Source organism: Providencia sp. PROV150 (assembly GCF_028481025.1).
Classification (GTDB): Bacteria; Pseudomonadota; Gammaproteobacteria; order Enterobacterales; family Enterobacteriaceae; genus Providencia; species Providencia hangzhouensis.
Genome location: NZ_JAMPPJ010000026.1, coordinates 1 through 57,671 on the forward strand (window position 1 = coordinate 1; position 57,671 = coordinate 57,671).

Here is a 57,671-nt window from a genome sequence, read left to right on the forward strand (position 1 = left end):
CGGGAAAAACCACGCTTTTATCCCGCTTTGTCAACAACCTTAAGCAGGCATTTAGCCTGCTTTATTGAAGGATAACAAAGCTAGCTTAGCGCCACTCGAATACCAAAGGCGATTAATACAACGCCGAGAACCTTATCAACGTATTTTTGCACTTTTGCCAGGCCTTTTCTTACAGGGGCACTTTGGATTAAAAATACTAAAATAGGCCAGTAGATGACGGCTAAACCCCAAATAATAAAGGCAAACCACAGCTTTTCACCAACAGTAGAATTAATATCTAGCACTTGGGTAAAAACCGCTAAAAAGAACAGCGTGGCTTTTGGGTTTAATACATTACAGAGAAAACCTTGCATAAAGGCTTTTTTGAATGAAACAATTTCGTGTTTACTGGTTGTTAGATCAACGCTATGGCCGGATTGCGGAAGTAAGCTTTTGACACCGATCCAAATTAAATAGGCTGCACCCGCGTATTTTAAGATATTAAACAGCCAAGGCGTAGTTGTAATCAAGACAGCGAGGCCTGCAACACAGTAAGACATATGCAAAGCGATAGCGACTATCACACCACATGCGGACATTAATGCGGCAGAGCGTTGATAGCGTGCTGAATTTTTAACAATCAAAAAGAAATCTGGCCCTGGAGAAAGCATACCGAGTGCAGCGATGGTCGCAACCATAATACTCGTTTCGTACATGTTATAATCTCTTTTCCCGTTCAATGTTGGTAAATAAAAATGACCTGCTAATGACACTCACATTTAGACTGGTCTTAGAGGGTTCATTTTGTTTTTAAATGTTATTTTTAGTCATAAGTTTATCAATTCGAGTATAAGTGATTCAAACCTGTTTAAGGAAGTTTAAATTTAGTCGACGAAGCAATTCTCTTTCCGTATAGTGTGCTCAATTTTTATATCTTGTTTCTAAGGTGAGTAGATGAATATTAGCTTAATCGCAGCAATGGCGATCGATCAGGTTATCGGCATGGAAAAAGCGATGCCTTGGAATTTGCCGGGGGATCTAGCGTGGTTCAAACGAAATACGTTAAACAAACCGGTTATCATGGGCCGTGTTACCTATGAATCAATTGGGCGCCCATTGCCACAACGTGTGAATATTGTATTAAGTAGTGCTCCTGGTACTGATTCTAATGTTATTTGGGTAACGTCAATTGAAGAAGCATTGGCTGCAGCGCAAGCAATTGAAAATGTTGAAGAGGTGATGGTAATTGGCGGTGGTAAAGTTTATCAACAATTTTTACCGCTAGCGAATAAATTATATTTGACTCACGTTGATGCTGAAGTTATCGGAGATACTCATTTTCCGGCTTATGAGCCTGATGAATGGGATTCTATTTTTACCGAATACCATGAAGCTGACGAAAACAATACCCATGGTTATTGTTTTGAGATCCTAACTAAAAGAGACTAATTTTTAGTTAGAATGCAAAAATGGCGCTTAATTGCGCCATTTTGCTATAACTTGCAATTAACTAGGCAAAAAATTACTCTTTACGGCTTTTTTGATATGACTTTTGCCGGTGGTACTGCTTAGTTTCCCAATGGAATAGCGTTAATTCCCCTCCCCAGCAGCAACCCGTATCTAAAGCATAAACGTTATCAGGAGTGCATTTCCCTTCAAGGGATGCCCAGTGACCAAAAAACACTGAGTAATCCTCAGGAATTTTACTGGGTAGATCGAACCAGGGTTTTAGCGGAGCGGGCGCTTTTTTAGGGTTTTCCTTGCAAATCATATCTAGCTGTCCGTTTGGAAAACAGTAGCGCAGGCGTGTTAAGGCATTGGTACTAAAACGCAAACGAGCTAGCCCCATTAAGCTTTCAGACCAGTTATTTGGCATGTCACCATACATGGAGTCGATGAATAATGGATATGCATCACTAGACAGCACGGCTTCAACTTCCCTTGCACACATTCGTGCTGTTTCGATATCCCATTGTGGTGTTATACCTGCATGAGTCATCAAGATCTTTTTTTCTTCATCAATTTGTAATAAAGGTTGGCGACGTAACCAATTGATCAGTTCGTCAAGATCAGGTGCATGTAATAACTCATCGAGGTGATCTTTCGGCTTGTTACGACTAATTTTACAGTAAATTCCTAACAGATGGAGATCGTGGTTGCCAAGCACTAAACGTGCGGCAGAACCAAGGCTTTTTACATAGCGTAAAACTTGCAGTGATTCAGTTCCGCGGGCAATGAGATCGCCTGTTAACCACAGTGTGTCTTTGGTTGGATCAAAATGGACGCTTTCCATCAAGTCACGGAGCTCACGATAACAACCGTGAATATCACCTACTAAATATGTCGACATAATTAATTAATCAGTGTTGGGATAGCAAGACGAAAAGCAGGGATATCAACGTGGAAACTGTCCCCTTGTGTGCTTATCATCACATAATAACCTTCCATCGTACCCATTGGAGTTTCAAGGATTGCGCCACTGGTATAACGGTATTCTTTTCCTGGTGGGATAAGCGGTTGTTCACCAACCACGCCTTCACCTTGAACTTCGGTCTTATGGCCATCACTGTTAGTAATGAGCCAATAACGGCTCATTAATTGAATAGGCTCTCGTCCTAAATTACGAATGCAGATAGTGTAAGCAAACACATATCTCGCAATATCGGGTTGAGATTGGCTTTCTATATAGACACTCTGAACTTGGATGCTTACATTCGGCTCATTAAGCATAGTGCCTCCTTCAACAGACTATTCTGAACGGTTAGAGAGATAGTTTGCCATTTTACAATATTGTTCAACAGAAATATTTTCTGCTCGGGTACTTAAATCAATACCCAGTTCTGTTAACTCTTCAACGCTGAATAAATCCCCTAAACTATTACGAATCGTTTTACGGCGTTGGTTGAAAGCTTGTGTGGTAATACGGCTTAAAAATTTAATATCTTTTACCGGATACGGGTTTTCACGATGAGGAATCAACCTAACAATGGCTGAATCTACTTTTGGCGCTGGTGTAAATGCGGTTGGTGGTACTTCCAACACAGGCACCACGTTGCAATAATATTGCGCCATAACACTCAAGCGCCCAAAGGCTTTGCTACCTGGTCCTGCAACCAGACGATTCACCACTTCTTTTTGTAACATGAAATTCATGTCAGAAATAGAATTGGTGAATGTGAATAAGTGAAACATTAACGGTGTGGAGATGTTGTAAGGCAAGTTACCAAAAACGCGCAGGGGCTGGCCCGCTTGTTTGGCTAATTCACCAAAATCTACTGTCATTGCATCTTGCTGAATGATAGTCAATTTATCTTTTAGTTGAGGGTGAATGTGTAAACGTGCGGCAAGGTCACGGTCAAGTTCAACTACGGTCATTTTATCGATTCGGCTACCGACAGGTTCGGTTAAGGCACCTAAGCCGGGACCAATTTCTACAATGGACTGACCTGGCAGCGGGTTCATGGCATCCACGATGCTGTCGATAATAAATTGGTCAGTTAAAAAGTTCTGCCCGAAACGTTTGCGGGCAAAGTGCCCCTGATGGACTCGATTATTCATGTATTCTTAGATGTCATTTGGATAGCTAACTTTAATGCGGTGATAAAACTTCCCGCATCAGCATGACCCGTCCCCGCGAGCTCAAGGGCTGTCCCATGGTCGACAGAGGTACGGATAAAAGGCAGGCCGAGAGTGATATTTACTGCTCTGCCAAAACCTTGGTATTTTAACACAGGAAGGCCCTGATCGTGATACATTGCTAACACTGCGTCTGCATGGTTTAAATACTTAGCTTGAAATAGGGTATCTGCAGGCAATGGCCCAATCAAATTAATTCCTTTTGTACGTAGGCTTTCAAGTGCAGGCTCTATAGTATCAATTTCTTCGGTACCCATATGGCCGCCTTCTCCTGCATGTGGATTTAAACCACAAACATAGATGGCCGGTTTTTCAATACCAAATTTTGTTTGTAAATCATGGTGTAAAATGGTGATGACTTCATGCAGGCTTTGTTGGGTAATAGCGGCCGACACGTCCTTGAGTGGTAGATGCGTTGTGGCTAATGCAACACGCAGTTCTTCGGTAGCTAGCATCATAACAACGCGTTCACAGCCACTTCGTTGTGCAAAAAATTCAGTGTGACCACTAAATGACATGCCTGCATCATTAATAATCCCTTTATGTACGGGACCTGTTACAAGCGCTGAAAATTCGCCATTTAAACAGCCGTCACATGCTTTTGCTAAGCTCTCCACAACATATTGGCCATTATCAACATTGAGTACACCTGCCTTTGCAGGCGTTGCTAAATGAACAGGTAGAACGGATAACTGACCTGCAGGCTGTACTTCATTAATTGAATTGGGGGAATATTCAGTTAATGTCAGAGGCAAATTTAGCGCTTTGGCACGCTGGAGTAATAAATCAGGATCGGCACAAGCAACCAACTCAACAGGCCATTGCTGTTGAGCTAGCTGAATAAGTAGGTCTGGACCAACCCCGGCTGGCTCGCCGGGGGTGATAACAATAGGATTAATTTGTTTTTTCATCTGTAGATTGGCTGTCACGACCATCAACCATTTTCACGTAAGCAGAAGCACGTTGTTCTTGCATCCAGCTTTGTGCTTCTTCGTTAAATTTACGATTAAACAGTAAACGGTAAGCTTGATCTTTTTGCGCCGCGTCTGTTTTATCAACGTTGCGTGTGTCTTCTAATTGAATTAGGTGCCATCCAAAGTTTGATTGAACAGGTTGGCTTAATTCACCTTTATTCAGTCTCATTAGCGCATCGCGGAAAGCTGGGTCATAGATATCAGGCATATTCCAACCTAATTCACCGCCTTTTAACGCACTACCTGGGTCTTCAGAATTTTCTTTTGCTGCATCTTCAAATGAGATTTTGCCTGAACGAATTTCCTGAGCAATTTTGGTTAATTTTTGTCTTGCCTGTGCATCATCCATAATTGGTGATGACTTAATCAAGATGTGGCGTGCTTTCACTTCTGTGACAGAAATAGGTTGGCTGCCACCACTGACATCGTTAACACGTAAAATATGGTAGCCGACACCAGAGCGAATAGGGCCGACAACATCACCTTTTTTCGCATTTTTCAGTTGTTCAGCAAACACAACGGGTAATTCTTGCAGGCGTGACCAACCCATATTACCGCCTTTCAGTGCTTGAGGATCTGCTGAATAAGCGATAGCTAACTTACCGAAATCTCCGCCTTTTTTCAGTTCATCTAAAATTTTATTTACTAACGCTTCAGCGGTTTTTAGCTGTTCTTGTGTTGGATTTTCGGCTAATGGGATCAAGATATGACTTAGGTTAACGCCCATTTCGTAATTTGCTTGTGAGCTCATTTGTTCAGCAAGCGAATCAACTTCTTGAGGTAAAATGGTAACACGGCGGCGAACTTCATTGTTACGCACTTCAGCAATCAGCATCTCTTTACGAATTTCGCTACGATATTGATTCATATTGATGCCATCTGCGGTTAAACGCTGTTGCATTTGCTGCAATGTTAAACCGTTTTGACGAGCGATATCAGTAATAGTTGCATCTACGGCTTCATCTGGAATATTGATTTGCATTTGGCTAGCCATTTGCAAAATGATGTTATCCATAACGAGACGCTCAAGGATCTGATGACGCAGAGTTTGATCATCAGGCACCTGTTGACGTGCGTTCTGAGCATTCAGTTTTACCGTGTTGATCATATTCTGGACGTCACTTTCCAGCACAACACCGTTATTGACGACCGCAGCGACTTTATCCATTTGCTGAGGCGCAGCCAAAGCAGTGGAGCTTGCGAACATCAGTCCCAGAATAAGCGTTCTCCAATTCTTCATAATGGTCCTATAAATATTGACTTTGATTCCGCAAAAGCGGGCTAATCTCTTTTTACTCGTCATACTTCAAGTTGCAGTGTTGTTGACTGCGCTCACTCGCACTAGTCACATACTTGTGTATGCTCCTAGCGACTCAGTCACTTGTCGCCTAACTGCACCTCGAATTATTTAGAGTAAATGCTCGTCATACTTCAAGTTGCAGTGTTGTTGACTGCGCTCATTCGCACTAGTCACATACTTGTGTATGCTCCTAGCGACTCAGTCACTTGTCGCCTAACTGCCCCTGAGTTATTGACAGTAACTCTATGTTATTTTTATCAGAAAGCACGTTGATAAGGCATAATGCCACTTTCTAACATCTTCTGACTACCTAAACTATGATTGTTATTTAGGCCTCTAAGTTCCACATTGATTGACCATTTATTGTCATATTCACTGCTGAACTTCTCTTTTTGCCAACCAACTATCTTACGTTCATAGCCAAGGTTGACCGCCCAGCAGCAAGTATTGTATTGCAAACCAACAAGTTGGCTCGCAGGTTGCTGTTGTTTGGTATCATAATAATATGAGCCCACAAAACCCCAGCGCTCGCTTAATGGCCAACTAACTACAGTACCCACTTGTGAAATACCACGTTGGTATTCAGGCAGCGTATAGGTATAGCCGCCATTCGCAGTATCTTCACGACGGAAGGTTGCTTGAATATAATCGCGGTCAACGAAACGGTAGTTCAACTGAACTAAACGATCGGCATCTAAACGGTATTCTGCAACCGCATTCCCCATGGTGACATTACCGAGGCGGCGGTCATATTGTAAACCACCACGCAAGCCCCAATTATCATCAATTCGCCACATAGAGTCAGTGGCCCACAATAATGAGCCAGTGTTACTTTTATCATCAATTGGGCGATTTGAATCACCCGCACGTGGGCGTTCGAAATAATAAATTTGACCCACTGAGAAATTAAACCGCTCAGCTAAAGCATCATCATACACGCGGGTTGTAACACCTGTGGTGAACTGGTTTGCAGAGGCGATACGGTCAAGGCCACTGTAAATTCGGTCACGGAATAAACCGCTATAGTCTGACTGCAATAATGAAGAGTCAAAGTTATTGATATTGTCTTGATCTTTATACGGAATATACAAATATTGGACACGTGGTTCTAATGTTTGAACGAAATCGCTGCCTTGGAAAAGGTCTCGTTCGAAGACAACTTTTGCATCGCTTTTAAACATAGGCAGAACGCGCGTCACATTTTTTTCTAAGCTTTTATCCGTATTTGAGCGAGGGATATCTTGGTCGTAATGCGTCGCATACAGTTTGATACTGTTATTCATATTTGCCCAGCCATTAGATAATGGCAGGTTCACTTCAGGCTCAATGTGTAAGCGAGTTGCATCTGGGTTATTTTTCCCCACACTCGTAAAACGGGCAGCTTGTGCGTATGTATGCACATCAAAGGCACCTAAATTATTTTTATAATAATTGAAGTCCACCTGTGGCTCTGCTTTATAAGCACGCTTGTTGGGGTTATCCGCAAAAATTTGGAATTGTTTGTGAGTGACTTTCGCATTCCAGTTTGTATCTGAATAACCTGCACTGAATTTTTGCGTGGCGTAGCCATCAGTGGTGTTACCGTACTGGGAACTAAAGTCAGTAAAATAGCTAGGGTCGCTCACTTTGGTATAGTCAGAGCTAAAATTCCAGTGCCCTGCATAAGTCCCAGAATGGCGCCAGTAGAATAACCAGCGGTCATCGCTATCACGATCTTCACGCTTACCACGTTCTTTGTCTTTGATATAAGCTCGGTCATGATTTAGAAAATCAAAGGCCACGGTTCCTGTACCAGGAGCAATGAGGTAACGGAATTCATTATTTAATTTTACACCACGGTGGGTCATAAATTGAGGTGTAATCGTGGCATCGTAGTTTGGCGCAATATTCCAATAATAGGGTAATGAAAACTCTAGCCCATCGTTACTTGAATAACTCCCAGTCGGAATTAAGAAACCGGAACGACGTTTATTACCAATTGGTAATTGCATATATGGGCTATAGAAAATAGGCACGTCACCGACTTTAAAACGTGCATGCCAAATTTCAGCGACTTCTTCTTCGCGGTCGATTATCACTTCAGAGCCTGCAACGCTCCAGCTATTATTGCCGGGTAAACAGGTCGTGAACGTGCCGTTTTCCATAATTGAATAACGGTTTTCACCACGCATTTTCATTTTTTTCGCGTCACCACGCCCCTGACGGCCTACCATCATGTAGTTACCATCATTCACATCCGTGTTTTTATTATCTAAGTTAGACCACGCAGAAGGGCCTTTTAAGATAATTTGTGGGTCATCGTAGTGAACATTTCCGGTTGCCGTGACTTCGCGCACAGGGAGTTCACCCGCTGTTTCTGTTTGGGTGAGCTTCACATTATCAGCGGTTAATGTTTGGTTCCCTTGTTGAATATCGACATTACCTTCATATTCAACAAAATTAGGGTATTCACCACGGACATCCTCAGCGGTAATGTGAATCGGCAGGTCGTTAGGGTCACCTTTTACAATCGGTTTTGTGTAAACAGGGACACCCAGCATACACTGCTGTGCAAGGTCAGCATGCGCTTGCTGACTATAAATTGCCGCCCATACCATGGTGGCGAGTAGTGTTGGATAGCTTTTTTTCATCATTAAATATGGGGTTCCGTCATCATTGGCATCGCCAGCAAACGCTCAAAGACTAACTTAGCCAACCACTTTGCGCCAGTATAATGTAAGAAACTTTACGCGCGGGTAGTTATGCATAGAGCTGAATGAATAGTATGATAATGCAAAATTGCATTTTGAGCATTGAAGAATTGAGGGATATATGCACTATTGGGGCAAAATTATTGGCGTTATACTCGCAATCGTCTCTGGATTGGGTTTTTGGGGGGCGCTAATTGGGTTAATTATTGGGCATGGTTTTGATAAAGCATCGATTCAACGTAAATTTGCAGGGAGAATGAATAAGCGTGATCGCCAAATTATTTTCTTTGCTAGCACTTTCCAAATTTTGGGGCATTTAACGAAGTCCAAAGGCCGTGTAACCGAGACAGATATTCAGCTTGCAACCAATTTAATGGACAGAATGCAATTACACGGAGAAACACGAAAAGCGGCTCAACAAGCATTTAGAGAAGGCAAATCCCCTAACTTTCCATTACGTGATGTATTAAAACAATTACGTATGGCCTGTTATGGCCGTTTTGACTTGATTCAGATGTTTCTGGAAATTCAATTACAGGCAGCTTTTGCAGATGGGCAGCTACACCCAAACGAAAGAAAAGTGCTGTTTATCATTGCTGAAGAGTTAGGTATTTCTAAGGTTCAGTTTGAACAGTTCTTGGATATGATCCAAAGTGGTCGCCAATTTGGCCAAGGGTACTCTCAGCAGCAATCAGGAGGGTATTATCAGCAATCGAATGGCCCAACCCTTGAAGATGCTTGTAAAGTCCTTGGTGTGTCCCCGAGTGATGACCCAACAAAAATTAAGCGTGCCTATCGTAAATTAATGAGCGAACATCACCCAGATAAATTGGTTGCGAAAGGTTTGCCGCCAGAAATGATGGAGATTGCTAAGCAAAAGGCGCAGTCTATCCAAGCAGCTTATGACTTAGTCAAGAAGGAGCTCGGCTTTAAATAAATTTCCCTGTCATATTTCGCGCCGCAGCGTTGTTGGCTGCGCTCGCGCACCCTAGTCACATACTTGTTGTATGCTCCTAGGGATTTGCTCTCTTGCCGCCTAGCTGCAACACGAACTATTTAAGGGAAATCAGGTTAACGAAGAAAAACCAAAAAATCTCGCTTTGTTGGCTGCGCTCGCGCACCCTAGTCACATACTTGTGTATGCTCCTAGGGATTTGCTCTCTTGCCGCCTAGCTGCATCACGAACTATTTAGGGGAAATCAGGGGAATAATTAAAATGGATTATTTCGCTCCCGTTTTTTGTTGGCTGCGCTCGCGCACCCTAGTTACATAGTTATGTATGTTCTTAGGGTAAAAACAAACGGGAAAATAATCAGCGCAAAAACAGAGTGAGTTAATTTCTGCACTGGTAATATTGAAATCTAATCAATCGATTAGAGACCGTTAAAAATCCGGTGGGCAGGTAAAATGCATTGACGTGCCGTATTCAGGGTGGGTGATGTATAATTCCTGAGCATGTAATTGTAAGCGAGTAGCTAGCGCTTTGGCCTCATCTTGTGCATAGAAGCGATCACCAAGGATAGGGTGACCTAACGCTAACATATGGACTCTAAGTTGGTGCGAACGACCCGTAATAGGGGAAAGCTTTACACGAGTGGCTTGTTCTTCATATTGTAAAACTTGGTACTCGGTTTGTGCTGATTTCCCTGTTTCGAAACACACTTTTTGCTTAGGGCGGTTTGGCCAATCACAAATTAGCGGCAAATCAACCAAGCCTTCTTCTTTTTCTAAATGACCCCAAACACGAGCAATATAGAATTTTTTCGGCTCACGCTCTCTAAATTGGCGTTTAAGTTCGCGTTCAGCTTTTTTGTGCAGTGCCACAACCATGACGCCACTTGTCGCCATATCTAACCGATGTACGGATTCAGCGGCGGGAAAATCACGCTGAACACGGCTCATAATGCTGTCATGGTGCTCCGGCGCTTTTCCGGGAACAGAGAGTAACCCGCTAGGTTTATTCACCACAATGATGTGATCATCTTGGTAAAGTATATGCAACCAAGGTTCAATAGCAGGTTGGTAGGGTTCCATCATAACGTGTGTAACTCCGAAGCTTTTAAATAATTTCTCCCTCAGATGAGGGAGAAATAAGTGACTATTTTAGTTTACGCTTACTATAATTCAAATTACTAATAATAAGCTATTTGAATGAGCGACAGCGTACTCACAGCAAGTCGGCTACTGATGAGTTACCACAACTAAACGAATCGCATCTAGTCGCCATGTAGCTTGGTCGATATTAGTCATCAGTTGTTGGCGTTCTTCCTCAATAATATCAAGTTCTTCATCACGGATATTTGGGTTGACCGCTTTTAGTGCTTCTAAACGAGAAAGCTCCAACGTTAGCGCCTTATCAGCCGCTTCTTTTGCATTCTCTATCAATGCTTTGGCTTCTTTTTCGATCATTGGCTCAGATAAGCGTAATACCGAATGAACCTCATTTTGTACTGCATTGACCAGTTTGCTTGCCATATGGCGGTTAATGGCATTTAATTGGCGGTTAAAACTTTCAAACTCAACTTGAGATGATAAGTTATTACCTTTTAAATCAATTAATAAGCGTACCGGAGTTGCGGGTAAGAAACGGCTAATTTGCAGGTTCTTAGGTGCTTGAGCTTCCACAACGTAAATCAGTTCAGTCAATAAGGTGCCAACAGGCAGCGCTTTGTTTTTCAATAAAGAAACCGCACAGCTGCCGGTATCGCCAGATAGCACTAAATCTAAACCATTACGAATAATAGGGTGCTCCCAGCTGATAAATTGCGTATCTTCACGAGAAAGTGCTTGCTCTCTATCAAACGTGATGGTGCAACCATCTTGAGGAAGTCCTGGGAAATCAGGTACTAACATATGGTCTGAAGGTGTGAGGATAATCAGGTTATCACTTTTATCTTCTTGATTAATACCGACAATATCAAAAAGATTGAGTGCAAAGTTAACCAATTCGGTATCGTTATCACCTTCACCAATTTCTTCAGCCAACAGATTGCCAGACTCGCCACCGTTTGAATGCATTTCAAGCAAACGGTCACGGCCTTGTTCCAATTGTAATTTCAAGCTGTCATGCTCTGCACGGCAGGTTTTAATAAAATCATCAAAACCTTCTGTGACTGTCGGTTCAGCCATAAATTGCAGTAATGGTTGGTAGTATTTATCGTAGATAGCTCGGCCTGTTGGGCAGGTATGTTCAAAGGCATCTAAGCCTTCGTGATACCAGCGGATCAACACAGATTGTGCGGTATTTTCTAAATAAGGCACATGAATGCTGATATCACGGCTTTGTCCAATACGGTCTAAACGGCCGATACGTTGCTCAAGTAAGTCTGGATTAAACGGCAGGTCGAACATCACCAACTGGTTAGCAAATTGGAAGTTACGCCCTTCAGAACCGATTTCAGAACATAATAGAACCTGCGCGCCTTCTTCTTGAGATGCAAAATAGGCAGCCGCTCGGTCTCGTTCTAATAACGATAACCCTTCGTGGAAAACGGCAGCACGAATCGCTTCGCGTTCACGTAACACTTGCTCCAATTGTAGTGCGGTTGCGGCTTTCGCGCAGATCACTAACACTTTTTCATGGCGGTTTGCGGTCAAAAAGCCCATTAACCACTCAACCCGCGGGTCAAAGTTCCACCACGTGGCGTTTTCACCTTCGAACTCTTGGTAAATTTGCTCAGGGTAGAGCATTTCTTTTGCACGTGTTTCAACGTCTTTTTTACTGCCCATAATACCAGCCACTTTAATTGCGGTTTGGTATTGGGTGGGCAATGGCATTTTTAACGAATGCAATTCACGACGAGGGAAGCCTTTGACACCATTTCGGGTATTTCTGAACAACAGGCGGCTAGTACCATGGCGGTCCATTAACATGTTGATCAGCTCTTGGCGCGCAGCATTGCCATCTTCACCTTCAAGATTTGCAGCCTTTAGCAGTGGTTCGATATCTTGTTCTTTGATTAATTCGTTAAGTAAATTTTGCTGGTCATTAGTCAGTTTGTCACCCGACAGCAACAGTGAAACCGCATCAGCAACAGGACGGTAGTTTTCTTGCTCAGCAATAAAGTCTTGGTAATCATGAAAACGGCTAGGGTCAAGTAAACGCAAGCGAGCGAAGTGGCTTTCTTGGCCAAGTTGCTCTGGTGTTGCCGTTAATAGCAAAATAGAAGGAATATTTTCAGCTAATGTTTCAATAACTTGATATTCGCGGCTCGGGGCGGTCTCACTCCACTGTAAGTGGTGAGCTTCGTCGACGACCATCATATCCCAGCCTGCTTCAACTAATTGGTCAAAACGCTGCTTGTTACGACGGACGAAATCCAGTGAACACAGAACGAGTTGTTCTGTTTCAAATGGGTTATCACTATCATGCTGTGCTTCACTGTAACGGCTATCATCAAACAAAGAAAAACGCAGATTAAAGCGGCGTAGCATCTCAACCAGCCATTGGTGCTGTAAGCTATCAGGAACAATAACTAAGACGCGCTCTGCACGGCCTGCCATTAATTGCTGGTGGATAATCATCCCCGCTTCAATGGTTTTACCTAAGCCGACTTCGTCAGCGAGTAATACACGCGGATGGTGGCGTTTTCCCACTTCATTGGCAATATGTAATTGGTGTGGGATCAGACTTGCACGAATACCGCGTAGGCCTGTCGCTTGATGTTTGACTTGCTCGCTTTGGAATTTGCGCGCACGAAAGCGTAAAGCGAAACGGTCCATACGGTCAATTTGCCCAGCAAATAGACGATCTTGCGGCTTATTGAATGTGAGCTTGCTGTCGAGGAACACTTCTCTAAGGCTCACACCGGTTTCTTGCGTATCTAAACGTGTGCCGATGTAAGTCAATAATCCTTTATCTTCTTCAATGCTTTCAACTTGAAGTTGCCAGCCTTCGTGGCTGGTAATGGTATCACCTTCATTAAACATCACTCGGGTAATAGGGGCATCACTGCTAGAGTAAAGGCGGTTTTCGCCACTAGCAGGAAAAAGCAACGTTACCATACGGGCATCAATTGCCACGACGGCACCTAATCCAAGTTCGCTTTCTGTATCGCTGATCCAGCGTTGACCAAGAGTAAATGGCATAGATTTAACTTAATTCCATAAAATTGAGAGTTTATTTTTTAGATTTTTTAAGACAATTTTTATCAGTGTCTTCGCCCAGTGTTGGTGTAGCTCATTAATAGTTACACAAGGAAGAGTTCGAATTATTTTAAAAATAGTCGTTACCTGATGATTAATTATACACATTTAATTATTCAAATTGCAGCAAAGTGAGCACTAAGGCGTTTGCTGGGCTTGTGGCCGAGACAATGAGTCAGTCTATTTGAATTATAATGAGTATTGTTGATTATCACGCATAATTTGTGTAGCCAGACGTGCGAGACACCAAAGGGGCGATATATTAATTCAACCGAAGGCTATCGTCACCTGTTAAAAAAACATCAAAGGTAGAATAAATTTTAAAACAACAGGGTAATTTGCCCAGTTAGCAGGGTATCAAAGTCATCTTGTAAGAAAGGCAAGATAGCATCTGCTATTGGTTTGATTTGCTTGGAAATATAATGTTCGTAATCCGGTTTTGCCGTGATGATTTCCAGCGGTTCAGGCCCTGCCTGAGTGATAATATAGTTTATCCAACCACCATTTTGATATTGCAAAGGGCGCTGTAATTTTAAATTATAGTCATCAGCGGTACGAGCAGCTCGAACATGCGGAGGAACATTTTTTTGGTAATCAGTCAATTTTCGGCGCAGGCGTTTACGGTAAACTAAACGGTCATCATATTGGCCTGAACGAATATTTTGCACATATTCACGAATATATTCACGGTAAGGTTGGCGATAAAAAATACGGGTATAGAGCTCTTTTTGGAATATTTGTGCTAAGGGGGTCCAGTCTGAGCGAATGGTTTCCAGCCCTCTAAATACCATGGTGTCTTTACTCAGCCCTGCATAGCGTTTTTTACTCCCCATTTCAGCACCACGTACCGTTGGCATCAAAAATCGGCGGTAATGGGTTTCATATTCAAGCTCTAAAACCCCCTCTAATTGCCATTCTTCAGCTAAATGTTTTTTCCACCAGCTATTCACGTAATCACGTAAAGCAAAGCCAATTTTTTGCGCTTGCTCTTCATTGTGGGCGTCTCGTAACCATACAAATGTGGAGTCGGTATCCCCATAAATAACTTGGTAACCCTGTGACTCAATCAAACGTTTGGTTGTACGCATAATTTCATGGCCACGCATGGTGATTGATGCAGTCAGTCTTGGGTCAAAAAAACGGCACCCTTCAGCGCCTAGTACCCCAGCAAATGCGTTCATAATAATTTTCAACGCTTGGGATAGTGGCGCATTATGCTCTTTTTTGGCTTTATCCCGTTCTTGCCAGATATGGCTGACAATATCGGGTAAACAGTGGGTTGTACGAGAAAACCAAGCTTGGCGAAAACCAGGAACAGAATATTCAAGGTCTGGATGCGCTAATCCTTCAATCATACCCGCAGGGTCGATGAGAAAAGTTCTAATAATTGAAGGATATAGGCTTTTATAATCCAAAACTAATACGGAGTCATATAGCCCAGGTTGGGAGTCCATGACAAAGCCCCCGGGGTTCAGTTGCATTTTATGTTCCGTCAGGTTGGGAGCGATAAAGCCAAGGCGGTGTAGACGGGGAATATAAAGGTGTGAGAATGCTGCGACAGATCCGCCCATTTTATCAACAGCAAGGCCAGTTACTGTTGAACGTTCTTGCAAGAAAGCCATTAAATCCGTTTTTTCAAAGATCCGATGGACTAAAATACAATCTTGAATATTGTAGTGTGCTAGAGCGGGTTTATCGTGAGCAAAGCGGCGGTTGATTTCATCCATTCGGTCATAAGGGGTATCAATCGCTTTACCTTCGCCAAGGAGTTCTTGAGCGACAAACTCTAAACTAAATGATGAAAAACTCCATGTTGCTGCTTTTAATGCATCAATACCATCAATAATTAACCGGCCTTCAGCAGCGGCAAAAAATACCCCTTGCTTAAAGCCATGCTCTCGCCACTCCAATTTTTTGTTTTGTCGACCAAACAATAATGGGATGCCATAACGCTCTGCATGTTTTTGTAATACTTGTAGGTCGAATTGGATTAGGTTCCAACCAATGATGGCATCAGGGTCGTATTGGTGAAGCCATTCATTGAGTTTATGAAGTAATTGCGGGCGGCTATTCACATAGATTAAGCGATGTTCAGCGCTCAATGCAGGCCCTTGTTCTGGCCCCAACATAAATACCACGTTGTCACCACAGCCAGACAGCCCTATAGAATAGAGTTCACCATGTTGACTGGTTTCGATATCAAGGGAAACGGCCTTGACTAAGGGGCGGTAGCCTTCGCAAGGTTTTAGTTGAAACTCCCCTTGCTGATTTCGAGAAAACCAGGCAGAGGCCGCGATAAAGCGTTCCATTAGATACCGTTCACTTGGGCGAATATCGGTTTCTAATAATTCAACACCCAATTCGTTGCAGTTTTTTTCAAGGTTCTGTAATTGTCGATATTGGTGGCAATAAATCGCATAGACCTTTTCACGTTTAAAATCAATTAATTCAAGAAGCCGATAGGTAATATTGGGTTGTTCATCTAATAGGTGTTTTACTCGAGGAAATTGAGATTCAGCTAAAAAACCAATGGCTTTTTGATAGGGAACAGTGACCTTTTGTGGTTGGTTATCAGTGAGTAGCCAATAAGAGACCTCGACACCGTGACGGGTGTCTTTCCAGTGACGGCTAAGAATAAAGCCTCTTTCTGCTGGAGCGATAAGTTGGGTCATTAGGCTACTCGCATAAAACTTGCATAAAAAATAGTTACGATAAATATACGCGAATAGTGTGAATTTATACAGTGTTAATTGTTGGCAGCGGTGGTGATACTCAGTAACGCAGATGCCGCACTTTGCCCCTGTAATAGGTATTGAGTATCGCCATCGTAGGCGATTTTCCCCTCTGCAATAACCAGTGTCCGTGGGGCAATTTGCAGGGCATCATCGACATTATGGGAAACCATTAACAATGTGATTGATTTTTCTGCACAAATTTCCCTGAGTAATAGCAGCATTTCTCGGCGTAATGCAGGGTCGAGAGCTGAAAAAGGCTCATCAAGTAATAAAATTGGTTGATTGCGGATCATGCAGCGTGCTAATGCCGCGCGTTGACGTTGCCCCCCCGACAGTTGTGCTGGTAACCTATCTAAACATTCACTCAGGCTGACACGGCTCGCCATTTGCTCAACTCGCTGAATTTGCGTTTTATTCAGGCGTAAATTGGGTTGCAGTCCAAGACCAATGTTTTGCCGGATTGTCAGGTGTGAAAATAAATTATTTTCTTGAAATAACATAGAAACAGGGCGCTTAGCCGGAGGGCTAAAAGTATGGTCTTCGCCATTGAGCGCAATTGTACCGCTTTTGGGAAATTGAAAGCCGCTAATCAAGCTTAATAGCGTACTTTTCCCTGCACCACTTGGCCCCATAACTGCCACAGACTCACCGAACTGAACAGAAAAATCAAATGACATTGTCAGGTTGTCGTATTGGTAATCTAGCTGAGTCAATTTAATCATGGTGTTTTCCTGAGATACGTTCAATCAAGCTAAATAAGCAAAAGCAAAGCAATAGCAATAGCATGGCAGTAACAGCCCCATCGTTTGACCGGTAAGCCCCTATTTGCTGATAAAGATAATAAGGGAGTGTGCGGAAGTTATCATTGCCAAATAACGCGACAACACCAAAATCACCAATTGAGATAACACAAGCAAATGCGAGAGCTTGGGAAATAGGTTTGCGTAATGCTTTAAGTTCAATAATTCGGAAACGATTAAAACCAGAAATGCCAAGTGATTGGCACAATGGGTTATAGCGTTCAGCGCTGTCTCGCATAGGGTTTTCTAATACTTTTAACGCATAGGGAATGGCTAACAAAGCATTAGTCATGATAACTAATGGGTAAGGGGATTCAGGTAAGCCTACCGTTTCATTAAAAAAGATAAAAAAACCTGTCGCGAGCACGATACCGGGCATGGCTAAAATAATTAACCCACTAAGTTCTAAGGCTTGCCCTAGACGAGCCGCTTGGCGTAAGCGCAATTCACGGCTGCTCCATAACAACATTAAGGTAAGTACCACGCAGACAGTACCAGCACACAGTGCAATAAACACAGAGGTTGCCGTGGCTTGCCATAAGGCAGGTTGCTGCAATACCACCCAAAGTTGCCCATTTAAGCCATCAAAAATAACAGCGAACAGCGGGGGCAGTAGCAATAACATGGCAGCGATAATGAGCAGCAGGTCACGAATACGACGAAATGCGTTATCAGCGGGGTCAACCCATTGCGCTTGTTGGCTAAACCCCACTGAAAATACACTATTTACTCTATGGCAGATAAACATTAAACCGACACAGAAAAACAGCTGGATGAGCGCCAAAAGGGTGGCTCGTCCTAAATCAAAATCATAATTAAGTGCTTGGTAAATAGCCAATTCGATGGTGGTTGCTGCCGGGCCGCCTCCCAGAGCGAGAACCGTCGCAAAGCTGGCAAAGCACAGCATAAAAATTAACGCAGCAGTAGGTAATATTTGCCGCCGTAAATAAGGCCATTCTAAAATAGTAAATTGCTGCCACTCATTGAACCTCAGTTGTGCTGCAATTTGTCTCTGCTCAATAGCGATATTTTCTAAAGACTGTAATAGCATACGAGTCGCTAGTGGCATATTAAAGAAAATATGTGCTAGCAAAATGCCTTTTAGGCCATAAGGTGAAAAGGTGTAATTAAATCCCAGTAATTGACAAAGTTTAGCCAGCCAACCCGTTTGCCCGTAAACTGATAAAATACCAAATACGGCAACTAACACCGGAAGAACCAACGTCATTGCACATAAGCGTAAAAATAGGGTTCGCCCAAAAAAACGACGGCGGTGTAGTGCTCTTGCAAGAAAAATAGCAGGGATTACAGAAAAAATAGCGGATAAAAAAGCCTGCCAGAAAGTAAAGCCAATCACATGCCACAAATAGCTATCGCTAATAATGTCAGTCATTGAAATTTCAGGTGCAAAAAACCACAGTGCACCAAAACTAATAAGTGCAACCGTAATCAGTAATCCGGAGGCCAACGCCCCCGGTAGTAGAGACAAATTAATTAGCGACTGACGGCGGTTTGCCATAAACGAGTCCAATTTTGGCGTTCTTTGGCCACTTCTTGAGAACTAAATTGTAAGGCTTTTTCAGGTAGAGGTAACTGGTTGTATACCTCAGGTAAGGGAATATCAATGACCGGATACATCCAGTTTGTTGTTGGCAAGGTATTTTGGAATTCAGGCGTTAAGACAAACTGCAAGAACTGCTTGGCAAGCTCCGGCTGTGGGCTATTTTTCAGCCTTGCTGCCACCTCAACTTGCATATAGTGACCCTCATTAAATAATGCCGCAGCATAGTTATCTTTTTGGTCATTAAGCATTTGATAACCCGGCGATGAGGTATAACTGAGTACAAAATCACCTTCCCCTTTTAAGAACAGGCCATAAGCTTCACTCCAACCTTTAGTTACGGTGAGTGTTTTGCCTGCCATTTTTTGCCATGCATCCGCAGACTTGTCGCCATACAGTTTTTCAATCCACAGCATTAAGCCAAGTCCGGGCGTACTGGTTCGAGGATCTTGGTAAATAATTTTCCAATTATTTTCACTATTTAATAATGCATCCATACTTGTTGGTGGTTGTTTAATTTTATTAGTGTCATATATGAATGCGAAATAGCCATAGTCATAAGGAATGAAGGTTGAGCTATCCCACGAAATAGGCAGCTTCAATGCACTGGTATTAATGTCGGCAGGAGCAAACAGGCCTGTTTTTTCAGCAGAATCTAATAAATTATTATCTAACCCTAAAATCACATCTGCTTTGCTATTTTTTCCTTCCATTCTGAGTCTGTTTAGCAGAGCTACACCATCCCCCAGCGCCACTATTTTTAATTCACAATCGCACTGCGCTTCGAAATTTTTTTTAATTTGTGGTCCTGGACCCCACTCTGCGGCAAAGGAATCGTAGGTATAAACAGTAAGCGTTGGTTTATCCGCCCATGCTAATTGACTTAAACTGAGTGCACCAAAGGTAAAGAACGATGCTATAATTTTGTTTTTAAACATGCTTTTTCCTGCGCTAAAAGATAGTGACACAGGATTTGAGGAGAAACCGGTGCAGATATGCAGACGGAGGCTCAAATCCCTACGCCGGTATTAACCGGATCAGGTTCTACGGGTTATTTCTCAGCCGAAATAAGTTCGGCACCCCGTTGAGATGTTCACTATTGTAGTGACTTCAGACATATCTGCAAACTGTATTGATATAGGTTTACCAGTTTAGGTATGTGTGAAACAATTAGGCATCTTTCAAATTTGGTTATTGAGGTAGTCTGTGATTGATGATGATGGCTACCGCCCGAATGTAGGAATTGTAATTTGTAATCGGCAAGGGCAAGTTTTATGGGCCCGCCGCTATGGTCAACACTCATGGCAGTTTCCTCAAGGAGGCATCAATCCTGGGGAATCGCCGGAACAGGCGATGTATCGTGAGCTATACGAAGAAGTCGGGCTACAGCGTAAGGATGTCAGGTTATTGGCATCTACCCGTAATTGGTTACGTTACAAATTACCCAAGCGTTTGGTGCGTTGGGATACAAAACCTGTTTGTATTGGGCAGAAACAGCGTTGGTTTTTACTTCAACTTCAATGCAATGATGCCGATATAAACGTGCAGCGCAGTAAGTCGCCAGAATTTGATGGCTGGCGATGGGTCAGTTATTGGTATCCTGTTAGGCAGGTGGTTTCTTTTAAACGTGAGGTTTATCGGCGTGTCATGAAAGAATTCGCTCCCGTAGTTATGCCTTTACAGGAACAAAAATTACCACAACGGCCCTCTTTTAATAACCGTAGGCGTGGAGCAAAGTAGCCTATGTTGACGCGTTTACGTGAAATTGTCGAAAAAGTTGCAATGGCGACAAGTTTGACTGATGCGCTAGAAGTGTTGGTGAATGAGACCTGCAAAGCAATGAGAACAGACGTTTGTTCCATTTATTTAGCTGATCACCCTCGCCAATGCTATTACTTAATGGCAACCCGCGGGTTAAAAAAACCTAGCGGGATTGCTATTCGTCTAGGTTTTGATGAAGGTGTCGTAGGGGCCGTAGGGCGCCAATCTGAAATGCTCAATCTAGCCGATATTCGTGAACACCCTCAATATAAATTCCTGCCTCAGCTTAAAGAAGAACAATTAAAAGCTTTCTTAGGTGTTCCCGTGGTATACCGTCGCCAATTATTAGGTGTGCTGGTCGTACAGCAACGGGAAAAACGCTTGTTTAATGAAACCGAAGAATCTTTCATGGTAACGCTGTCGATGCAACTCGCCGTGATTTTGTCGCAAGCACAAGCAAAAGGTATTTTTGGGCAATATCGACAAAATAGAATTAAAGCGATTCCTGTATCACAAGGAATTGCAATGGCTTATGGATGGCAAGATAGTTCCCAACCTTCTTTAGATAGTATTTTTCAAGCAAGCGCTATTGATATCGATAAAGAAAAACAACGCCTTGTCGTCGCCCTTGAAAGTGCTACAGCGGAATGTCGTCGTATTAGTAAACGTTTTATGGCGAGCTCAGCAAAAGAAAGTGCGGCGATATTTGATCTCTACAATCATTTGCTTAGTGACCCACAGCTAAAAAAACACCTGTTTGCCGCCATCAATGATAACGCAACCGCTGAATGGGCAGTTAAAACAGTCATTGAAAATTATGTAGAGCAGTTTTCTCGCCTGCGTGACCTTTATTTAAGGGAAAGAGGGGCAGATTTAAAAGCATTAGGTCAACGCTTATTATTTCATCTTGATGATTCACTTACCGCAAATGAGCAATGGCCAGAACGTTTTATTTTAGTTGCTGATGAATTAAGTGCTAGTGTATTGGCTGAGTTACCTATTGAACAACTTGCCGGTGTAGTTGTGCGTGACGGAGCAACGCATTCTCATTCAGCTATCTTAATCAGAGCTATGGGAATTCCTGCGATTATGGGGGCGGATATTGAGCCTTCGTTATTACATAACCGCCATTTAATATTAGATGGTTACCGTGGTGAGCTCTTTATTGAACCTGAAAATTTAATTGTTCAGGAATACCAGCAAATCATTGAAGAAGAAAATGTTATTAGTCGCTTAGCGGAAGGAACTCTTGAACAAGATGCAGCACTTAAAGGCGGCGAACAAGTTCATATTTACCTTAATGCAGGCTTAAGTCCGCGCTACGAGCAACAGATTAACACAGGGGTTGATGGCGTTGGCCTGTATCGTACTGAACTGCCTTTTATGTTGCACAATGGTTTTCCCTCGGAAGATGAGCAAAAACAACTCTATAAAGAAGTTTTACAACTTTTCCCTACCAAGCCTGTAGTGTTAAGAACCCTTGATATAGGGGCGGACAAACAGTTGCCATACATGCCAATTAGCGAAGAAAACCCAAGCTTAGGCTGGCGCGGTATTCGCATCATGCTGGACCAGCCCGAGATTTTTTTAATCCAGCTAAGGGCTATGTTACGGGCGAATATGTTTTCAGGTAATTTACGTATTTTATTACCGATGGTGACCAGTGTTAATGAGATAGACGAAGCAATTTTGCTGATAAAAAGAGCAAGGGACGAAGTGAGTTTTTTATTAAAAATGCCAGTTGAGATGCCCCAAATTGGTATTATGCTTGAAGTTCCTTCTTTGCTATTTCTATTACCGGAAATAAAAAAACGCGTTGATTTTATCTCTATCGGGACTAATGACTTTACACAATATTTACTTGCTGTTGACCGTAATAACACCCATGTAGCGGCGCTATATGATAATCTTCATCCCTCAATTGTGCGCTTTTTAGCAAAAGTAAGTGAAGAGTGCCAACGCCTTCAACTCCCTGTAAGTGTTTGTGGGGAAATGGCAGGGCAGCCACTCAGCGCAATGGTATTAATTGCTCTAGGATATCGCTCCTTAAGTATGAGTGGGCGTAGTGTTCCTCGCATGAAATATTTAATCCGCCAGCTTGACCCAGCCTTGATGTCGCAGTTAGTACCTAAGTTATTGGCTGCGGAAACGAGTGATAGTGTCAGGCTAGAGGCGAGTGAATTTATGGAGCAACACCATTTAGGCGGTTTTGTACGTGGTGGGATTTAACTTACAACAAGATGTAAGTATTTAATTTGGTTTAGTTTGAAAAATATCAAGTATAAATGACTATACTTTTTGTTGTATGCTTCAGGGGCTTCACAAATTGAAGCCTGTTGAATATGTAATAGTCGACGAGTAGTTGGCTTAATGATTAAAAAGTGGGGAACAATGAGTAACAACTACTTAGCATTTCCGGAAATAGATCCTGTTATGTTCTCGATTGGGCCAGTATCGTTACACTGGTATGGCTTTATGTACCTTGTTGGCTTTGTTTTTGCCCTTTGGCTAGCAGGGCGTCGCGCTGCAAAACCCAATAGTGGCTGGACAAAAAACGAAGTAGAAAACTTGCTGTATGTTGGCTTTGTTGGCGTATTTGTCGGTGGTCGGTTAGGTTACGTTTTCTTTTATAATCTCCCTGTTTTTCTTGACGATCCTTTATATCTATTTAAGGTTTGGGATGGTGGCATGTCCTTCCATGGCGGCCTAATCGGTGTGATATGTGCCATGATGTGGTTTGCTCACCGTACTCGCCGTCGTTTCCTGCAAGTATCTGACTTTGTTGCACCATTGATCCCATTTGGCTTAGGCATGGGCCGTATTGGGAACTTTATTAATGGGGAGCTATGGGGACGAGTAACACTCGATACGCCATGGGCATTTTTATTCCCACATTCACGCAGTGAAGATATTCAACTTGCCGCACAGGACCCTTCGTTATTACCCATATTAGAGCAGTATGGTGTGCTACCTAGACACCCATCACAGCTTTATGAAATGTTCTTAGAGGGAGTTGTTCTGTTCCTTATTTTGAACTTATTTGTGCGTAAACCTCGTCCAATGGGGAGTGTTTCCGGGTTATTCTTGATTGGTTATGGTGCATTTAGGATTATTGTTGAATTCTTTAGGCAACCAGACGCACAGCTTGGTTTATTTGGTGGTATTAGTATGGGACAAATTCTATCAATTCCGATGATTATTATTGGCGTTCTGATGATTGTTTGGGCTTACAAATATGGCAAAAATGTGCCAGCCCATAAGCCACTAAAAGAGCCTACAAAGAGTTAATAAATACAATTATTGGGGCTAACTTAGTCTGTTGAATATAACTATTTTGTAAATAAAGCAATGAAGTACAACGAGACAAAGGTTAGCCACTTAAGTTATTTTTTTAAAAGAGAGTCACTATGAAGCCGTATCTTGATTTATGCCAACGTATTATTGATGAAGGGCAATGGGTTGAAAATAAACGAACTGGCGTTCGTTGTTTAACCGTTATTAACGCTGACCTTGAATATGATGTGGGCAATAATCAATTCCCCTTGATTACGACTCGTAAAAGCTTTTATAAAGCGGCGATAGCTGAGCTTCTTGGTTATCTACGTGGCTACGACAATGCGGCTCAATTTCGTGAAATTGGTTGTAATACATGGAATGCCAATGCAAATGAGAACCAAGCATGGCTGAATAACCCTTATCGCAAAGGTGAGGATGATATGGGCCGCGTATATGGTGTTCAAGGGCGTTCATGGCAACGCCCAGATGGAACACATTTAGATCAGCTGAAAAAAGTCGTCAATAACTTAAAAAATGGAATTGATGACCGCGCAGAAATTATCACTTTCTATAACCCTGGTGAATTTGAAATGGGTTGCTTGCGTCCCTGCATGCATACTCATACTTTTTCATTGCTAGGTGATACCCTACATTTAACATCTTACCAACGTAGCTGTGATGTACCGCTTGGTTTAAATTTCAACCAAGTACAATGTTTTGTTTTGCTCGCTCTTATGGCTCGTATTTCAGGCCATAAAGCAGGTAAGGCTTACCATAAAATTGTGAATGCACATATTTATGAAAACCAACTGCCTTTAATGCGTGATGTCCAACTAAAACGTGAGCCGTTTGCTTCCCCTTCATTGGTTATTAACCCCAAAATTCAGTCATTAGAAGACCTCGAAACATGGGTGACTTCGGATGATTTTACTCTCGAAGGGTACCAGTGCCATGAGGCTATCAAATATCCGTTTACTGTTTGATTAGCGAATAAATTGTTTACTAAGATGGTTTTATCGGAAAACCATCTTATTATCGTTTTTTAACTTATCATCAATTTTCCTCCTTTATCTATCCCATCTTTCTTGATGAATTTTATCTTGGTTCATAATTAATTTACTTTCTTGCATTTATTTTGAATTAACTATTTCTTTGCGAAGCAGCTCGCAAATTGACTTGTATTGTTATGCATTTATTTATTTTGTTGCGAAGCGTTATGCAGTTTGTAATGACAAACCTCGCTAGACAGATTTTTTTTGGCAATCTCTGTCTTGCATATAAAAAGTGGGGTCACAACAAAATGAAAGTTGAATTAAATACAACGCAGCGTGGTTTCACCTTAATTGAGATTATGATTGTTTTATTTATTTGTTCTTTTGTTATTTTTTCTGGTTTATATCAATGGAAACAGCAAGTAGAAAGGCAGCGGTTAATCGATGCGGCTAGGCAAGTATCTGAGTTTATTTATAGCCAAATGACAGAAGGTGTCTATTTAAATAGGTATCAAATATTATCCGTTAAGGCTGGTAGAAATGATTGGCAGCTTGATGTTAAAGATGCGAACAGCAAGCAAGAGGTTGGCAAGTTAACAGCAAAAAGGTACCAAGGAATAGAACTTAGTAAAGCAAGCCGTACTTCAATTCAGCTATATGGTAAGCAGGGAACGATCCGTGCTTTTAGCATAGAGCTAAAAAATCAGAATCAGCAAATCACAATTTATATTTCTTCATTAGGCCGTATTAGAAGCTGTAGTCATAAAAAAATGACAGGGGTACCTAAATGTTGAATCCCTTAAATAACGATAAATTAAAAAAACAGCAGGGATTTACACTTATTGAAATATTAATGGCAATGGCTATCAGTAGCATTGTTTGTGTATCAGCGATGAGCGCTATTCCTACATTATTTAAGCAAACCTATCGAACTTACATTCAATACCAAATAGACAAGGATATAAGGCAAACATTGATAAATATGGAAAAAGATTTTAGAAGGATAGGTTACTGTAGTAGCCTAAATTGTGGTGAAGAACCTTTAAAAATCACATCAAAATTTTTAAGCAAAGGGAATAACTCGTGCATTATTTTTGCTTATGACCAAGATTTATCGGGTAAGTGGGAAGATATTAAATCCAAATCTAAAGATTCTGATTATTTTGGTTATCGGTTAAATAATGAAAAACTAGAGTCCAATCGAAATGTCCGAAATTGTGATGGGACTCGTTGGCAATCATTATTTGATGAGAAGTTAATCAAAGTTAAAAAATTAGCATTTGATTGGCGGGAAAATACCCAATTACTTGAAATGGAAATAAGCCTTAAAACAGAGTTATTACCTAATCAAATATTTAATTACCGGATAGCGGTCTTAGTTAGAAATCTATGAAGAATATAGAGCAACAACAGGGAAACGTTTCTCTGCTTATGGTTATTATTTTTATCACAATAGGCACATTATTGATTAAATCGGTGCATTTTTTCCAAGAACGAGCTAGGGATGAGTTGCATAAGGAAATTAAATATTTCGATGCTTTTAATAAAGCAGAGTCAGCTCTTGCTTGGGGGGGGACATTACATTGGGATAGTCAATATAGAGGATTAAAGCGTTGGGTTTGCCAGAAAGAGGAAAATCAACAATGGAAAAGTTGCTTAAAACATTACAAAGGGGCGGATTTCGTGCTGTCGGGGCAAAGTCATTATCGCTTAGGGAATGATATTAAAGTTTATCGATGGGTAGTATGGGATGCAAATAAGCAACAGTTTTTCTCTCGTAAAAAAGGGTGGTTAGATTATTGCCCAGTGATAAAAAAAGGATTTTGCTAATGAAAACAAAGCAGCAAGGATTTGCATTAGTAGAGGCAATGATTGGCGTGGTTATTTTTGCTATTTCACTGGTAGCTTTGGTAAACTATTCGCAATATATCATATTGAATTTTAATAAATTGTATATGAATTCTTCGGCCATTAGGGTGTTACATAGTACATTAGAGAAAAGCTCAATGTTAGGGGAACCAATATCAGGGGAGAAAAATTCTTCCATAGATCCAAATTTGCGTTACCCTGAGTGGAAAATACAAACAACTCGCTTACCGCGAGCCGATAACTGTACTGAGTTAATGGTATCGTTAACGATAAAAAAACAGCCATTTTCATTAAGCCGTTGGTATTGCTCAACAGGAGAGTACTATGTTCCAAGTGTATCATTCTAATCAATTAGATTTATTAAAAGATCTAATGACTCATTTAATGAAAAATGAACCACTTTCTAACCCTTTTGAGCAAGAAATAATTTTAGTACAAAGTCCTGGAATGTCACAATGGTTGCAAATCGAACTTGCTAAGCAGTTTGGTATTGCTGCAAATATTAGCTATCCCTTACCAGCAACGTTCATTTGGGACATGTTTAGGCGAGTCTTACCGGAAATTCCAAAAGAAAGCGCTTATACCAAGCAAGCTATGACATGGAAACTAATGACAATATTGCCAACTGTCATTGATGAGGAAGAATTTGAACCTTTAAAGCATTATCTTCAAGAAGATACAGATAAACGTAAACTTCATCAGCTTGCTGGTAGGATTGCTGATTTATTTGACCAATATTTGGTTTATCGCCCACAATGGGTTGGAGTATGGCAAAAAAATGAACTAATAGAGGGGCTAAGTGAAAATCAACTATGGCAAAAACGTTTATGGCAGTGTCTTGTTGAATATTCAAATGAACTAAAACAGCCACCTTGGCATCGAGCTAATTTATATCAACATTTTATTGATACATTATCATTGAACCCTGATTTAGGAAAATTGCTGCCAAAGCGTATTTTTATTTGCGGTATCTCATCTCTTCCACCTGTTTATCTACAAGCTATCAATGCAATAGCAGAACATACAGATGTTCATTTAATGTTTACTAACCCTTGTCGCTATTATTGGGGGGACATTCAAAGCGCGTCGTTTTTAGCTAGGTTACAGCAAAGAAAACTTCGCCATTATCTTGATAAACATGAAATTTCACGTTTTAAACTCGAAGAGCATATTCCTAATTTATTTAATGAAAATGGCGAACAGGATATCGCAAACCCACTGCTTGCCTCGTGGGGAAGGTTAGGTCGAGACAACCTATACTTTATTTCTCAAATCGATCGTGCGAATGAAATTTCGGCCTATGTTGATACTGAACGAGCCAATTTATTAGAGAATGTTCAGCAGGATATTTTAGATCTCGAAAACCATGCTCAATTAGGGACAACATTAGAAAATTATGAAACAAGTATTGGCAAACGACCAATCAATGAGCTAGATGATTCGATAACATTCCATTTATGTCATAGTGCACAGCGGGAAGTTGAAGTATTACAAGATCATTTGCTTTCTCTCTTTGAGCAAGATTCATCGCTAACACCGCGTGATGTGATAGTCATGGTGGCCGATATTGACAGCTATGCACCCTATATTCAGGCTGTTTTTGGTAATACGGCATCAACTCGTTATATCCCATTTTCAATTTCAGATAGAAAAGCACTGCAAGCTCACCCAATTTTACAAGCATTTATTATGCTACTCGACTTACCTCAGAGTCGTTTTTCAACGGAGCAAGTTCTTAGCCTACTTGAAGTTTCTGCTTTTTCTCAACGTTTTGGTATTGATGAAAGTGAGTTAAGTTTATTACGCCGCTGGGTTAATGAATCAGGGATCCGTTGGGGGCTTGATGACGATAATGTACGTTCTTTTGCTTTACCAGTGATAGGGCAAAATACATGGGAATTTGGCTTAAGTAGAATGTTGCTTGGCTATGCAATGGATAGCAGAAATGGCCCGTGGAATGGTATTTTACCTTATGATGAGTGCAGTGGCTTAGCCGCCCAGCTTGCCGGGAAATTAGCGCTATTAATTAATACACTAAGAGAATGGCGCTCTTTATTAGCACAAGAACGCCTACTTGAAGAGTGGAAAGAACTTTGTCAGCAACTACTTGATAGCTACTTTATGGTTGATGGGGAAACTGAACTTGTTCTCGCACTATTAACAGAACAGTGGTATCAAATCATTGATAATGCGATAACTTCAGGATATGAAGAACAAGTTCCATTGCGTTTAATTCGTGATGAACTTTCAGTTCGCTTTGATGATGAAAAAATTAGTCAACGTTTCTTGGCTGGAGCCGTTAATTTTTGCACTTTGATGCCAATGCGTTCAGTACCATTTAAAGTTGTCTGCTTACTGGGTATGAATGATGGTGCTTATCCGCGAAATATACCACCATTAGGATTTGACTTGATGGCGGAAAAACCTGTTCGTGGAGACCGAAAACGCCGGGACGATGATAGATACCTATTTTTAGAAGCATTAAATTCAGCATCTAAACAACTTTATGTTAGTTATATTGGGCTTTCTATTCGTGATAATCAGCCTTGTAATCCATCGGTATTAGTTACTGAATTAATTGATTATATTTGCCAAAGCTTTTGTTTAGTTGGTGATGAAACTTTGACTATTGATGAAAGTGCTAAACGATTAAGTGAGCATCTGGTCATCCAGCATAATAGAGTCCCATTCGCAAAAGAAAATTTCTTGCCTGAAACGCCTTATCAGAGTTTTGCGAGTGAGTGGTTACCTGCCGCAAAAACAACAAATAAAGTTGATGAACCATTTTGTTCAATACTTGAAACTCGAGAGCCCATTACTGAAATTTCTTTAGAACAATTATTACGATTTTATCGTCACCCTATCAGGGCATTTTTTCAACAGCGTTTGAAAGTCCATTTTTCTATTGAAGAAACCGAACTGCCAGAAGAAGAGCCATTTAACTTAGGTAGATTACAACGATATAAAATTAATGATCAAATTTTAGATTTACTTGTCAAAGATAAGAACATTGAGCCTTTTTATTCTGCTTTAAAAGCATCGGGTCAGCTGCCTGCTAGGCAATTTGGTCAACTTTTTTGGGAACAGCAGTTGAACGAGATATCGCCATTAGCTGAAAAAGTTAAAGAATATGATATGCAGCTATTTGATTATCCATTAGATTTTCAGTTAAATGGGATAAAAATTACTGGTTTATTGAAAAATATTCATGAAACAGGAATGGTACGATATCGCCCGGCTTACTTAACTGCTAATGATGGGGTACAGTTATGGGTGGAACATTTGCTATTTAACTCGCAAATTGGTGAAGGGGAAAGCCTTGCACTAGGAAGAGATAATAGTATTTGGCAGTTTGCTGCTATTAGCAAAGAAGATGCATTGGCTTATCTACAAGATTTAGTCGTAGGCTACTGTGAAGGGTTTAATTCCCCGTTAATTCTTCTTTCTCAAAGTGGTTGGAGTTGGGTTAAAGCTTGCTTTGATAAAAAGACAAAACAGTACGATTTTTCGAGTGAAGAAATTCAACAAAAAGCATTATCTGCTTTGCTCCAAAGCTTACAAGGAAGTCAGATGCAAAAAGGTGAGATGGAAGACGATTATGTGTCAAGAACTTGTAGAAGCATTGATGATGCGATGATTAAATCTTTGTTATCAAACACTCAACGGTTTTTATTACCGATGACAAAATACTTGAAATGACAGGAGAGCAACAAAGGATGCAATATTTATCCAAAAATATCGCTCATCTATTTTTATTACTGATAATTTTTTTCGGTGGTCAAGCAATAGCAGCGCAACCACTTTGGCAAGTTTTGCCTGAAACAGTAAATAAAAGTGAAAGAGACCCTAGGGAATATAAAGCCATCAAACTTAGTAATGATATGACGGTTTTATTGGTATCAGATGCCAAAGCAACAAAATCATTGGCTGCGGTATCGATACCTGTTGGTAGTATTGAAAACCCAAATAGCCAATTAGGGCTGGCTCATTATTTAGAGCATATGGTTTTAATGGGTTCCAAAAAGTACCCAGAGCCAAGTAGTTTCTCTGAATTTTTGCAAAAACACGGTGGTAGCCATAATGCAAGTACCGCTTCTCATCGTACTGCTTATTACTTTGAAGTTGAAAATGGTGCATTAAAAGAAGCGACGGATAGGCTTGCAGATGCATTAGCTGAGCCACTTTTAGACCCGATTAATGCAGACAGAGAACGTAATGCAGTTAATGCAGAACTTACAATGGCACGTTCTCGTGACGGGATGCGTATATGGCAAGTACGTTCTGAAACATTGAACCCATTACACCCGAACTCACGTTTTTCGGGGGGAAATTTAGAGACTCTGAAAGATAAATCTAATAGCAAACTACAAGATGAGCTTGTGGGTTTTTATAAGCAGTATTATTCTGCAAACCTAATGAATGCAGTGCTTTACGGCGACGAATCTATCGAATCATTAGCGAATATTGCACAGGAAACATTTGGGCGTATACCTAATTTTAACGCAAGTGTTCCCGCTGTTAATATCCCAGCAGTAACGGATAATGAAAAAGGCATTATTATTCATTATGTGCCAGCGCAACCGCAAAAAGCCATACAAATTGAATTCAGTATTAAAAATAATATGGTAGATTTTCGCAGTAAAAGTGACAACTATATTAGTTACTTAATTGGTAATAGAAGCCCCGGAACATTGGCTGATTGGTTAATATCGCAAGGGCTTGCTGAAGGTATCAGTGCCTCTGCCACTCCAAATTTAGATAGAAACTATGGTTCATTCTCTATTTATGTGACATTGACTGATAAAGGGTTACAAGAAAGAGACGAAATTATTGCAGCTATCTTTTCTTATCTTGAGTTAATTAAAAATGATGGGGTCAATAAAAGTTACTTTGATGAAATAGCAAAAGTTCTTAATTTATCATTCCGTTATGGTTCAATTGTCAGGGATATGAACTACATTGAATGGTTATCAGACCAAATGATTGATGTTCCTGTTAATCATGTTCTTGATTCAGATTACATTGCAGATAAGTATGACCCTGAAGCGATTAAACAGCGTTTATCAGAGCTCACTGCGCAAGAGGCGAGGATTTGGTTTATTAGTCCAAATGAACCGAATAACAAAAAAGCCTATTTTGTCGATGCACCGTATCAGGTCAATAAAATCACAGCAAAACAATTTAAAACCTGGGCAAGTTTAGAATCTAAAATGAATTTTAAATTGCCTGCTTTAAACCCGTATATTGCTGATAATTTATCACTAATTAAAGCTGATAAGGTTTATAAACACCCCGAATTCATCTATCAAGATGGCAATACACGAGTGTTATATATGCCAAGTCAATATTTTGCAGATGAGCCAAAGGCGAGTATCACTTTATCATTACGTTCTAACCAAGGTGATAAAGATGCTAAGCAACAAGTAACGGGCTCTTTATTACAATATATCGCTTCATTGAAAATGGATGAACTGCAATATCAGGCATCTGTAGCTGGCATGTCTGTCTCTGTTTCTCAGGGAATCGGTCTGCAATTAAATGCCAGTGGTTACACCCAACATTTACCTGAACTCTTTTTATCCATGATAAAGCTATACCTGAATTTTGAGCCAACGGAACAAGAATTAGCTCAAGCAAAATCTTGGTATAAAGAGCAAATTGAAGTTGCTAATAATGCGAAAGCTTATGAGCTAGCGATGCAACCGCTTCAGCGTATTAATAGTGTACCTTATTTTGAGCAAGAACAGCGTTTAGCCGAGCTAGATAAAATTTCATTGCAAGACATCACTAACTACCGTGAAATGATAGTTAAAAGTGCAGCATTACAAGCGCTGGTCTTTGGTAATATGACTGAGTCGCAAAGCATTAAAACTATTAAAGATGCACAGCAATTATTAAAGAGCGAAGGTACCAATTGGTGGCGTGGTGATATTGTAGTTATCGACAAAAATTACCTAGCAGATTTCCATAAACAGGGGAATAGCTCAGATAATGCACTTGCTGAAATCTTTATTCCAGACGGTTATAGCCGCATTGATGGCGCAGTATTATCAGGTATTCTTTCTAAGGTAATTCAGCCTTGGTTTTATGACCAATTAAGAACCAATGAGCAACTGGGTTACGCAGTATTTGCTTTTAAAGCAGGGCTGGGGGATCAGTGGGGAATGGGCTTTTTAATTCAAAGTAATGCCAAAACACCGAGTTACTTGAATACTCGTTACCAACAATTCTATCTTCAAGCATTAGAGAAACTGAAAAAACTGCCGATAGATGAATTTAATCAATATAAACAATCTATTATCACGGAGATGAATCAACCACCTCAAACGTTCTATGAGGAAGTAGGCCGTTATTCATCTGATTTTTCGAGAAATATTTTCAGTTTTGATACTCGTGAAAAAGTTATTGCAACTTTAGGGACAGCAACGAAAGAACAAGTCATTGAGTATTATGAAAATGCAGTTATAAAGCATAAGGGGTTAGCAGTTAGCTCCCAAGTTATAGGCCAAGGAGTTGATACTAAAGTGGGGTATGCTCATCTGAAAGATTGGGTGCTTTACCCAACAGCTTCTCAGTTGCAAAAGATTTTACCAATAAAGGAAGATGCTGAGTGAATAAAGTGCAGGTAGAGTCCCAATTACTGAATGTTTTTTCCTTACCTCTGCGTGGGCAGCGGTTAATTGAAGCATCTGCAGGAACGGGTAAAACATATACAATTGGTATACTTTATCTGCGGCTTTTATTAGGCCTGGGAGGCGTTAATGCGTTTCCTAGGCCGTTAAGTGTTGAAGAAATTTTAGTTGTAACATTTACTGAGGCTGCGACGAATGAGTTACGGGGACGTATTCGTCAACGTATTCATGATATGCGCTTAGTTTGCTTAAGAAATGGCGTTGGTTTCGAGTCGCAGCCTGAGTATCTTGAATTATTAGCTGAGCTTTCGGGGGAATCCCAAAGAAAATTCGCTGCGCAATGGTTGCAGGCAGCGGAAAGGCAAATGGATGAAGCCGCGATATATACTATCCATGGTTTTTGCCAAAGAATGCTAGTTCATAATGCATTTGAGTCGGGAGTATTGTTCGAACAAACAATGATTCAAGATGAATTTCCGATTCAAAAACAAGCTTGTGCAGACTTTTGGCGCCGCCATTTTTATCCTCTGAATTACTCCATGACGAAAGTCATTCAGTCACTGTGGACTAGTCCTGAAGCATTACTTTCGGAGATTAAACCTTTCTTGCAGGGTGACATTCCTTTAATTATTAACCAACCGAAACAAGTAGAAACTCTAGAAGAACGGCATCAGCGGCTAATCTTGTTAATTGAGTCAGTTAAAACGGCCTGGTTAGAAAACTCAGCGGATTTTGAGAAGCTTATCGCTGATTCAGATGTGGATAAACGAAGTTATAGTACTCGTTTTCTACCTACATGGCTGATAAAAATAGGCGAATGGGCTCAAGAAAAAACAGAAGATTATCAGCTTCCTAAAGATCTTGAACGTTTCTCACAAACGGTATTACATAAAAAATCAAAAAGTGGCTTAGGGCCAGAACATATTGTTTTCCAAAGTATAGATGAGCTACTTTCTCAATCATTAACTCTAAAAGATCTGGTTATTCCACTGGCCATTTCAGAGGTGAGGGAAGCGATTACTAATGAAAAACATAATCGTGGTGAAATGGGGTTTGATGATTTATTGACCCGTTTAGACGGTGCTCTTGCTCAAGAAAGTGGGAAATTTTTAGCTCAAGCTATTAGTCAACGCTTTCCTGTTGCGATGATAGATGAGTTTCAAGATACAGATGCACAGCAATACCGTATTTTTCAAAGAATTTATCGGGAAGTTAATGACAGCGCATTACTTTTCATCGGCGACCCTAAACAAGCTATATATGCTTTTCGGGGCGCAGATATTTTCACCTATATCGAAGCAAAAAATGAAGTTAGTGCTCACTACACATTAGAGACTAACTATCGTTCATCGCAAAATATGGTTGAAGCTATTAATCACTTATTTGGCCGCTGTCAGTCACCATTTATTTTTGAGCAAATTCCTTTTCAACCCGTTAATTTCGCTAAGCAAAATAGCGGTAAAAAACTTATTCATGATGGCGAAGTGGTCAAAGCACTTACATTTTGGCAAGTGGAAGCAGAAGGTGTCTCAGTTGCTGAATATGAACAGGCAACAGCTTCACAATGTGCAGCGCAAATCGCACAATATTTACAAGGCGGGTTTCAGGGTAGTAGCTATTTTGACAATAAAGGAGCACATACTCCTGTAGAAGCTTCTGATATTACTGTGTTGGTTCGTAGCCGACGTGAAGCTGTATTGATTCGTGATGCTTTAAATCGGTTAAATATCCCTTCTGTGTTTCAATCTAATCGGGAAAGTGTATTTTCAACACCAGAAGCGAGAGATTTACTGTGGTTACTACAGGCAGTTTTAACACCAGAAAAAGAACGTGTTTTACGCAGTGCATTGGCGACAGGAATATTGGGTTTAACCGCTAAACAAATTGATGACCTAAACCATGATGAAAAATCGTGGGAAAAAATTGTAGATGAATTTGCTCGTTATGCCATGGTGTGGCAAAAACGAGGCGTGCTCCCCATGCTTAGAATGATCATGGCACAGAGGAAAATTGCAGAAACGTTATTATCAGGTGCCGATGGAGAGCGTCGCTTAATGGATGTGATGCATATTGGTGAGCTGTTACAAGAAATGTTATTACAGCTTGAAGGTGAGCACACACTAACACGTTGGCTGGCGCAACAAATTGCCCATCCTGATCATCAATCTGACGCACAACAAATGCGTCTTGAAAGTGATAAACATTTGGTGCAGATCAGTACCATACATAAATCTAAGGGCCTTGAATATAAGATTGTTTGGTTGCCTTTTGCGAGCAATTTTCTACCCCAATCTAAAGGTTTATATCACGATAGAACGGATTATGCAGTACGGCTAGATTTAAACGATAGTGAAGAAAATGTTGCTCTAGCTGATGAAGAGCGTCTAGCAGAAGACCTACGCTTATTATATGTAGCACTCACAAGGGCTATCTATCACTGTAGTGTCGGTATTGCACCATTAATTAAAGGTAACAGAAAAAAAAGTGGTGAAACCGATTTACACTTATCTGCGCTGGGTTACGTCATCCAAAAAGGGCAAGCAGGAGATAGCCTACTATTGAACGACATGCTAGCTGAAATTAGCAATGACGTTATTGATGTTGCAGTGATTAATCAACCTAAGTCGGAACGCGTGCTATTAGAACAAAATGATAGCGTAAACTTATCGGCAAGAGCAGTGACTCGTCATTTTAATGACCACTGGCGTGTTACCAGCTATTCGGGGTTAAGTTATGGTTCAAGCCATACTGAAGCAGAAGAATCAGTTTCAGCATTGCAATTTGCTAATTCATTAGCCCCTAATATGGATATTGAGGCTAGTGTTGATGTGGAGCAACAGGATGACGAGTCTCTTATCCTAACTCCTCATCAATTTCCTAAAGGTGCATCACCGGGAACATTTTTGCATAACTTGATGGAGGAGATTGATTTTAGTGGGCATATTTCTCAAGAATGGTTGTCTGAAAAACTTGAATCCTCAGGGTTTGACATACAGTGGGCACCGATGCTGCAAGAATGGCTGAATGCAATTGTACAGGCACCACTATCAGAAGACGGGTTATGTTTATCTGCATTACAGGCTCAAGACCAATTGGATGAAATGCAGTTTTATCTCCCTATTGATTCCCTATTGAGTGCCAGTCATTTAGATAAGATAACGCACCAATATGACCCATTATCACAACGTTGTCCTCCGCTAAATTTTGAGAGAGTTCAAGGTATTTTAAAGGGGTTTATTGACCTCACCTTTTACTGGAAAGGCAAATTTTATCTTCTTGATTATAAATCAAATTATTTAGGGAAAGATGCCAGTTTTTATACCCAAGAAGCCATGGCTGAAGCGATGATAGACCACCGCTATGATTTGCAATATCAACTATATTCGTTAGCGTTACATCGTTACCTCAAGCAAAGAATGCCTAATTATGATTATGAAACTCATTTTGGTGGCGTTTATTATTTATTTTTACGAGGCATAGATAATATTCACTCAAGTAACGGCATTTTCTTTTATCGCCCTATAGAGCCTTTTATTGAAGCGTTAGATAGCTTATTTAAAAATGTTCAGCAAGGGGAAGCAACTTAATGAAATCCCTATTTAATCAAGCTATTGAGAAGCATATCTTTACACCTCTAGATGTGCAATTTGCTTACAGCATTTCTGATGATAAGTGTCCTATAGTACTTATGATTGCAGCACTCCTTAGCGCAGAAACTATGGCTGGGCACGTTTGCCTAGCACTGGCGGATGTTGACCCCGACAAATTGTTTGCGGGAAGGCACCCAGAGTTAGCAACTGCGTTTTGGCAAAAAATGGGAGAGCCGAGTGAGCAAGAGCTCTATCAAACGCTCAGACAAGCAAATGCAGTGTCATTATCAACAGAAAACAAAATCTCTCCTTTGGTGCTTTCAGGGGAATACTTATATTTTCAACGGATGTGGCAATATGAGCAGTATGTTGCGAAATTTTTCTCTAATACATTAATAGATAAGCAAAATAATGTTCAAATTAAGAATGTACTAGACAGCTTATTTCCCATTACTGATGATATAGATTGGCAAAAAGTTGCAGCAGCAGTTGCTGTAACGAGTAAGGTGTCAATTATATCAGGGGGGCCAGGAACAGGAAAAACAACAACAGTTGCACGTATCCTTGCTGCATTAATTAAACTTGAAACTAAGTATCACCATAAAATTAGAATAGAGTTGGCGGCTCCAACCGGCAAGGCTGCAGCTAGGTTGACGGAGTCCCTCGGAGAGGCGATGAAAAAAATGCCTTTAACCGATGAAGAACGCGCTGTTTTGCCTAATCATGCAAAAACATTGCACCGTTTACTAGGGGCTCAACCTGAGAGCCAGCAGTTTCGCTATAACCGAGATAATCGTTTATCTCTTGATGTACTGATTGTTGATGAAGCCTCAATGGTAGATTTACCCATGATGAGCAAATTACTTGAGTCATTACCTGAAAATGCAAAGTTAATATTTCTAGGTGATAAAGACCAATTAGCCTCAGTCGAGGCAGGGGCAGTATTAGGGGATATCTGTCAGTTTGCTGATAACGGTTATAGTGCAGAAAGAGCGTCCCAACTTTCGGAGTTAACAGGGCATTCAGTTGAATCTTATGCATCACCAAGCGGCCCAATTATTCGTGATAGCCTATGTCTGCTACGTAAAAGCTACCGTTTTTCGGCAGATTCAGGGATTGGCCAACTCGCTTTTGCTGTAAATGAAGGTAATGTTTCTAGAGTTCAACAGTTACTAAATCAGCAGCGGTCAGATGTACATAGTTATATTCAAGAAACCGCAGATGATTACGCGAAAATTTTATTAGATGCCGCTGAAAATTATAAGGAATATCTACTAGCGGTTAAAAATAAAGAAGATCCTGAGCAAGTTTTGAAAAAATTTAACCAATATCGGGTACTAACAGCTCTGCGAGAAGGCCCTTTTGGCGTCATTGGCCTTAACGATAAATTGGAAAAATTATTTCATAGGCAAGGGATAATAAACCGTCCATATAATTTATTGAATAAACACTATGCAGGCCGGCCAATTATGATTAGCCGTAATGACAGCCCATTAGGACTCTTTAATGGGGATATAGGCATCATTTTACCGGATGAAGAAAATGCACTGAGAGCCTATTTTCAATTTCCAGATGGGACTATTCGTGGGGTACAACCTAACCGACTTCCACAACATGAAACAGCTTATGCAATGACCGTTCATAAATCACAAGGTTCGGAGTTTGCTCATACCGCATTAGTTTTACCAAATGTATATTCTCCCGTAATGACCCGTGAGCTTGTGTATACGGCGATAACTCGAGCTAAAAAAGAGCTATCTCTTTATGGCAGCCCAAAGGTATTACGTCGAGCAGTTGAAACACCAACCAAGCGGCGAAGTGGTTTAGCGACCCAATTAATGTGACTAGTTTATATGTAAGTTACGTGAATATTTAACCCAAAAATAAAGGTAATGAGATGGATAACCAGCAAGCAATGACGGCAATTACAGTAACATTAAATGCAAGACTTGAACCGATTAGGCGTGGTGATTTAGAAGATGCATTTAATGAAGTCATGAAAAGCATGGGTAAAAATATCCATGTTACAGGTGGTGGAACATTATTAAGTGATAATGGCGAAGCGCAAGAATGCGATATAGAAATAGCACTTGAAGAAGCTAGTGACGAAAATATCAGTTTAATTATTCAACTTTTTTCTTCAATGTTAGCTCCAAAGGGCTCTCGTTTATTCATTCATGGCGAAGATGTTCGAATCGATTTTGGCTCAGATGAAGGCATGGCTATTTATTTCAACGGGACAGAGCTCGCTGATGACGTTTATGAAAATGGGGATATCAATGAAGTATTCGATACTCTAGATGAAGCAGTGGAAGATATTGGGAGTATTCACGGGGTCTGGGATGGCCCGACAGAAACGGCATTTTATTTTTATGGTACTTCTTTCGCTGAGATGAAAGCTGCAATACAGCCGCATTTAGACTCCATTCCTTTGTGTGAAAAAGCAAGGGTTATTCAGATAGCTTAGTGGCTATTCATTTGTGTTAAAGCCATAGCCCAAACTATGCATCCTTGTATAGTTTGGGGTTAAAGTAATTGGCTAAATAGTAATCATTTTGAATACTCTAATATTTACTTATCAGCTTGGTTTTTTAAATCTAAAATCAATATTTTAGAGCGGCGCTGGTAATTATATAAAGCCTGTTTTTTCATTGGTAACATCTCAATCTCCGCGGGGGTAAAACCACGCTCTTGAAACCAATGGATGCTACGAGTTGTTAGTACAAATAGCTTGTCTAAACCAAATTGTTTTGCTTGTACGGCAATACGGTGCAGTAACTCCTCTCCCCTAGATGAACTACGGTAATCAGGATGAACAGCGACACATGCCATTTCACCTAATTTTTCTTCTGGGTAAGGGTAAAGCGCAGCGCAAGCGATGACTAAGTTATCACGTTCAATAATGGTAAATTTATCAATTTCCATTTCTAATTGCTCACGTGAACGTCTAACTAAAATCCCTTGCTGCTCTAATGGGCGAATAAGTTCTAATATTCCACCAATATCATTAATGTTTGCACGGCGGATTTGTTCCGCGCTTTCCATGACTATTTGGGTACCAATACCATCGCGAGAGAATAATTCTTGAATTAAAGAACCATTTTCTTGGTAGCTCAATAGGTGGCTACGGCGGACACCCCGGCGACAAGCTTTTGCGGCTCCACGTAGAAAACGCACGGTTCCTGAGTAGTAATCGCCCTCAGATTCCAGCTCTTGAATACGGTTTTCTGCTTCATTTGGGAATAATTCAGACAAAATATTGCCTTCTTTATCTACTACACCTTGTGAGGAGCAAAAACCGATCAGTTTTTCCGCTTTCATTTTTACTGCTAATTGAGTTGCAATTTCTTCAGAGGTCAGATTAAAACTTTCTCCTGTGACTGAGACTGCAACCGGCCCAATCAACACAATGGAACCATTATCTAACTGATTATTAATGGCTTCTTCATTAATACGTCGGATTCTTCCGCTGTGGCAATAATCAATGCCATCATCAACCCCTAGAGGTTGAGCAATAACGAAATTACCACTAACCACATTAATATGTGCGCCTTGAAGCGGGGTATTACCTAAGCTCATAGATAACCGAGCCGTGATATCTAATTGTAAAGCTCCAGAAGCTTGTTTTACATATTCAAGTGTATTCGCATCTGTTACGCGAGTATGTTTATGATAAACCGCATCATATTTGTGTTCAGCTAAGATATCCTCAATTTGAGGCCTAGCACCATAAACGACAATAATTCGGATGCCTAAACTATGCAATAATCCTATATCATTGACAATACTAGGAAAATTTTCATGCGCAATCGCTTCACCACCAAGCATAATAATGAATGTTTTGCCGCGGTGGGCGTTTATATAAGGGACCGAATGGCGAAACTCATCAACCAACTCGGTGCTGCGCTCTTTCATAACAACCCTCTTAATTGAATTTTTATTCGTTAATAATGTATTTTTATTCTTTTTGTTGGGAAATATCAAGTAAAAGATGGGATAAAAAAAGTAACATTTTTATTTTTATCGTTTACATATCTCTAAATTTAACTAGATATACTCTACGAAAATTAAATTGCATAAAATTGACACAGAAAGTCACTCACAAATATTTTCTCTCGGTATGATTAGGTTATACTCATTAATGTAACTCTATAGATGCTTTGATATATTCTTAATGACAGAGTGCAAATGATTAGTTAGAGTGCGTATTTCAAGTCTAGTTATTAGCAATTATCCTAAAATCACTTTATTTTTCAGTTCTAGGTTCGGAATTATTGATGAGTCACCAAGATCACAACCCATCGAAGCGTCGTTTTATTCAGGGCGCAGCTGCAGTTATGTTACTGAGCATTAGCCCATTCGGTTTTTCTGCGAGTAGCAGCGTGGTGGCTGTGCGCATTTGGCCTGCATCCAGCTATACCCGGGTAACATTGGAATCTAGTACTCCATTGAAGTACCGCCAGTTTGTGCTTAATAACCCTGAGCGTATTGTGGTCGATCTTGAAGGGGTGCAGTTAAATAATGTATTAAAGGATATGGGAACCCAAATTCAAACACGTGATCCTTACCTTAAACTGGTTAGAGTTGGGCAATTTGATCCGAAAACGGTTCGCTTGGTATTTGAAGTTAAAAATAAAGTTAGTCCTCAATTCTTCTCGATGGCCCCTGTTGCGGAATTTAAGCACCGCTTAGTTCTTGATTTTTATCCAGGTAAAGGTGTTGACACCAATGATGATCCTCTATTGGCATTACTTGAGGATTATAATAAAGGTGATCTTGAGGAAAGCATGCCTGCTCAAGCGAAGAAGCCTGGAAAAGCAGGGACGGATCGCCCCATTATTATTATGATCGACCCAGGGCATGGTGGTGAAGACCCTGGTGCGATAGGCAAATATAAGACACGTGAAAAAGATGTGGTTTTACAGATCGCACGGCGCTTAAAAGCTTTGATAGATAAAGACCCTAAAATGCGTTCCTATATGACTCGTAATGAAGATGTCTTTATTCCGTTAAAAGTCCGAGTGGCGAAAGCACGTAAAATGCAGGCTGATTTATTCGTTTCAATTCATGCAGATGCGTTTACTAACCGTTCAGCCCGCGGTTCTTCTGTTTTTGCGTTATCAACGAAAGGTGCGACCAGTAATACGGCTCGCTACCTAGCACAAACACAAAACGAAGCGGACTTAGTGGGCGGTGTGAGTAAAAGTGGAGATGTGTATCTCGACCATACGATGTTTGATCTCGTGCAAACAGCGACGATTAACGACAGTTTGAAATTTGGTGACGAAGTACTAAAACGGATGGGAAAAGTTAACAAGTTGCATAAAAACAGAGTTGACCAAGCCGGGTTCGCAGTGTTGAAGGCTCCAGAGATCCCATCAATTCTCGTTGAAACTGCTTTTATTAGTAATTTAGAAGAAGAGCGGAAATTGAAAACAGCTAAATTCCAACAACAAATGGCAGAATCCATTTTTGAAGGGGTAAAAGCTTATTTCCGTAATGGCGGTGCATTAGCAATTCGCAACTAATTAATTTAAATCAGATTAAAATAAAGAAAGGTGATAAACGTGTGTGAGTCGCCTTTTTTGTTTTTATCGATGGGTAAAAATAGAATTTATTATAGTGGTACTAAAAAGGTAATTGAATTAGAAAGGGTATTTGAAAGAATTGGTTGCGGGGGCTGGATTTGAACCAACGACCTTCGGGTTATGAGCCCGACGAGCTACCATGCTGCTCCACCCCGCGACTGAAGAGGTAAAAAATTGGTTGCGGGAGCTGGATTTGAACCAACGACCTTCGGGTTATGAGCCCGACGAGCTACCATGCTGCTCCATCCCGCGACTGAATTTTTACGACTTTATACTGCAGATTTTTTGTTACTTTACTGATTTAATCAGTAATTGGTTGCGGGGGCTGGATTTGAACCAACGACCTTCGGGTTATGAGCCCGACGAGCTACCAAGCTGCTCCACCCCGCGTCCGATGCGGGCACTATACTCGGGATGAGATCTGATGCAAGTTTTTTCGTGTTTTTTTTCCAAAATTTAGCATTTACAGAACAAAATCTGTTCTGTCTGGCTGTTTTTTGCTCTTTAGTGAGTAGAGAGAGGAAAATAACCTAACTAAATATATTTACACGTTTCATTCCCTAATTGGGTTTGCTATTGTGCGCTTCATATTGGATTGTTGGATTTATTTGGGTGGTAGAGCATGAATATAGGGCTAACAAAAATCGTCAATAAACAAATAGTAAAAAAATGGTTAGTAACCAGCGTATTTCTTTCCTTATTAGCTGGATGCCAAACCCATCCAACGGATAAAGGCCAACAATATAAAGATGGTCGCTTAGTACAAGATTTACAGAAAGTAAATCAAGTGAATGTACAGGGGCGACCAATAAATGCGCCAGATTTTAATCAACAAGTTAATGAAATTAAAAATGCATCACCGCGATTGTTTAAAAATAACAACGATACCTATCATGCTATAGAAAACTGGTTGATGGCGGGGGGGAACCCGGCTCAATTGGCAAATTTCAATTTAACCGCTTTCCAAATGGAAGGCGCTGATAATTATGGAAACGTACAATTTACAGGGTATTACACGCCTGTGATCGAGGCGCGCCGTATGGCTCAAGGTGAATTTCGTTATCCGTTGTACGGTATGCCGCCAAAAGGAAAAACACGCTTACCTAGCCGAGCGGCAATTTATAATGGTGCCCTGAGTGATCATTTAATTTTAGCTTATAGTAATTCGCCGGTTGAAAATTTTATGATGGAAGTTCAGGGAAGTGGTTATGTTGATTTTGGGGATGGCAGCCCACTGAATTTCTTTGGTTATGCAGGTAAAAATGGTCACGCCTATAAAAGTATCGGAAAAGTGCTGGTAGACCGCGGTGAAGTTCCTCTGAGCCAAATGTCATTACAAGCTATCCATGATTGGACGAATCAGCATAGCGAGCAAGAAGTTCGCCAGCTATTAGAAGAAAATCCGTCATTTGTATTTTTTAAACCGCAATCATTTGTCCCTGTTAGAGGCGCAAGTGCGGTTCCTTTAATTGCTAAAGCATCTGTTGCATCAGATAAAACTCTCATTCCACCGGGAACAGCCTTACTCGCGGAGATCCCTGTGTTAGATAATAATGGGAAATTTACGGGGCAGTACGAAATGCGTATGATGGTAGCCTTGGATGTTGGTGGTGCGATTAAAGGGCATCATTTTGATATTTACCACGGTATAGGCCATGAAGCCGGAAAAATGGCCGGTTTTTATAACCATTACGGGCGAGTTTGGGTGCTGAAAAAAAGCCAGCCGCTATTTGGTTCAATGTAGTTACAGTTTTAACTGAGGTTGTTCGTTATTATGCAAGCTAAGCTTTCTGATGCTTGGATGCAGCGTTTTGCTGGGATCGGGCGTTTATATGGGCAACATGCTCTTCATCTTTTTGCACGTTCCCACATTTGTGTCATTGGCATTGGTGGGGTAGGCGTGTGGGCCGCGGAGGCGCTTGCTCGTTCAGGTATTGGGCATATCACATTAATTGATATGGATGATATTTGTGTGACTAATACCAATCGCCAATTACATGCCATCAAGTCGACAGTTGGGCAACCAAAAGTTGATGTGATGAAAAATCGTATTTTAGAAATTAACCCCGAATGTGTAGTGAATGTTATTGATGATTTTATTACTGTTGATAATGTCGCTCACTACCTTAGCACGGGGTTTGATTATGTCATTGATGCCATTGATAGTGTAAGGCCTAAAGCTGCGTTGTTAGCGTATTGTAGACGCTTTAAAATACCCATTATCACCACAGGTGGGGCTGGTGGACAAATCGACCCAACACAGATTCAAGTGACAGACCTAGCTAAAACGGTTCAAGACCCTTTAGCCGCTAAGTTGCGGGAACGCTTAAAATCCGATTTTAACGTTGTTAAAAATGGCAAAGGAAAGCTCGGGATTGACTGTGTTTTTTCTACTGAACAGCTTGTTTATCCGCAAAGTGATGGCACTGTGTGTGCGGCAAAAAGCACTGCGGATGGCTCTAAGCGTATGGACTGCGCTTCAGGCTTTGGTGCGGTGACTATGGTTACAGCCAGTTTTGGGTTTATTGCTGTCTCACATGCACTTAAAAAGATGATAGCAAAATCACAACGGGAAATGGAACAGCAGTAAAGTGAATGAGGCTATTGCGATAGATAGCCTCATTCAATGAATTACGCAGGTGTCATTTCATTGGCAATATTTTGAATTGCCGTAATGAGTGATTGAATACCATTTTGGCGGGATTCGCTGAGCTGGCTAGGTAAGCCGGTTTGAGCTAATAAGTTATTAAAATCAATTTCCATGATTTCTTTCGCTGTTTTTTGCTCTATTGCCGCTAACAAAATGGTAAATAACCCTTTCACCACTCGGCCTTCACTATCCCCATAAAAATGAAATGTTTCATCATCATTGAGAAGTGCTCCAATCCAAACTCGGTTTTCACAGCCTTTAACCTCTTGAGTTTGCAGCTTTTCATCATCAGACAGCGCCGGCAATTTTCTCGCAAATTGAATTAATAAACGGTATTTATCTTCCCATGCTTTATGTGTGGAAAACTGTTCAACTATTTCTTGAATTTTAATCTCTGTACCGAATGGGTGCGGAGCAAGTTCATGGTTAGTCGAAGTCATTAGGCTTCCTTTATTGATTTATTCATTGAGTATAGAAAGTGAAACGGTGACTGCATCGATAAATTTATCGACGTCTTCCCGGTTGTTGTACGGCATCATTGAGATACGCAAGCAGCCACTGATATTTAATGCATCCATTAATGGTTGGGTGCAATGTTGACCATAGCGTAATGCAATATTTTGTTCGGTCAAGAGGGCACCTAGATCACTATGGTGAATATCTTTGAAGTTAAATGATAGCAAAGGAGAATCAGGCACACTATAGCGAATAAAGCCGGGAAGTGCCGATAGTTTTTTAGTGGCATATTCGATTAGTGAGCAAGTATATGTTTCTGCTAGTGTTAATTTTATTCCTTCCAGCCACTCTAGGGTAGCAGAAAAGGCAATTACCCCTGCAATATTCGGTGTTCCGGCTTCGAATCGTTGTGGAATAGGTGCAAGAGTGAAATCGTCAAATGTGACGTGGGTCAACATTTTCCCTCCACCATGCCAAGGGGTCATTTGCTCTAAAAGTTCTGTTTTGGCGTAGCAAACTCCAAGCCCAGTTGGCCCATATAACTTATGTGCTGAAAATGCATAGAAATCAATATTCAGCTCACTGACATTAATCGGGCTATGAACGACACCTTGTGCGCCATCAACAACGACTAAAGCTCCTACTTGGTGAGCGAGCTGAGTCACCGTTTGTATATCGGGTTGATAGCCAGTTACATTGGACATTTGAGTGATAGCGATGACTTTCGTTTTTTCAGATAATTTAGATTGGAGTACATCAAGACTCAATGTCAGGTTCTTTTCAACCGGCCATTTTATAATTTTTGCGCCAGTTTGCTGTGAAAGCATAATCCAAGGTAATAAATTTGAATGATGTTCTATTTCACTGACAATAATTTCATCGTCAGGTTTTAATGTTGAGCGAAAATAACCTTGTGTAATTAAATTAATTGACTCAGTTGTTCCGCGTGTCCAAATAATATTTTTTTCACTGGAAGCATGAATATATTTTGCAGCACGGATTCGCCCCTGCTCATAATCACGTGTTAATTTCAATGATTCAGATGACTGCCCTCGATATACCGAACTGCCCGACAAGCGATAATAGTCATTAGATGCATTGATCATGGCGATAGGCTTTAATGCCGTTGCCGCACTATCAAAAAATAGTGTTGATGAGTCTATCGCTGGGAAGGTGAGGCGAAATGTGGTGGCGCTAAAATGATCCATGAGTATTTTCTTTTTAGTCAAAATTTCAATGTGTTTTGATTTTACTGAGTGCGGTATTAGTTGATTGTACATTTATTAGTACATTTATAGTTACTTTCTGATTAATTTAAACTTATCATTTTTTAATCTAGCCATTGAAATATTTTGTTACGTTTGGTATTAATTGTTAGCAATTCTTCTAGATGTGGTTTCAAGATGATTCAGTGTTTTGCGTTGCAATGCAATGCCTTTTGTTTATAAATTTATTTTTTTAAGTACTTAGTAAATAATTTTCAAGATTTATCTTAAATATCTTACTGAAAGTTTTTTCGGTACACTTACAATTATCTATAGTTATTTGTATTTATTAAGTTAAATTGCTTAAGTAAATACTGAAATAGCATTAAAAAAAGAGTAAAAAAAAAGCACCGCGCGTTGGCGGTGCACTATATAAAATCACTATGGACAGACAGGGTAAATGTACAGGAAGTGAAAAAACAGTAGCTAAAGCTACAAAGGTCTGGTTCAACCAGACAACTTGCAAACACAACATCACAACCACAAAGCCAAAAGTTTCAAAGTAACTAAACTCTGTAACTTTTCGTTCCGGCTTAGGAAGTGTGCATACTATAGGTATTTACTAGCGTATCCTCAAGGGACAAATTATAATGCTTCGGATGAAAAAAACTAATGCATAACAAGATGCCAAGTAGAAGTGATTATGTCTAAAAGATTACCGCCCCTAAATGCACTGAGAGTCTTTGATGCTGCTGCTCGTCATTTAAGTTTTACTAAGGCAGCAGAAGAATTATTTGTAACTCAAGCGGCCGTTAGCCACCAAATGAAAAGTTTGGAAGATTTCCTTGGGCTGAAATTATTCCGTCGGCGCAACCGATCATTGTTATTGACAGAAGAAGGTCAAAGTTATTACCTTGATATTAAAGAGATTTTCTCTTCTTTAAACGAGGCAACGCGTAAGTTACAAGCCAGAAGTGCAAAAGGGGCATTAACGGTTAGTTTATCCCCAAGTTTTGCGATTCAGTGGCTGGTGCCAAGGCTTTCAGGCTTTAACCAGGCCTATCCAGGAATTGATGTGCGGATCCAAGCTGTAGATAGAGAAGAAGATAAATTGGCAGATGACGTTGATGTCGCTATTTTCTACGGTAAAGGTAATTGGCCAGGGCTAAGAACAGATAGGCTTTATGCTGAATATTTAATGCCGGTATGTTCACCATCTTTATTAACTGGAGATAGCCAACTAAAAATTCCTGAAGATTTAGCAAAACATACGTTACTTCACGATTCTTCACGAAGAGACTGGCAAGCATATGTTAAGCAACTAGAGTTACAAAATGTCGTTAATGTACAGCAAGGTCCCATTTTTAGTCATAGTGCGATGGTTATTCAAGCTGCTGTTCATGGTCAGGGAGTTGCACTGACGAATAATGTTATGGCTAAAAATGAAATTGACGCAGGGCGCTTAGTTTGTCCCTTTAGTGAGGTGTTAGTTAGTAAAAATGCATTCTACTTAGTTTGCCAAGAAAATCAGGCAGATTTAGGCAAAATAGCTGCATTTCGCCAATGGATTCTTGGGCAGGCGGCAAGTGAACAAGAAAAATTAGGTTTTATTACGGGTGACCAAGATGTGGCGCTTATTCAGTAATCAAGTATTTAAATAAAAGGTGTTACTGTGAATAGTCGTTTGATGTTAATTTTTGCAGGAATTAGTGGCTTCTTTACTGTTGCTTTTGGAGCTATTGGTTCACATGCGTTATCGTCAATTATGAGTGTCCATCAAATGGACTGGATTGAAATAGGGCTACGTTATCAAATGTTGCATACTGTTGCACTAATGGTGCTAGGGGCAATTTTATTACGTAAAATAATTCTGTGGTTCTATTGGTCAGGTGTGTTTTTCTCTGTTGGGATACTTCTTTTTAGCGGTAGCCTTTATTGTATGGCACTATTGCAGGTAAAATACTTCTCTTATTTTACGCCAATAGGTGGTGTATGTTTCCTAATTGGTTGGCTGTTAGTGGTTATTGGCGCTATGCGTCTAAGGAAATCGGCGTCACGCAATGAGTAATAAAATTGCACTATATTGCCGTCCAGGCTTTGAAAAAGAATGTGCAGCAGAAATTACAGATAAAGCAGGGCAAAAAGAAATTTATGGTTTTGCCCGCGTAAAAGAAAACAGTGGTTATGTTATTTTTGAGTGCTACCAAGCAGAAGATGCGGACAAACTCGCACGAACGTTGCCTTTTCGAGAATTAATTTTTGCTCGTCAAATGATTGTAATAGGGGATTTACTTAAGGATTTACCGCCTGAAGACCGTATTACCCCGATTGTAAATGCATTGAGTCAGCAAGTTGTGCGGGCAGGAGATCTCCGTGTTGAAGTTGCTGATACCAATGAATCGAAAGAACTCTTGAAGTTTTGCCGCAAGTTTACGGTACCTTTGCGTAATGCATTACGTAAAGAAAAAATCTTATTGCCACTCGAAAACTTTAAGCGGCCCGTTATTCATGTGTTCTTTATTGCCCCTGGTTGCTGCTATACCGGGTATTCGTATACCAATAATAGTTCAAATTTCTATATGGGGATCCCAAGGTTAAAATTCCCATCAGATGCACCGAGCCGTTCAACCTTAAAACTTGAGGAAGCTTTCCACGTCTTCATTCCTTATGAAGAATGGGAAGAACGTCTAGCAAGTGGGATGAAAGCTGTCGATCTTGGTGCATGCCCAGGGGGATGGACTTATCAATTAGTGAAACGCAGTATGATGGTGGATGCTGTAGATAACGGCCCAATGGCGGAAAGCCTTATGGATACAGGGCAAGTTAAGCATCACCGTGAAGATGGTTTTAAATTTAAGCCTACTTCCCATAATATTACTTGGTTAGTCTGCGATATGGTTGAAAAACCAGCTAAAGTTGCTGCGCTAATGACTGATTGGCTTGCTCAAGGTTGGTGCCGAGAGGCCATTTTTAACTTAAAATTGCCGATGAAAAAGCGCTATGAAGAAGTTTCACATATCTTAGAAAAGATGAAAACACAGCTTAAAGAGCAAGGTGTTAATGTGTTGATTCAAGCTAAACAGCTTTATCATGACCGCGAAGAAGTAACTGTACATGTGATGAGGATATGGTCGGCAAATCCAATGGCACGTGAGTATTATTAATTTATAGAATCAGTTAATAAAAAAGCCACTTCATCATTAAGTGGCTTTTCTGTTTTCTATTAGTTGGATGCATAACGCAACTGATTCAGATTCCCTCGTATCGGGATATCGGTTCTTAAAGTCGCAATATCTCGGCAAATCAATGCAATTCCCTGCTGATTGATGAGCTTTTTCTGCCATTTCTCTTCAAGGTTATCTAAATTGGCAAATATATTTTCAATAGAGTGATATTGTTGCAATAGTGTCGTGGCACTTTTAGGACCAATCCCTGCAACACCGGGAACTTTACTACTACTGATCCCTGCAAGCCCCCAATAATCAGGAAGTTGATTAGGAGAAACGCCAAATTCCTTTTCGATAAAAGGGATATCTAGCCAGCGCTTTTGAAAATAATCGCGAATTCTTAAGTTAGGGGAAAGTAGTTGGCAGTAACCTTTGTCTGTGGATACGATGGTAACTGTGTGCCCCGATCCCGCAATGCGTGTTGCTAAGGTAGCGGCTAAATCATCGGCTTCATCCCCTTCAGACTGCCAGCAGTGAACCCCTTTTTCTTTAAATAAGGCTATTAGGGTGGGGAGTTCAGCATGCAGATCTTCAGGCATAGGTTGTCGCCCCGCTTTATAATCGGGGAGTTTTTCATGGCGCCAGCTTTGGTGACGTCCTTCTTCATCAAATACTGCAACAATGTGCGTGGCATCAGTATGGGCGATCAACTGCGATATTGCAGATAAACAAGTTTCTCCACACGGGCTTCCTTGCACCGCGTGGATACGGCGTATTAAGTTTAATGCATCAATAATTAATAAGTGGATCATAAATACGCCAACATTTACTTATTTCACGATTTCATAGCAAGGTTCGTATGCCGTACCACCCGGTAATTTCATACGATGTTGCTCAACGAAGCCTTGTAATAACACATCCATACGCTTCATTAGCTCACTATCGCCGTGAATTTTGAATGGCCCATGTTTTTCGATGGCTTTCATACCAAATTCCTTCACGTTACCAGCCACAATACCGGAGAAAGCGCGGCGTAAATCTGAAGCCAGTTTCTCAGGTGCTTGCCCTGGGTGGAGGTTCAGTGATGCCATATTTTCATGCGTTGGTTCGAATGGATGTTGTAAATCGTGAGCAATTTTAATTGACCAGTTGAAGCTATAGGCATCACCTGTGCTACGGCGATTTTCTTTAACTTGTGGCATGCTGCGTTTCATTACACGAGCGACTTCTTGAGCATCATCAATAATAATTTGGTAATGCTTACTGGCTTCATCACCTAAAGTGTGTCGAATAAAGTCGTCTAATACTTCAAAGTATTCCGCACTTTCTTTTGGGCCCGTTAAAATCAGTGGTAGAACTTGTTCACTGTTGGCTGGGTCCATTAAAATACCCAATAAATACAGTAACTCTTCGGCGGTACCGACACCTCCTGGGAAAATAATAATCCCATGACCTAATCGAACGAATGCCTCTAAACGTTTTTCGATATCAGGCATAATGATGAGTTCGTTCACTAATGGGTTTGGTGGCTCAGCGGCGATAATTGAAGGCTCAGTTAAGCCGATAAAACGGCTATTTTTGTATTGTTGTTGTGCATGGCCAACTGCTGCACCTTTCATCGGTGCTTCCATAGCACCCGGGCCACAGCCTGTACAGATATTTAGCTCACGCAACCCAAGCTCATTACCTACCTTACGGCCATATTGGTACTCAATTTCATTAATTGAGTGGCCGCCCCAGCAAACAATCATACTCGGGTCTTCATCGATATGCAGGGCTCGGGCATTACGCAAGATAGAGAAAATCATATTGGTAATATGTGTGCCATTTTCGAGGTCTAAATTAAATTGTTCTTTGGCATGCGTAATTTGCGCATGGACGAATAGAATGTCACGCAATACGGCAAATAGGTTTGCTTGTAAGGTGCGAATAATTTTACCATCAACAAAAGCTTTTTCTGGTGGGTCGATAAGTTCAAGCTTAACGCCACGCTCACGGCGTAATACATTGATATCAAAATCTTTACTTTTTTCTAATAGCTCTTTACTGCTATCAGTTAAGCTGCCTGAATGCAAAACGGCTAAAGAACAATTTCGAAATAATTGGTACAAATCGCTACTGGCCGTGCGTTTTAGCATATCAACTTCAAGTTGAGAGAGTAGATCCATAGATCCTAATGGACTGATATGAGTAATCAAGTAGTACTCCTTTACCCCATGGGTTCTTGATATGTGAATTGTACTGCAAATGTATTAATTACACTTACTTTTCAACTATATATACTTATTGTCGTGATAAACGACCTAGTTCTGGCGTAAATTCTTCATTACTACGCCATGGGTTTATATCAAGCCCTCCACGGCGAGTATAGCGTGCATAAACACTTAATTTTTCAGGTTTACACAATTGCATAATATCAGTGAAAATGCGTTCAACGCATTGTTCGTGAAACTCATTATGATGGCGAAATGAGACCAAGTAGCGTAATAAGGCTTCACGATCAATTTTGGGTCCACAATAGTGGATCTGCACAGAGCCCCAGTCAGGTTGGTTGGTAATTAAACAGTTTGATTTTAATAAATGGCTCACTAACGTTTCGTCAACAACTTGTTGCTGGGTGCTATTCGCCAAATAATCTCGATTAAACTCATAATTATCAATATCAATCTCTTGTTCATCAATACATTCGCCAAGTAATGGCTGGATAGGTTGATGAGCAAAGTGCTCTAATTTATGAAGTGTAACGCTTACTTGGCCATTAGCACAGCGGCATAAATCATTTTGCAAAGCGCTTCGCACATTTTCCCAAGTTTCAAAACGTGTTTGGTTAAAACTATTTAGGTAAAGCTTAAAGCTCTTAGATTCAATTAAGTTTTCGCTATTTGCATCAACACTAATCGAGCCGATTGCTACTTGGGGAACACCGCGCTGATTTAGCCATGAAAGCTCATACATTGTCCAAATGTCAGCACCGTGAAATGGAAGTGCTTTAGCGTGAATGGCTAAAGGGTCACGATTTAAGCTACGAGGGACAGCTTGTAATAATGTGGCATCATACTGATCATGATAATCCGTTTTCTTTCCAAGAGTTAAATTATTAAGTGCGGGATTATTCTGGTAGTGTGACATATAGGTCCTTATACTTCATAAACTGAAAATGAGGCTAATAGGTAAAATTGGGATATTTTCTTCGTCTGTGAACTTCTGTCATAATACCATTTATCGACAACATTGACGCCTTTCTCTTTAAATTGACGACAAAAAACACATAATTATGAATACTTCACATTCTGCCGCACTACATAATTTTACTCAGAAATATGTTTCACAATGGCACCAACAAACGGGGTTACCTCCCGCCTCAACAGACTTATATGGTATTCCATCGCCATGTATTGTCCGCACAGGTGAAAACTGGGTTTACTGGGAACCTCAACCATTTCCAATAAAGGATGCGAGCTTAGATAAAGTTGCGACAGCATTGGAGATTAATTTACAAGGTGATATCCATGCTTTTTATACTGCACAGCTTGCTGGCGATATGAAAGCCACATTTCGTGATATTACGTTGAGTTTAGTACAGGTGTGGAATGAAGATGATTTCATTCGTTTGCAAGAAAATTTAATTGGTCATTTAGTGACTCAAAAGCGTTTAAAACTATCACCCACGTTATTCATTGCAACGTTGGAATCAGAGATTGAAATGATATCAATGTGTAATCTCACGGGGGAAATTATATTAGAAAAATTTGGTAGTCAGGAAAGGCGTGTACTTTCTTCGAATTTAACAAGTTTTCTCGATGAGCTAGTGGTTGTTGTTGAGCCTCAGGGGTAAGTGTTTTTAAGCGGGCTTGTGTAAGTAAATGCCTACAATTAAGCTAAGTAATTTCTTAAAAAATGTTCTTTATATTGTAATGATAATTATTTAACTTTTGATTTCATGGCGTTACTATCTGGTTTGTACTTTTTGCGTATTTTTACCGTGTTATTGTTTATTTTGCTAGGTTGTTTCATTAATAGATTTAATGCATTCTTATCGCGCTGGACAGGGTAAACTCGTTTAGCTTTTTATACCTTCATGTAAGGTGTAAAAATTGTTTAAAACAAGGCGATGGAACGCGATTAGGTGATAAATCTATAAATTTGTTTTAATCAACAGGATGTTGAATGACGGGAAGTCATTAGCAGGATGCGTAAATTTTAAAGTATGAGCCAGTCAGCTTCGGTTGACTGGCTTTTTTAGTTAATACCTATTGTAGCGGAGTGATGTGAAAAAATTAAAGATACTTTAATTTATTTAAATCAATGTTCTAATCTAATTGAATTTTTAGTTAGCGAAGCAATAATATCTTGGGTCATGGAATCTCGGAGCGCTTCTCGGCGGCGAAATTCAGCACGACGCTGGCTTTTCACTGACTCTATATCTCGTACGGGTTCTTGAATAGGTAATTGGAACCAACCATCAGGTGTTTTCGTGGCACCGCATTCTTGCCAAAACGTATCATAGCTTGATTTCAAATGCTGGCTCTTAATATGACACTGGTTTGAAATTCCTAATATTGATTTTACATCAAAGAAGGCTGCTACTGCATAAACCGCTGACATTAATAAATTTTTGGGCCTCATACCGTGCATTTGCTTAGTTATCAACCTAACTTGATCGACACTTTGTTCAGTGGAAGGGCCTTGCAAAGAGCACACGTACAATTGTCCTTCTGGGCCGAAGGAAAAACTCATTAAATAAATATCGTCACCGGTCTCATTTCTCAAGTGTAAAGTGAGGTCGCCTTCTCGAGGGTATTGAGAGTAAATCAATGTTAATTGAGCGAACTCTCCTGATTTTAATTCAATGTTTGCCACGAGAAGCCCTTCTCGCTTAGCAGAAAACATAGCTTCAATAGCTTCGGGCTTGAATGTACTTTCAATTAAATTGATCGTGTAGCTGGCGGTTGATAGTTTTTGCTTTCCGCTCCAGCTTTTATGTAGATACTTATTTATAGGGCGTTCGATAAAATGAGGAACGCCTTCAATAACTGAAGAAAATTGCGCACTACGGTAGTTTTGGCACATAACTTGATAATGCTGATATTGTGACGAAGGCAGCTTTGAAATGCGTATTTTTCTTTTTAATTCAATATAGTTAGAGTTTAAAGCTTTCCAGACTTTATTTTCCTTGCGCCACTGTTTTAGTCGTCCCATAGATAAACCATTTTGTTGTTAATTATTCTGTAAGTACTAAATTGATAAAACATTTAATCTTACATGTGCTATCTGCAACAAAATATAAACGAATCTTATTAAATGAGTTGTTCGATTAATAGCTACGATAATAATTATTATCGATATGCAAAATAAATAAACTTGTATTTGCTGAGGCTTAACCCCATGTATCCGACAGAATTATGATAGAAAATACCGTATATTTGCTGCAGCCATCACTAAATGAGTTTAAGTATGAATATTGAACAACGTATTATTGAGAAACTTCGTCACTTAGAAGAGGAAATGAAATTAAAATCTCTTTGGAATGAACAACCACCTTCACCCGAGGCTTTTAACAGCGTAGAGCCTTTTTGTATTGATACGATGGAGGCTATAGAGTGGCTGCAGTGGATTTTAATACCTCGTCTACAAATGTTAATTGAACAAGGGGCTACGCTGCCAACTAATTTTGCGGTCGCTCCTTATTTTGAAGAAGCGTATAAGCATGATGAAGAAGAACAATATACTCTACTTATCAATTATTTGCGTGAGTTAGATGGTTTTTTCTCCACTAAGACCTGCGGGTAATTTATTGATGCTGGAAATTATTTATCACGATGAATATATGGTAGCGGTTAATAAGCCTGCTGGTATGTTAGTGCATCGCAGTTGGCTGGACAGTAAAGAAACCGTATTTGTGATGCAGACACTGCGTGACCAAATTGGCCAGTATGTTTACCCCATTCATCGCCTCGATAGGCCGACGTCAGGTATATTACTATTTGCGTTATCGAGTGACGTCGCAAGGCTGTTATCGGCTCAATTTGAAAACCATCAGTTAGAAAAAGTGTATCACGCTGTCGTTCGCGGTTATTTAACCGAAGAGCAAACCATCGATTACCCGCTATTAGAAGAGTTAGATAAAATTGCGGATAAACATGCATCACGTGAACCTGTTTTACAGGAATGCGTTACCCACTGTAAACCGATAGCGACAGTTGAATGCGCTATTGCGATTGGGCGATATGAAACATCAAGATTTAGTTTAGTTGAGTTAAAACCTGAAACTGGCCGTAAACATCAATTGAGAAGGCATATGTCTCATCTTCGTCACCCTATTATTGGTGATAGCAAGCATGGAGACTTACGCCAAAACCGAGGGGTGAATACGCATTTTTCAGTGTCTCGCCTGATGTTACATGCCAGCTTATTAAATTTAAATCACCCAATAACAAAAGAAAATATATCGTTAGTGGCTACGTGGGATACACAATGGTTATCATTAATTGAGCAATTTGGATGGTCAGATACAGTTGCAAAATTAGGGATAAACGTTATTAACTCATCAAGTTAACTATGAAATAGAGGGAATGTTATGTCAAAAATAGGCATTTTTGTTGGAACTGTCTATGGTAACTCTTTAGCTGTTGCGGAAACGGCACAAGAAATTTTAGAGCAGCAAGGGCATGAAGTGGTTGTTTTTGATGAGCCCACCTTGAGCGATTGGCAACTTTATAATTCAGGTAATGAAATTGCACTTATTGTGACTTCGTCTACAGGGCAAGGGGATATACCTGACACCATCGCTCCGTTATATAGTGAAATCAAAGATGTTGTCGGTTATCAACCTGATTTACGTTACGGAATAATTGCTTTAGGTGATAGCAGCTATGAAAGTTTTTGTGGCGCAGGTATTCGTTTCGATGAACTGTTAGCTGAACAATCAGCGACCCGTATTGGCGATATTTTATTTATTGATGCAATTGAGGTGGATGTTCCTGAGGAGTTTGCTAAGCCTTGGGTTGAAGCATGGGCGGAGCTGCTTTAAATGTCTGCACCGTAGTATTACCTATATTAATGATAAATATTGGCAGTGCTACGGCGCAGTAAATTAATCATTTCACCTGTAAATTATTTACGGGCCAATTTTTCTAGATCTGCTTCAATTTCTGCGATCTTATTTGAAACCACATGTTCAAGATGGCGTAAGTCATCGAGAATTTTGTGTTTTAAATCAATGTCAGTTTGATCTGTTTGGCAAATTTGATCTAGTTCTTCAATGGCGTAACGTAGGTTAGTGTTAATTTCATTAATTTCTTTGAAATTATTATTACCATCCGCAATAGTTTTACGCTGGCGTGGGTATTTAAATTTTACGCTTTTAGCGAAAAACTCCCCTTTATCTTTGCGAAAATAAATTTTTAAAATGTCATTATTCGCTTCTTGGCGTAAGGTGTAGCGGTCAATATCTTGAGGGTTACTGATGCCTAAACTTTTCAAATTATCGTACATGTTAGCTCGCTTTACTGTAGAGACAGAGTCGGTGAACAAAGTGATAGTGTGAGCAGGCCGTAACAATATCGGTCTATTTCTCGTTAATAAGCTATCTATCCCATTCGTTTGGGTGATAGATATAATGATGTTATTACACAAACAGCATCATTATAATGAAAAATAAAATAA

Annotated in this window: 46 protein-coding genes, 3 tRNA genes and 1 riboswitch; of the genes, 25 read left to right on the forward strand and 24 right to left on the reverse strand. The window is 40.4% G+C overall.

Annotated features, from left to right (window positions below):
• Window positions 1–80 precede the first annotated feature (80 nt).
• Window positions 81–695: a LysE family transporter gene (locus tag PSE83_RS16365; protein WP_004257687.1), complete on the reverse strand. Its 615-nt coding sequence runs from the start codon at window positions 693–695 to the stop codon at window positions 81–83.
• A gap of 238 nt (window positions 696–933) precedes the next feature.
• Between PSE83_RS16365 and folA the strand changes: the two genes are divergently transcribed.
• The gene (folA, locus tag PSE83_RS16370; RefSeq protein WP_272660989.1) at window positions 934–1,428 is read left to right on the forward strand and encodes a type 3 dihydrofolate reductase; all 495 of its coding nucleotides are present in this window, start codon (window positions 934–936) and stop codon (window positions 1,426–1,428) included.
• A 73-nt stretch (window positions 1,429–1,501) separates the two neighbouring features.
• On the opposite strand, the gene apaH is transcribed toward folA, so the two are convergent.
• The 6 genes from apaH to lptD all read right to left on the reverse strand — a co-directional run bounded on the left by apaH (window position 1,502) and on the right by lptD (window position 8,519).
• Complete coding sequence (gene apaH, locus PSE83_RS16375; protein WP_094961101.1) at window positions 1,502–2,329, reverse strand: bis(5'-nucleosyl)-tetraphosphatase (symmetrical) ApaH; 828 nt, start codon at window positions 2,327–2,329, stop codon at window positions 1,502–1,504.
• Window positions 2,330–2,331: 2 nt separating this feature from the next.
• On the reverse strand, window positions 2,332–2,709 hold the full coding sequence (gene apaG / locus PSE83_RS16380) for a Co2+/Mg2+ efflux protein ApaG (protein WP_004257676.1): 378 nt from the start codon (window positions 2,707–2,709) through the stop codon (window positions 2,332–2,334).
• Window positions 2,710–2,727: 18 nt separating this feature from the next.
• Window positions 2,728–3,537 (reverse strand): 16S rRNA (adenine(1518)-N(6)/adenine(1519)-N(6))-dimethyltransferase RsmA, encoded by an 810-nt coding sequence (gene rsmA / locus PSE83_RS16385; RefSeq protein ID WP_180312103.1) that lies wholly within the window; start codon window positions 3,535–3,537, stop codon window positions 2,728–2,730.
• Window positions 3,534–4,526, reverse strand: coding sequence for a 4-hydroxythreonine-4-phosphate dehydrogenase PdxA (gene pdxA, locus PSE83_RS16390; RefSeq protein ID WP_272660997.1), 993 nt, complete (start codon window positions 4,524–4,526; stop codon window positions 3,534–3,536). Before pdxA ends, rsmA begins: the two co-directional genes overlap by 4 nt.
• Complete coding sequence (gene surA / locus PSE83_RS16395; protein WP_272660990.1) at window positions 4,510–5,829, reverse strand: peptidylprolyl isomerase SurA; 1,320 nt, start codon at window positions 5,827–5,829, stop codon at window positions 4,510–4,512. The genes pdxA and surA overlap by 17 nt, the downstream gene beginning before the upstream one ends.
• Before the next feature lie 317 nt (window positions 5,830–6,146).
• Window positions 6,147–8,519, reverse strand: a complete 2,373-nt coding sequence (gene lptD / locus PSE83_RS16400; protein WP_195698833.1) for an LPS assembly protein LptD — start codon at window positions 8,517–8,519, stop codon at window positions 6,147–6,149.
• A 181-nt stretch (window positions 8,520–8,700) separates the two neighbouring features.
• On the opposite strand from lptD, the gene djlA reads away from it, so the two are divergent.
• Window positions 8,701–9,516: a co-chaperone DjlA gene (gene djlA, locus PSE83_RS16405; RefSeq protein ID WP_004257658.1), complete on the forward strand. Its 816-nt coding sequence runs from the start codon at window positions 8,701–8,703 to the stop codon at window positions 9,514–9,516.
• A gap of 446 nt (window positions 9,517–9,962) precedes the next feature.
• Here the strand turns inward: djlA and rluA are convergent, their stop codons facing one another.
• The 6 genes from rluA to thiB form a co-directional block, all read right to left on the reverse strand.
• Entirely contained in the window at window positions 9,963–10,616 is a 654-nt protein-coding gene (rluA, locus tag PSE83_RS16410) for a bifunctional tRNA pseudouridine(32) synthase/23S rRNA pseudouridine(746) synthase RluA (RefSeq protein ID WP_272660991.1), read from the reverse strand.
• Window positions 10,617–10,760: 144 nt separating this feature from the next.
• The gene (rapA, locus tag PSE83_RS16415) at window positions 10,761–13,667 is read right to left on the reverse strand and encodes an RNA polymerase-associated protein RapA (RefSeq protein WP_110591267.1); all 2,907 of its coding nucleotides are present in this window, start codon (window positions 13,665–13,667) and stop codon (window positions 10,761–10,763) included.
• Between the two features lie 377 nt (window positions 13,668–14,044).
• The gene (locus tag PSE83_RS16420; RefSeq protein WP_272660992.1) at window positions 14,045–16,396 is read right to left on the reverse strand and encodes a DNA polymerase II; all 2,352 of its coding nucleotides are present in this window, start codon (window positions 16,394–16,396) and stop codon (window positions 14,045–14,047) included.
• Window positions 16,397–16,470: 74 nt separating this feature from the next.
• The gene (thiQ, locus tag PSE83_RS16425) at window positions 16,471–17,181 is read right to left on the reverse strand and encodes a thiamine ABC transporter ATP-binding protein ThiQ (RefSeq protein ID WP_004257651.1); all 711 of its coding nucleotides are present in this window, start codon (window positions 17,179–17,181) and stop codon (window positions 16,471–16,473) included.
• Window positions 17,174–18,778, reverse strand: coding sequence for a thiamine/thiamine pyrophosphate ABC transporter permease ThiP (gene thiP / locus PSE83_RS16430; protein ID WP_004257646.1), 1,605 nt, complete (start codon window positions 18,776–18,778; stop codon window positions 17,174–17,176). The genes thiQ and thiP overlap by 8 nt, the downstream gene beginning before the upstream one ends.
• On the reverse strand, window positions 18,754–19,758 hold the full coding sequence (thiB, locus tag PSE83_RS16435) for a thiamine ABC transporter substrate binding subunit (protein ID WP_096864076.1): 1,005 nt from the start codon (window positions 19,756–19,758) through the stop codon (window positions 18,754–18,756). The genes thiP and thiB overlap by 25 nt, the downstream gene beginning before the upstream one ends.
• Before the next feature lie 58 nt (window positions 19,759–19,816).
• Window positions 19,817–19,914, reverse strand: a riboswitch (TPP riboswitch).
• Window positions 19,915–20,026: 112 nt separating this feature from the next.
• On the opposite strand from thiB, the gene rppH reads away from it, so the two are divergent.
• From rppH to PSE83_RS16500, 13 genes are all read left to right on the forward strand, one after another.
• The gene (gene rppH, locus PSE83_RS16440) at window positions 20,027–20,560 is read left to right on the forward strand and encodes an RNA pyrophosphohydrolase (RefSeq protein WP_004257639.1); all 534 of its coding nucleotides are present in this window, start codon (window positions 20,027–20,029) and stop codon (window positions 20,558–20,560) included.
• 3 nt (window positions 20,561–20,563) lie between these two features.
• Window positions 20,564–22,810, forward strand: a complete 2,247-nt coding sequence (ptsP, locus tag PSE83_RS16445; protein ID WP_004257635.1) for a phosphoenolpyruvate--protein phosphotransferase — start codon at window positions 20,564–20,566, stop codon at window positions 22,808–22,810.
• A 162-nt stretch (window positions 22,811–22,972) separates the two neighbouring features.
• A complete protein-coding gene (gene lgt / locus PSE83_RS16450) occupies window positions 22,973–23,869 on the forward strand; it encodes a prolipoprotein diacylglyceryl transferase (protein ID WP_036957999.1) in 897 nt (298 codons plus the stop codon).
• Window positions 23,870–23,988: 119 nt separating this feature from the next.
• Window positions 23,989–24,840 carry a thymidylate synthase gene (locus PSE83_RS16455; RefSeq protein ID WP_004257622.1) on the forward strand — a complete coding sequence of 284 codons (852 nt, stop codon included), beginning with the start codon at window positions 23,989–23,991 and terminating at the stop codon, window positions 24,838–24,840.
• Window positions 24,841–25,157: 317 nt separating this feature from the next.
• On the forward strand, window positions 25,158–25,643 hold the full coding sequence (locus tag PSE83_RS16460) for a prepilin-type N-terminal cleavage/methylation domain-containing protein (protein ID WP_272660993.1): 486 nt from the start codon (window positions 25,158–25,160) through the stop codon (window positions 25,641–25,643).
• A complete protein-coding gene (locus PSE83_RS16465; RefSeq protein WP_136134318.1) occupies window positions 25,637–26,242 on the forward strand; it encodes a prepilin peptidase-dependent protein in 606 nt (201 codons plus the stop codon). The genes PSE83_RS16460 and PSE83_RS16465 overlap by 7 nt, the downstream gene beginning before the upstream one ends.
• The gene (locus tag PSE83_RS16470) at window positions 26,239–26,679 is read left to right on the forward strand and encodes a DUF2509 family protein (RefSeq protein ID WP_094961116.1); all 441 of its coding nucleotides are present in this window, start codon (window positions 26,239–26,241) and stop codon (window positions 26,677–26,679) included. Before PSE83_RS16465 ends, PSE83_RS16470 begins: the two co-directional genes overlap by 4 nt.
• Window positions 26,679–27,065, forward strand: a complete 387-nt coding sequence (locus tag PSE83_RS16475; protein ID WP_110591275.1) for a type IV pilus modification PilV family protein — start codon at window positions 26,679–26,681, stop codon at window positions 27,063–27,065. The genes PSE83_RS16470 and PSE83_RS16475 overlap by 1 nt, the downstream gene beginning before the upstream one ends.
• Complete coding sequence (recC, locus tag PSE83_RS16480; RefSeq protein ID WP_164565453.1) at window positions 27,043–30,417, forward strand: exodeoxyribonuclease V subunit gamma; 3,375 nt, start codon at window positions 27,043–27,045, stop codon at window positions 30,415–30,417. The genes PSE83_RS16475 and recC overlap by 23 nt, the downstream gene beginning before the upstream one ends.
• Window positions 30,418–30,434: 17 nt before the next feature.
• Window positions 30,435–33,332 carry a pitrilysin gene (gene ptrA, locus PSE83_RS16485; protein WP_036957997.1) on the forward strand — a complete coding sequence of 966 codons (2,898 nt, stop codon included), beginning with the start codon at window positions 30,435–30,437 and terminating at the stop codon, window positions 33,330–33,332.
• A complete protein-coding gene (gene recB / locus PSE83_RS16490) occupies window positions 33,329–36,937 on the forward strand; it encodes an exodeoxyribonuclease V subunit beta (protein ID WP_272660994.1) in 3,609 nt (1,202 codons plus the stop codon). The genes ptrA and recB overlap by 4 nt, the downstream gene beginning before the upstream one ends.
• The gene (gene recD, locus PSE83_RS16495; RefSeq protein WP_272660995.1) at window positions 36,937–38,784 is read left to right on the forward strand and encodes an exodeoxyribonuclease V subunit alpha; all 1,848 of its coding nucleotides are present in this window, start codon (window positions 36,937–36,939) and stop codon (window positions 38,782–38,784) included. Before recB ends, recD begins: the two co-directional genes overlap by 1 nt.
• A gap of 53 nt (window positions 38,785–38,837) precedes the next feature.
• Window positions 38,838–39,407 carry a hypothetical protein gene (locus tag PSE83_RS16500; protein WP_094961122.1) on the forward strand — a complete coding sequence of 190 codons (570 nt, stop codon included), beginning with the start codon at window positions 38,838–38,840 and terminating at the stop codon, window positions 39,405–39,407.
• A 104-nt stretch (window positions 39,408–39,511) separates the two neighbouring features.
• On the opposite strand, the gene argA is transcribed toward PSE83_RS16500, so the two are convergent.
• Window positions 39,512–40,855, reverse strand: coding sequence for an amino-acid N-acetyltransferase (gene argA, locus PSE83_RS16505; protein ID WP_036957996.1), 1,344 nt, complete (start codon window positions 40,853–40,855; stop codon window positions 39,512–39,514).
• A 362-nt stretch (window positions 40,856–41,217) separates the two neighbouring features.
• On the opposite strand from argA, the gene amiC reads away from it, so the two are divergent.
• Window positions 41,218–42,468: an N-acetylmuramoyl-L-alanine amidase AmiC gene (amiC, locus tag PSE83_RS16510; RefSeq protein ID WP_004257585.1), complete on the forward strand. Its 1,251-nt coding sequence runs from the start codon at window positions 41,218–41,220 to the stop codon at window positions 42,466–42,468.
• Window positions 42,469–42,608: 140 nt separating this feature from the next.
• Here amiC and PSE83_RS16515 read toward each other — a convergent pair.
• The 3 genes from PSE83_RS16515 to PSE83_RS16525 all read right to left on the reverse strand — a co-directional run bounded on the left by PSE83_RS16515 (window position 42,609) and on the right by PSE83_RS16525 (window position 42,918).
• Window positions 42,609–42,685: transfer RNA gene (locus tag PSE83_RS16515), tRNA-Met, on the reverse strand.
• A gap of 18 nt (window positions 42,686–42,703) precedes the next feature.
• Window positions 42,704–42,780: transfer RNA gene (locus tag PSE83_RS16520), tRNA-Met, on the reverse strand.
• A gap of 61 nt (window positions 42,781–42,841) precedes the next feature.
• Window positions 42,842–42,918 (reverse strand) — tRNA-Met (locus PSE83_RS16525).
• Window positions 42,919–43,150: 232 nt separating this feature from the next.
• Between PSE83_RS16525 and mltA the strand changes: the two genes are divergently transcribed.
• Complete coding sequence (gene mltA / locus PSE83_RS16530) at window positions 43,151–44,272, forward strand: murein transglycosylase A (RefSeq protein ID WP_004257581.1); 1,122 nt, start codon at window positions 43,151–43,153, stop codon at window positions 44,270–44,272.
• 30 nt (window positions 44,273–44,302) lie between these two features.
• Window positions 44,303–45,118, forward strand: coding sequence for a tRNA cyclic N6-threonylcarbamoyladenosine(37) synthase TcdA (gene tcdA / locus PSE83_RS16535; RefSeq protein ID WP_004257579.1), 816 nt, complete (start codon window positions 44,303–44,305; stop codon window positions 45,116–45,118).
• 41 nt (window positions 45,119–45,159) lie between these two features.
• On the opposite strand, the gene csdE is transcribed toward tcdA, so the two are convergent.
• The gene (gene csdE, locus PSE83_RS16540) at window positions 45,160–45,618 is read right to left on the reverse strand and encodes a cysteine desulfurase sulfur acceptor subunit CsdE (RefSeq protein WP_004257574.1); all 459 of its coding nucleotides are present in this window, start codon (window positions 45,616–45,618) and stop codon (window positions 45,160–45,162) included.
• 18 nt (window positions 45,619–45,636) lie between these two features.
• Window positions 45,637–46,842, reverse strand: coding sequence for a cysteine desulfurase CsdA (csdA, locus tag PSE83_RS16545; RefSeq protein ID WP_136134313.1), 1,206 nt, complete (start codon window positions 46,840–46,842; stop codon window positions 45,637–45,639).
• Between the two features lie 700 nt (window positions 46,843–47,542).
• Here csdA and PSE83_RS16550 point away from each other — a divergent pair.
• From PSE83_RS16550 to rlmM, 3 genes are read left to right on the forward strand one after another with little or no spacing between them, the layout of a single operon-like run.
• Window positions 47,543–48,484, forward strand: coding sequence for a transcriptional regulator GcvA (locus tag PSE83_RS16550; RefSeq protein WP_004257564.1), 942 nt, complete (start codon window positions 47,543–47,545; stop codon window positions 48,482–48,484).
• Window positions 48,485–48,511: 27 nt separating this feature from the next.
• Window positions 48,512–48,907, forward strand: a complete 396-nt coding sequence (locus tag PSE83_RS16555) for a DUF423 domain-containing protein (RefSeq protein WP_004908716.1) — start codon at window positions 48,512–48,514, stop codon at window positions 48,905–48,907.
• Window positions 48,900–50,003, forward strand: a complete 1,104-nt coding sequence (gene rlmM / locus PSE83_RS16560) for a 23S rRNA (cytidine(2498)-2'-O)-methyltransferase RlmM (RefSeq protein ID WP_004257556.1) — start codon at window positions 48,900–48,902, stop codon at window positions 50,001–50,003. Before PSE83_RS16555 ends, rlmM begins: the two co-directional genes overlap by 8 nt.
• 59 nt (window positions 50,004–50,062) lie before the next feature.
• Here rlmM and xni read toward each other — a convergent pair whose 3' ends face one another.
• The 3 genes from xni to queF form a co-directional block, all read right to left on the reverse strand.
• The gene (gene xni / locus PSE83_RS16565) at window positions 50,063–50,818 is read right to left on the reverse strand and encodes a flap endonuclease Xni (RefSeq protein WP_272660996.1); all 756 of its coding nucleotides are present in this window, start codon (window positions 50,816–50,818) and stop codon (window positions 50,063–50,065) included.
• Window positions 50,819–50,836: 18 nt separating this feature from the next.
• Window positions 50,837–52,204: a nucleotide 5'-monophosphate nucleosidase PpnN gene (ppnN, locus tag PSE83_RS16570; RefSeq protein ID WP_036957994.1), complete on the reverse strand. Its 1,368-nt coding sequence runs from the start codon at window positions 52,202–52,204 to the stop codon at window positions 50,837–50,839.
• Window positions 52,205–52,289: 85 nt separating this feature from the next.
• Window positions 52,290–53,135: an NADPH-dependent 7-cyano-7-deazaguanine reductase QueF gene (queF, locus tag PSE83_RS16575; protein WP_096864085.1), complete on the reverse strand. Its 846-nt coding sequence runs from the start codon at window positions 53,133–53,135 to the stop codon at window positions 52,290–52,292.
• A 145-nt stretch (window positions 53,136–53,280) separates the two neighbouring features.
• On the opposite strand from queF, the gene syd reads away from it, so the two are divergent.
• Window positions 53,281–53,841 carry a SecY-interacting protein gene (syd, locus tag PSE83_RS16580; RefSeq protein ID WP_004257535.1) on the forward strand — a complete coding sequence of 187 codons (561 nt, stop codon included), beginning with the start codon at window positions 53,281–53,283 and terminating at the stop codon, window positions 53,839–53,841.
• A gap of 467 nt (window positions 53,842–54,308) precedes the next feature.
• Here syd and PSE83_RS16585 read toward each other — a convergent pair whose 3' ends face one another.
• Complete coding sequence (locus PSE83_RS16585; RefSeq protein ID WP_164565448.1) at window positions 54,309–55,205, reverse strand: DUF535 family protein; 897 nt, start codon at window positions 55,203–55,205, stop codon at window positions 54,309–54,311.
• Between the two features lie 255 nt (window positions 55,206–55,460).
• Between PSE83_RS16585 and PSE83_RS16590 the strand changes: the two genes are divergently transcribed.
• Genes PSE83_RS16590 through PSE83_RS16600 form a run of 3 tightly spaced genes read left to right on the forward strand, consistent with a single transcriptional unit; the run spans window position 55,461 to window position 57,036 of the window.
• A complete protein-coding gene (locus tag PSE83_RS16590) occupies window positions 55,461–55,796 on the forward strand; it encodes a YqcC family protein (protein ID WP_004257526.1) in 336 nt (111 codons plus the stop codon).
• A 7-nt stretch (window positions 55,797–55,803) separates the two neighbouring features.
• Window positions 55,804–56,562 carry a tRNA pseudouridine(65) synthase TruC gene (truC, locus tag PSE83_RS16595; protein ID WP_004257524.1) on the forward strand — a complete coding sequence of 253 codons (759 nt, stop codon included), beginning with the start codon at window positions 55,804–55,806 and terminating at the stop codon, window positions 56,560–56,562.
• A gap of 21 nt (window positions 56,563–56,583) precedes the next feature.
• Entirely contained in the window at window positions 56,584–57,036 is a 453-nt protein-coding gene (locus PSE83_RS16600) for a flavodoxin (protein WP_004257522.1), read from the forward strand.
• 83 nt (window positions 57,037–57,119) lie between these two features.
• On the opposite strand, the gene PSE83_RS16605 is transcribed toward PSE83_RS16600, so the two are convergent.
• On the reverse strand, window positions 57,120–57,500 hold the full coding sequence (locus tag PSE83_RS16605; protein WP_004257520.1) for a DUF3461 family protein: 381 nt from the start codon (window positions 57,498–57,500) through the stop codon (window positions 57,120–57,122).
• Window positions 57,501–57,671 lie beyond the last annotated feature (171 nt).

Excerpts from the sequence above, each read along its gene's own strand:
- PSE83_RS16365 (WP_004257687.1), bottom strand. The coding sequence starts at position 695 with ATGTACGAAACGAGTATTATGGTTGCGACCATCGCTGCACTCGGTATG.
- folA (WP_272660989.1), top strand. The coding sequence starts at position 934 with ATGAATATTAGCTTAATCGCAGCAATGGCGATCGATCAGGTTATCGGC.
- apaH (WP_094961101.1), bottom strand. The coding sequence starts at position 2,329 with ATGTCGACATATTTAGTAGGTGATATTCACGGTTGTTATCGTGAGCTC.
- apaG (WP_004257676.1), bottom strand. The coding sequence starts at position 2,709 with ATGCTTAATGAGCCGAATGTAAGCATCCAAGTTCAGAGTGTCTATATA.
- rsmA (WP_180312103.1), bottom strand. The coding sequence starts at position 3,537 with ATGAATAATCGAGTCCATCAGGGGCACTTTGCCCGCAAACGTTTCGGG.
- pdxA (WP_272660997.1), bottom strand. The coding sequence starts at position 4,526 with ATGAAAAAACAAATTAATCCTATTGTTATCACCCCCGGCGAGCCAGCC.
- surA (WP_272660990.1), bottom strand. The coding sequence starts at position 5,829 with ATGAAGAATTGGAGAACGCTTATTCTGGGACTGATGTTCGCAAGCTCC.
- lptD (WP_195698833.1), bottom strand. The coding sequence starts at position 8,519 with ATGAAAAAAAGCTATCCAACACTACTCGCCACCATGGTATGGGCGGCA.
- djlA (WP_004257658.1), top strand. The coding sequence starts at position 8,701 with ATGCACTATTGGGGCAAAATTATTGGCGTTATACTCGCAATCGTCTCT.
- rluA (WP_272660991.1), bottom strand. The coding sequence starts at position 10,616 with ATGATGGAACCCTACCAACCTGCTATTGAACCTTGGTTGCATATACTT.
- rapA (WP_110591267.1), bottom strand. The coding sequence starts at position 13,667 with ATGCCATTTACTCTTGGTCAACGCTGGATCAGCGATACAGAAAGCGAA.
- PSE83_RS16420 (WP_272660992.1), bottom strand. The coding sequence starts at position 16,396 with ATGACCCAACTTATCGCTCCAGCAGAAAGAGGCTTTATTCTTAGCCGT.
- thiQ (WP_004257651.1), bottom strand. The coding sequence starts at position 17,181 with ATGATTAAATTGACTCAGCTAGATTACCAATACGACAACCTGACAATG.
- thiP (WP_004257646.1), bottom strand. The coding sequence starts at position 18,778 with ATGGCAAACCGCCGTCAGTCGCTAATTAATTTGTCTCTACTACCGGGG.
- thiB (WP_096864076.1), bottom strand. The coding sequence starts at position 19,758 with ATGTTTAAAAACAAAATTATAGCATCGTTCTTTACCTTTGGTGCACTC.
- ptsP (WP_004257635.1), top strand. The coding sequence starts at position 20,564 with ATGTTGACGCGTTTACGTGAAATTGTCGAAAAAGTTGCAATGGCGACA.
- lgt (WP_036957999.1), top strand. The coding sequence starts at position 22,973 with ATGAGTAACAACTACTTAGCATTTCCGGAAATAGATCCTGTTATGTTC.
- PSE83_RS16455 (WP_004257622.1), top strand. The coding sequence starts at position 23,989 with ATGAAGCCGTATCTTGATTTATGCCAACGTATTATTGATGAAGGGCAA.
- PSE83_RS16460 (WP_272660993.1), top strand. The coding sequence starts at position 25,158 with ATGAAAGTTGAATTAAATACAACGCAGCGTGGTTTCACCTTAATTGAG.
- PSE83_RS16465 (WP_136134318.1), top strand. The coding sequence starts at position 25,637 with ATGTTGAATCCCTTAAATAACGATAAATTAAAAAAACAGCAGGGATTT.
- PSE83_RS16470 (WP_094961116.1), top strand. The coding sequence starts at position 26,239 with ATGAAGAATATAGAGCAACAACAGGGAAACGTTTCTCTGCTTATGGTT.
- PSE83_RS16475 (WP_110591275.1), top strand. The coding sequence starts at position 26,679 with ATGAAAACAAAGCAGCAAGGATTTGCATTAGTAGAGGCAATGATTGGC.
- recC (WP_164565453.1), top strand. The coding sequence starts at position 27,043 with ATGTTCCAAGTGTATCATTCTAATCAATTAGATTTATTAAAAGATCTA.
- ptrA (WP_036957997.1), top strand. The coding sequence starts at position 30,435 with ATGCAATATTTATCCAAAAATATCGCTCATCTATTTTTATTACTGATA.
- recD (WP_272660995.1), top strand. The coding sequence starts at position 36,937 with ATGAAATCCCTATTTAATCAAGCTATTGAGAAGCATATCTTTACACCT.
- PSE83_RS16500 (WP_094961122.1), top strand. The coding sequence starts at position 38,838 with ATGGATAACCAGCAAGCAATGACGGCAATTACAGTAACATTAAATGCA.
- argA (WP_036957996.1), bottom strand. The coding sequence starts at position 40,855 with ATGAAAGAGCGCAGCACCGAGTTGGTTGATGAGTTTCGCCATTCGGTC.
- amiC (WP_004257585.1), top strand. The coding sequence starts at position 41,218 with ATGAGTCACCAAGATCACAACCCATCGAAGCGTCGTTTTATTCAGGGC.
- mltA (WP_004257581.1), top strand. The coding sequence starts at position 43,151 with ATGAATATAGGGCTAACAAAAATCGTCAATAAACAAATAGTAAAAAAA.
- tcdA (WP_004257579.1), top strand. The coding sequence starts at position 44,303 with ATGCAAGCTAAGCTTTCTGATGCTTGGATGCAGCGTTTTGCTGGGATC.
- csdE (WP_004257574.1), bottom strand. The coding sequence starts at position 45,618 with ATGACTTCGACTAACCATGAACTTGCTCCGCACCCATTCGGTACAGAG.
- csdA (WP_136134313.1), bottom strand. The coding sequence starts at position 46,842 with ATGGATCATTTTAGCGCCACCACATTTCGCCTCACCTTCCCAGCGATA.
- PSE83_RS16550 (WP_004257564.1), top strand. The coding sequence starts at position 47,543 with ATGTCTAAAAGATTACCGCCCCTAAATGCACTGAGAGTCTTTGATGCT.
- rlmM (WP_004257556.1), top strand. The coding sequence starts at position 48,900 with ATGAGTAATAAAATTGCACTATATTGCCGTCCAGGCTTTGAAAAAGAA.
- xni (WP_272660996.1), bottom strand. The coding sequence starts at position 50,818 with ATGATCCACTTATTAATTATTGATGCATTAAACTTAATACGCCGTATC.
- queF (WP_096864085.1), bottom strand. The coding sequence starts at position 53,135 with ATGTCACACTACCAGAATAATCCCGCACTTAATAATTTAACTCTTGGA.
- syd (WP_004257535.1), top strand. The coding sequence starts at position 53,281 with ATGAATACTTCACATTCTGCCGCACTACATAATTTTACTCAGAAATAT.
- PSE83_RS16585 (WP_164565448.1), bottom strand. The coding sequence starts at position 55,205 with ATGGGACGACTAAAACAGTGGCGCAAGGAAAATAAAGTCTGGAAAGCT.
- PSE83_RS16590 (WP_004257526.1), top strand. The coding sequence starts at position 55,461 with ATGAATATTGAACAACGTATTATTGAGAAACTTCGTCACTTAGAAGAG.
- truC (WP_004257524.1), top strand. The coding sequence starts at position 55,804 with ATGCTGGAAATTATTTATCACGATGAATATATGGTAGCGGTTAATAAG.
- PSE83_RS16600 (WP_004257522.1), top strand. The coding sequence starts at position 56,584 with ATGTCAAAAATAGGCATTTTTGTTGGAACTGTCTATGGTAACTCTTTA.
- PSE83_RS16605 (WP_004257520.1), bottom strand. The coding sequence starts at position 57,500 with ATGTACGATAATTTGAAAAGTTTAGGCATCAGTAACCCTCAAGATATT.